Origin of the sequence: Anaerovorax sp. IOR16 (assembly GCF_017168145.1) — a bacterium.
Classification (GTDB): Bacteria; Bacillota; Clostridia; order Peptostreptococcales; family Anaerovoracaceae; genus IOR16.
In genome coordinates, this window is sequence record NZ_JADQTL010000009.1 from 403701 (window position 1) to 461371 (window position 57671).

The following is a 57671-nucleotide window of genomic DNA, read 5'->3' on the forward strand; positions in this document are numbered from 1 at the left end:
TTAGTCATAAAACAGAAGCTTCACATATATGGGGGGTTGAAGTTCAAGAAGATTCTTATCAGCGTGCTTTAAGAAATGTTGCATTAAATCAATTGTCAGATCGATTGCATATGTTACACAGTGATGTCTTAAATGTAAATAAGCATCTTGAAAAAGGGAGCTTTGATGTAGTAGTGTCTAATCCTCCTTATATGGGGAAAGTCGATGGTTTAAAGAATGTAGAAGAGGATAAGAAAATCGCACGTCATGAAACTTCTGCTGGATTAGAGGATTTTATTGCAGCTGCTGCATATCTTTTAAAAGAATTGGGCGATTTTTATTTGGTTCATCGTCCAAGCCGTTTAGTAGACATCTGTTATTTGGGAAGAAAGCACAGATTGGAACCAAAACATATTCGTTTTGTTAGCCCTAATTACAAAAAAAAACCAAATATTTTACTGACTCATTTTGTTAAATACGGAAAACCGGAATTGAAATTTGAAGATCTTTTGTATGTTTATGAAGAGAATGGCACTTATACAAAAGAAATTTTAAAAATTTATGAGCGAATTAAATAAATAAAAAAAAACTCGTCAAGAACGAGTTTTTTTATTACTTTATAGAGATTTTAATTCTTTTATGCAATTTGAACATACATTTTTATCATGTACTCTTTGTACTTCTTTTGCATTTCCACAAAAGACGCAAGCTGGTTCATATTTTTTTAACAAGATATAATCACCATCTACATAAATCTCAATTGGGTCTTTGATTTCAATATTTAAAGTTCTTCTTAATTCTATAGGGAGTACGATACGTCCCAACTCGTCAACTTTACGAACAATGCCTGTTGCTTTCATAATAATTCCCCCTTACTAGATTTTATTCCAAAAAGATATACCTAATATTAACATTTTGGAAAATAATAGTCAACCTGTTATTTCTTTTGCTTTATTAACAGGTTTTTCAATGCCGCTAAAGCATTTGTAAGATTAGTAACAGCCGAAACTGTACTTTGATTGTTTTTTAATATATCAGAAATTAGAGATACGGAGGTACTAACATCGGTTACTATTTTTTTTGCTTCCTCTGCGCCTTCCGCAGCAACACCCGAAGCGACCTCTACATCTTGAAGAATTTTTGCCAAAGATTTGGCTGAGGGAATTAAGTTTTTTACGAATAAAATGCAGTAAAATAATAAAAGGATAATTCCGAGTCCAATTAATATCATGCCTGCATCGCCAAGAGTAATTGTTGTGTTCATTTTTTTGCTCCATTTCTCTTTCAAAAATTTAATCAAGTAGTATGTGCTTTATTTTATTATCGCCTAGTGTTTCAAAATTTACAACATTTTTTTTTAGTTAAGCGCATAGGATTTCTAATAGCACGCGATATCTTATAGGAAAAGAGGCAAAATAAAAATGATGAATTATATTTGGGTAGGAATGTTACTCCTTGGAATTTTATTTGCCGGTGTTACTGGAAATTTTAGCGCATTTACAGATGGATTGATGGAAAGCTGCAGCAATGCTGTACAGTTTGTGATTGGATTAGCTGGTATTATGGCTGTATGGAGCGGAATTATGAATATTGGAAAAAAAACTGGATTAATGGATTTAGTAGCAAAATTTGCACAGCCGTTTATTCGTTTACTTTTTCCAAAAGAGAAAAATCATGAAACAATCGCTGCAATATTAATGAGTTTCTCAGCAAATCTATTCGGAGCAGGGAATAGCGCAACGGTTTTTTCATTACAGGCAATGACTTTACTAGATAAAGAAAATAAAAATAAAGAGCGCGCAAGCAATGCTATGTGTATGTTTGTTGCAGTTAATATGAATATGGTGCAATTAATCCCTATTACCGTTTTAAAGATACGAAAAGATACAGGTTCGGTTTTCTCAGAAAGCATTATAATACCGGGCATTTTAGTGGGTTTTGCAACGATGATATTATCCATTCTTCTTTGTAAGTACTATGAAAGGAAGGATATAGAATGAGTTCCATATTAAATGCTTTATCAGTATTTTTCATTCCTGCGATGCTTACTTTTATTATTGGATATGGAATCATAAAAAGAGCACCGATTTATGATTATTTTATTGAAGGTGCAAAGGAGGGATTACAATCTGCAGTTGAAATTCTTCCATTTATTATAGCTATTTTTGTAGGAATTGAATCATTGGTTTCTTCCGGAGCTATGGACTTTTTAGAAAATGCTGTAAAGCCAATTTTTGCAAAAATAGGAATGCCAGAAGGATTAATATCATTAATATTGCTTCGTCCAGTATCCGGAAGCGGAGCTTTGGTTAATTTGCAGCATATATTGGAAACAGAAGGAGCTGATACTCTTACAGGAAGAGCTGCATCAGTAATGATGGGGAGCTGTGAAACCATATTTTATGTATTGGCTTTGTATTTTGGAGTTACTAGAGTAAAACAAGTCCGGCATGCATTGCCTGTAGGAATTATCACTTATATATTTGGAGTTTTTTTATCTGTTTGGATTTGTTCGTATATTTGATTCAAAAAATGTTTAAAATATTATTAAAGAAAAGAGGTCATCGAAATATGTTTTTTGTCCCTCTTTAGCATAAATTATGGCCTCTTTCTTTTTATTATTTAAAGAAGTAATTTGACTGGATTTTTCTGGCATAAGTTTGAAGCCGGATTTTTTATTTTCTTAAAGAATTCTACTAAAATTTTTGACAAGCCATTTAAAAATGGGTATAATAATCAAAGATATAAGGAAATTATGATGAAAATCTTTAGGAATATATTTTAAATTGGAATAAAGTTGTTTAAATATTTTGGAGGAAATCAGTGGCAAAGTTTTTAGTTGATAAATCAGGCCCCCTTTTTGGAGAAGTAGAAATCAGTGGATCAAAAAATGCTGTTTTACCGATTATGGCAGCATCTATTTTAACAGAAGATAAATGTGAAATTACCGATGTACCAGCTTTGAGAGATGTTGATGTTATGTGCAAGCTATTGCAAAGTGTCGGAGCAAAGGTGACCGAAGACTATTCGGAAAATAGTATTTTTATTGAAACAGAAAAAATTATTGCAGAAGAAGCCCCATACGAACTGGTTAAGAGGATGAGAGCCTCAATCTTGGTTATGGGGCCGCTTCTTGCTAGAACGGGAAAAGCAAGGATATCCCTTCCCGGTGGTTGTGCCATTGGTGCAAGACCAATCGAATTGCATTTAAAGGGTTTTCGTATTTTAGGTGCAAAGATTGTAGAAGGGCATGGTTATGTTGAAGCAACTGTGGACAAGCTTATGGGAGGAAAGATATATTTAGACTTTCCGAGTGTAGGAGCAACAGAAAACATCATGATGGCAGCGACACTGGCAGAAGGTGTTACCATTATTGAGAATGCAGCAGAAGAACCGGAAATTGTTGATTTAGCAAATTTTTTAAATAAAATGGGTGCAAAAATAAAAGGAGCTGGAACAGATACTATAAAAATAGAAGGTGTACAAGATTTGCATGGAACAAAACATGCAGTGATTCCTGATCGAATTGAGACAGGAACTTTTATGGTTGCAGCAGCTATGACACGAGGAAATATATTAATTAAGAACGTAGTACCGGATCATGTTAAGCCAGTCATTGCAAAGCTTGTTGAATGTGGTGTTGAAATCGAGGATGGAGATGATGGCATGCGTGTACGTGGAGATTTACGCCCACTGATTGCTACCGATATTAAGACAATGCCTTATCCGGGATTCCCTACTGATATGCAATCATTGTTCATGTCTTTTCTCACTACAGTTGAAGGAACAAGTGTTGTAATTGAAACAGTATTTGAAAACCGTTATATGCATGTAGGTGAGCTTAATCGTATGGGTGCAAACATTAAAGTGGAAGGAAAAAGTGCACTGATACAAGGGAAAAGAGAATTACAAGGTGCTCAAGTTATTTCTACGGATTTACGTGCAGGTGCGGCTTTAGTTCTTGCAGGATTAATGGCAGAAGGTACAACGGAAGTTTCAGAAATTTATCATATTGAAAGAGGGTATTCTTTCTTTATGGAAAAACTGCGAGGACTTGGAGCAAAGATTACAAGAATTGAAGATTAAAGTATTTTTTGGTTTATTCATGCATAGGTTTAGTAAGAAGGTTTGCTATAAACGATTTACTAAGCCGGAGGTGCGTGATGAGAATTGGAAAAATACAACTGATAAAAATATCCACCATAGTATCTTTTATGGTGGTTTTTTGTTTGCTTTTATTGCCTTCTTTTTTAATTGCAATCTATCCTAAGGAAGATGGAAGCGAAGTTCCGAAAAAAATAAAATACGATCGAACAATTATGGTTTTTCGAACAGAAAGTGGACAAACGGAAAGAGTCCCATTGGAAGAATATGTAGCCGGAGTAGTAGCCGGAGAAATGCCATCCAGCTTTGAAAGGGAAGCTTTAAAAGCACAAGCTGTTGCGGCAAGAACGTATGCAATCTCAAAGATTCAACGAAGTGGAGATAGTGGATTTCCAAAGGAGCACCCAATGGCGGCACTTTGCGATTCCACGCATTGTCAAGTCTATCGTACTCCAAAAGAACTTCTGCAATTAAAATCAGAAGAATGGATGGAAACTGGTTGGCCTAAAATTCAAGAGGCAGTAGAGGAAACAAGAGGAGAATTAATGTATTATCAAGGAAGTTTAGTAGAGCAGCCTTTGTTTCATTCGTCCAGTGGTGGAAAAACAGAAAATTCTGAGGATGTATTTGTTGCAGCAGTTCCTTATTTGCGAAGTGTTGATAGTCCTTATGAGCAAGAAGCTACTCATCAAAATGAAAAAATTACTTTATCAATAAGCGATTTTCAAAAAAAGCTAAAGAATGCTTATCCTAAATATAATTTTGGTACAATAAATGAAAATTCCATTAAGATTGTAAATCGAAGTGAAGGAGGAAGAGTCGAAAAAATTCAAGTTGGGAATGTAGTTTTAGAAGGAAGGAATATACGGGATGTCTGTAATTTATATTCAGCGAACTTTAACATAAAGCTGAATAATAATGCAATCGAATTTACAACATTGGGGTATGGACATGGTGTCGGCATGAGCCAATGGGGGGCGAATGGTATGGCGCAAAATGGATCCGATTATAAAGAAATTTTAAAGCACTATTATAGCGGTATTGAAATTTATTAAACAAAAATTGATCTTTAATTATAAGATTTAAATTTTTAATTCCCATTCTGATAATCTTTTTTTAAGACAAATTCTGCTACCTTATAAATATCACCAGCCCCCATTGTAAGAACTAAGTCATTTTCTTCAGCGTTATTAATTACAAAATTTGCAATTTCATCAAAGTCCGAAATATAATAGATTTCTTTGTTTGGATAAACTCTCTTAATTTCAGCGACCAATTCTTTTGAACTGATTTTATAAATATTTTTTTCTCGTGCTGCATAAATTTCAGCCATAACTACCTTATCTGCATCACTAAAAGCTTCTGCAAATTCTTCAAATAAGGCAAGGGTTCTCGTATAGGTATGCGGTTGGAAAAGACACCAGAGGTGATTATGAGGAATGTTTTGTGCTGCTTTTAACGTAGCTTTAATTTCAGTAGGATGATGTGCATAGTCATCTACGATTCGAATATTATTTTTCGTAATGCCGATGACATCAAAGCGCCGTTGTGTGCCGGTATAACTATTCAGCGTGGTAATAATATCATCAATCGAAACATCGAGACTATGGCAGCAAGCTGCTGCCGCTAAACTGTTTGCAATATTATGTTCACCTGGAACAGAAAGCTGTAAAGAGCCAAGATACGTATTTTTGTGATAAAGATCATAGGATGGCATCCCTAAAGAATTAAATTTTATGTTTTCAGCATAATAATCACATTTGTCATTAAAACCAAACGTTATTACATTGCAAGTCAAATCATCCAAGATGGATTTAACAAATGGATTGGCGTCATATGCGATAACTAACCCATTTTTAGGAACTAATTTAGAAAAACGATGAAATGAGTTTACAATGTGATCAATGTCTTTGAAATAATCGAGATGATCCGAATCAATGTTTAGAATAATTTCAATTTTTGGATACAAGCTTAAGAAGCTATCCATATATTCGCAAGCTTCTGTAACAAAGTAATCACTTTTTCCAACTTTAACATTGCCATTAAATTCTGATAAATTGCCACCTACTAAAATTGTAGGATCTTTTTTTGAATGTTCTAAAATTAGAGAAATCATGGAAGTTGTTGTCGTTTTGCCGTGTGTTCCGGAAATGGCAATACTGGTTTCATAGTCGTTCATAAGAGCTCCTAAAGCCTCAGCTCTTGATGCTGTGACAATATTTTTTTCCATTGCCGCTTTTAGTTCCGGATTGTCTTGTGAAACTGCTGCTGAATAGATGACCAGGTCGACATGTTCAATGTTAGAGGCTTCATGCTGATAATAAATGGTAGCCCCTAAAGTTTTCAGCTTCTGCGTTAAATCACTTTCTTTCATATCTGATCCGGAGACCTTATAGCCCCGAGCCAAAAAAATTTCTGCGATTGCAGAAAGTCCGATTCCACCGATTCCTATGCAGTGTACGTGTTTAAATTGAGATAGGTTGAGCATATTCTCCTCCATATAAATAAATCCTTTCGGTTATTCATTCTATTCTTTTTTTATAAAATGGTTTCTACTTATTATACCATAAACTGTATAAAAGATGCTGTTAATTTGACAAGAGAACAAAAAACAAATAGAATCAAACTACTAGATGCAATAGATACTATTTTTAAATAATAAATAGAAAAAAGATGACGGAGGATGCTAGTATGAAGCGGACAGAACGTGTGGGTGCAATGGTACAAATTTTATGTCAAAATCCAAATAAGAATTTTTCTTTAAATTACTTTTGTGATTTGTTCCAGGCAGCAAAGTCCAGCATTAGTGAAGATGTAGGTGCGGCGAAAAAAGCAGTAGAATACACGGGACTAGGTCGAATTGAGACAACAGCCGGTTCCAAAGGCGGCATAAAATACGTACCATGGATTTCAGCCGAAGCAACCGAAGCTCTTTTAAAAGAATTGAAGGAAAAGCTTTCGGACAAGAGTCGTATTTTGGGTGGCGGTTTTCTATATACATCCGATATCATGTTTGATGCAGATTTAGTCCGTCGTGTCGGAGAGGTTTTCGCAAAAAAATTTGTATCCTCAGAAGCGGATTATGTAGTAACCATTGAGACAAAGGGAATCCCAGTTGCTTTAATGACAGCCCATATGTTAAATTTACCTATGGTTGTAATTCGAAGAGAAAGTAAAATCTCAGAGGGTTCAACGGTAAGTATCAATTATTTTTCCGGTTCTACAGAACGGATACAAAAAATGTCGCTTGCAAAACGCGCAGTAAAACCAGGGACAAAAGCGATTATTATTGATGATTTCATGCGGGCCGGAGGTAGTGTAAAGGGAATCAGTGATATGCTAAGAGAATTTGAAGTTGAAATTGCAGGGGTTGGTGTAGTGATTGCCTCTATGGAACCGGACAAGAAAAAAATTCAGAATTACTTTACTTTACTTCATTTGGGTAAAGTGGATGAAGATTCCGGAGAAATTGCAATTATGGGAAATGAGGAAATCTTGACGTAATTTGGAAAATTGTGAGAAAAAAGGTTGTGATAAAAGACCGCTTACTGTATAATACATTTATCAACCCATACAAAATAATAGGGGTATGGGTACAGAATTGATCCGGGAGAAAGGGTGGTGTGTCAGTATGGAAATAACTGATGTGAGGATTCGAAAGGTCAATGATGAGGGCAAAATGAAAGCGGTCGTTTCCGTCACGTTTGATGAAGAATTTGTAGTACATGACATCAAAATTATTGACGGACAAAACGGATTGTTTGTTGCCATGCCAAGCAGGAAAATGGGTGAGGGCGATTTTCGAGATATCGCGCATCCATTGATGTCGGAAACAAGAAACAAAATCAAAAATGCAATCTTCGAAGAATACAATCGTATTATAGGAGAAAAAGCAAACGATTTTTTTGATGACCGGCAGCCAGAGGTAATGCAATCCTAAGAATATCGGGGATAAGGCATAAAAAAGCAGCGAATTATTGTATACGCTGTTTTTTTATGTAAATTTTTGGCCTGAAATTGGAATAGAGGGTGATTTTTTACACTTTATACCTTGACATTTTGTTGATATACTTATAATGTAATATAGGACAAGGAGCGTTTAAATATGAGTGACAAGACCAAAGAAATAACTGAAATTTTAAAAGAGCAAGAAGAAAAGCAAAAAATGCGTTTAGAAATCATAATAGAACACCTAAAAAAGGGTGTTGTTTTTATGGACTGGAAAAATGCTTACATTGAAAAATCAGTAACCATTGAAGAAGGAACTGTGATTTGGCCTGGAGTTGTTTTGATTGGAAATACTTCGATCGGTAAAAATTGTATTATTGGACACAATACTAGGGTTGAAAACAGTATTATTGGAAACAATGTCGAAATTCAAAATTCAGTTATTTTGGAAAGTCAAGTGGGTGACCACACGAAGGTAGGTCCGTTTGCTTATTTAAGGCCGAATAGCCGAATTGGGGAACATGCTAAGGTAGGTGATTTTGTAGAAGTAAAAAATTCTACGTTGGGAAATCATTCAAAAGCGTCTCATTTAACGTACATTGGGGATTCTGATGTTGGAGATCATGTAAATTTAGGATGTGGCGTTGTCTTTGTAAATTATGATGGGAAAAATAAGCATCGTTCGGTGGTAAAGGACGGTGCATTTGTTGGTTGTAATACCAATTTAGTATCACCGGTGATGGTTGGAGAAGGTGCTTACATTGCTGCCGGAACTACGGTAACGACGGACATCCCGGATGAAGCTCTTGCGGTAGGAAGAGCCAAGCAAAAGAATATAGAAGGTTGGGTAAAGAAACGGGGATTATTAAAAAAATAAAAAAATGTGATGATGGTCGAAGGAAATGGAGGACAATAATGAAGAACGGCGTGTTCACAGATTACAAAATTTTTACAGGGAATTCAAACCCTGAATTGGCAGAAGAAATTGCGAAAATCATGGGAAAGCCTTTAGGAAAGGCAACCGTTACCAAGTTTAGTGATGGAGAAATTTCTGTCAACTTATGGGAAACTGTTCGTGGAATTGATACTTACATCGTACAACCTACATGTGATCCTGTAAACGATAGTTTGATGGAACTGCTGATCATGATTGATGCAATGAAGCGTGCATCTGCAGGTAGAATCAATGCGGTAATTCCGTATTATGGGTATGCTAGACAAGATAGAAAAGCAAAGGCTAGAGATCCAATCACTGCAAAATTGGTTGCAGATCTTTTGAGTAGTGCAGGTGCGGATCGCGTTGTAACGATGGATTTACATGCAGCTCAGATTCAAGGTTATTTTAATATCCCAGTGGATCACTTACTTGGTATGCCTATTTTAGTAAAATATTTTATGGAAAAGAATTTGGACAACCTTGTTGTGGTTTCTCCAGATCATGGCAGTGTATCACGTGCAAGAAATATGGCGCAGCCACTGGATGCACCAATTGCTATTGTCGATAAAAGAAGACCAAAAGCAAATGTAAGTGAAGTAATGAATATTATTGGAGACATTCAGGATAAAAATGTTCTGATTGTAGATGATATGATTGATACAGCTGGAACTCTTACAAATGCAGCGAATGCATTAAAAGATTTAGGAGCAAAAGAGGTATATGCTTGTGCAACTCATGCCGTTCTTTCCGGTCCAGCAATTGAACGAATTGAAAGCTCTGTAATTAAGGAATGTGTATTGTTAAATACCGTTCAGATTCCGCAAGAAAAGAGAAGCCCTAAGATTAAGGTGTTATCTGTTGCTCCTCTTTTTGCAGAGGCAATGATTCGTATCTTTACAAACGATTCCATCAGTAAATTATTTGACTAAAGCGGTCGACTGAGCTTCTCGTCCGCTTCAGCGCCAATTAGAAATGGTGTTTGCAGGAGGAGATTTTATGTATATTATTGTAGGTCTGGGTAACCCAGGAAAACAGTATGAAAATACAAGACATAATATTGGCTTTATAACGATCGAACAGCTTGCAGAAAAACATGGAATTAGCGTAACAAAAATCAAACATAAAGCTTTGGTCGGAGAAGGAAGAATCTCCGACCAAAAAGTTTTATTGGTAAAACCGCAAACCTTTATGAATCTTAGCGGAAATTCCGTTCGAGAGATTTTAGAATACTATAAAGAGGACGTTGCAAATTTAGTCGTTATTTATGATGATATCGACATTCCTGCAGGGGCTGTTCGAATAAGGAAAAAAGGCAGTGCAGGGACACACAATGGAATGCGTTCCATTCTATATGATATCAAATCCGATCAATTTCCAAGAATCCGAATTGGCATTGGAGGAGAGCGAAAAATGCCTCTTGATCACTATGTTCTTGGAGGGTTTACAAAGGAAGAAAAACCATTGATGGAAGAAGCGGTAATGACTGCTGTGCAAGCTGTAGAATGTATGGTGCAAAAGGGCATAGAAAAAGCCATGAATGAGTATAATGTAAAACCGCGAAAAGAAGGGGATCAGTAGCAATATGAATGATCAAGTTCTGAATGAAAAATTTAGGGGTTTACGTACCTTAACCAGAAATGCGAAAGGTATGTTTCATTTTTCAGGTGTAGCGGAAAGCAGAGTTGCGCCGATTATCGGTGTAGTAACAAAGGAAAGAAAGGGACAAAGTCTAATCGTAACCTCTTCGTATGTGAAGGCAAAACGATTGGCGGAGGACCTGTCTTTTTTTGTTTCGAAAAAAATATATGTAATCCCGGAAGAAGAGCAAAGTTTTCTTAGGTACGATGCAAAAAGCCATCAGTATTTAGAACAAAGATTACGCGCTATTACAGCACTGTTAAAAGGAGAAAACTGCATCATCATTACGCCGGTATCCGGAGCGTTGAAACCAATGGCGCCACGTGATATATTTTCCGCATATGCAATTAAGATTGAAGTCGGAGCGGAAGCGGATATTGAGGAACTAAAAAAGAATTTAACCTACATGGGTTATGAGCGTGCTTCCTTTGTAGAAGCTAAAGGTCAGTATGGGATTCGAGGGGGAATCTTAGATGTTTTTCCTCTCGATTGTGAGTATCCATGTCGTGTCGAATTTTTTGATACAGAAATTGATTCCATCCGTAGTTTTGATCCGCTGACGCAAAGATCTCTGGATACACTAAAGCATATTTCCATTTATCCGGCAGAACATATGGTGGATATTGGCGGAGATGCCTTGTTTGAATTGGGTGCAAAAAAAATAGCCAAGGCGTATGAACGTCAGGTCAAAAAATTACCGGAGGATAAAAGGCAGCGCCTCTTAGCTAGGAAAAATCAAATTTTAGAGTGTGTTCAAACCAGAACAAATAAGCAACTGCTTGAGGCTTACATCCCTTATTTTTATGAAAAGCTAGAGTATATTTGGGATTATATGCAGCCTAAAAGCACTCTGATTGTAGATGATCCGGATCGCATATTAGAAACGTTTGAATTTAGAGAGCGTGAAGCAAAAGAAGATTTTAAAGTACTTTTGGAACGTGGTGAAGCGGTCCCTGAGGACAGTAACATTATTGGTGGAAAAAATTTACTCTTCTCTCTTTATAAAAACGAGACGGTATTTCTTTTTACACCGTTTCAAAAACAGATAAAGGGAATCGACCGATTGGATGGGAGCTTTCAAATTACTTCCAAGCAGCCTCCAGTTTTTAACGGGCGTATGGATTTTTTGGAGACAGAACTCCTACGTTATGTGAAGCTTGGCTATCGAGTCATCCTTTCTTGTTCAACGGAAGAAAGAAATATAAATATGAGAGATTTTCTTTCTCGTTGTGGACTTGAAGAAAAAGTGCAGATTGTTTCAGGACAGCTTGCTTCCGGGATGGAATATCCAGAGGAACGTCTGGTTATTATTTCCGATAGTGATATTTTTGTTCACACCAAGCAAAAACGTGCAAAGAAAGAAAATAAAAATGCAAAGCCAATAAAAGTCTTTACCGATATTCGTAAAGGTGATTTTGTCGTACATGAAAATCATGGTATTGGTAAGTTTTTAGGAGTAGAACAACTAGAGATTCAAGGAAGTAAAAAGGATTACCTAAAAGTTAAATATGCCGGTGAAGATATGCTGTATGTTCCAGTTGAACAAATGGATATCATTCAAAAGTATGTGGGAAGTGATGGTGCAACTCCTAGGATTAATAAGCTTTCCAGTGGAGAATGGAAAAAAACAAAAGCAAGAGCAAAAGCGGCAATCGCAGATATGGCAAAAGAGCTTTTGGAACTATCCGCAGCACGTCAGATGGAAAAGGGTTATGCATTTTCATCAGATTCACCTTGGCAGAAAGAATTTGAAGATGCATTTCCATATGAAGAAACACCGGATCAGTTACGATGCATTAAAGAAATAAAAAAGGATATGGAAAAAGAAGTTCCTATGGACCGTTTACTTTGCGGTGACGTTGGTTATGGGAAAACGGAGGTTGCTGCACGTGCAATCTTTAAATGTGTTGCGGATGGCAAACAGGCAGCAATATTAGTTCCTACAACCATTTTAGCAAACCAGCATTATTATACCTTTAAAAATCGTTTCGGTAATTTTCCATTTCATATTGATATGCTTTGCCGTTTTCGAAATGAAAGACAACAGGATGCCATTGTCGATCAAATTCGAAATGGAACAATGGATATTGTAGTGGGAACACATCGCATGCTTTCCAAGGATGTGAAATTTAAAAATTTAGGATTGTTAGTCATTGATGAGGAACAACGTTTCGGTGTTCAACACAAAGAAGCGTTAAAGTTATTAAGAAATAGTGTAGATGTTTTGACGTTATCTGCTACCCCAATTCCACGTACTCTTCATATGTCTTTAGTAGGAATAAAGGAAATGAGTTTAATTGAAGAACCGCCGGAAGAGCGATATCCGGTACAAACTTATGTAATGGAGCAAGAAGATGATGTGATACGTGAAGCCATCCAAAAAGAATTGGATCGCGGTGGGCAGGTATATGTGGTATACAATCGTGTACGAGGTATTCATCGAATTGCAGAGTTAATTCAAAATCTTGTTGCTGATGCGAATGTTGCAATTGGTCATGGGCAAATGGGAGAAAAGACGCTTGAAGATGTTATGATTGATTTTATCAATGGTAAGTATAATGTTTTAGTAGCAACAACCATTATTGAATCCGGTATTGACATTCCGAATGTTAATACGATCCTAATTATTGATGCTGACCATTTTGGTTTGTCACAACTATATCAGCTTCGTGGCAGAGTTGGGCGTTCGAATCGAATGGCATATGCCTATTTACTGTATCAAAAAGATAAAGTTTTAACGGAAATTGCAGAAAAAAGACTTCGTTCTATTAAGGAATTTACAGAATTCGGCTCTGGTTTTCGTATTGCAATGCGTGATTTGGAAATACGCGGTGCGGGGAATCTTCTTGGTATGGAACAGAGTGGTCATATGATGCAGATTGGGTATGAATTGTATTGCAAATTGGTGGAAGATGCCATTCGAGAGCTTGGCGGTGATGTAAGCCAGCCGGAAGAAATCGAAACATCCATTGAATTAGAAGTTCCTGCATTTATTCCGGATTCGTATATCAGTGATGAACTATTAAAATTGCAAATGTATAAAAAAATAGCATTCTTAAGAGATGGAGAAGAAAAACTTGAGGTTGTTGATGAACTTCTAGATCGATTCGGAGATATTCCAATGGAAACAAGTAATCTGATTGACATTGCACTCATTAAAGCGTATGCGAGTCGGCTAGGTATTAGCCGTATACATCAGGAACAGAAAAAGCTGGTATTTGATTTCGAAATAAAAAATAGTCTGACTGCGGATAAAATGGCACGTTTAGTGGAAGCTTACGGTATGAACTTATTAATTTACGGAGGAGTAAAGCCTTCCATAAAATATAATTTAGCAGGCAAGGATAAATTAAATGAAACGTTGAGCTTCCTAAAGAAACTGCTGGGATAAGTATTAAAAAAATGTTATACTATCCCTATGGCATAAGAAAATTAAAATACAAATATGAGGAGATTAAATATGAAATCAAAAAGATGGATGATGATTTTATTGACCTTAATAATGGTGATCAGCTTTACTGCTTGTGGAAGCAAAGCTGATACAACACCTGTTGCGAATGTTGGAGATACGACCATAACAAGAGATCAATTAAGTCAATATATTTCATGGAATGCCTATGCTGCTGGTTATGATTTAAGTCAAATTACCGAGGATAGTCAGAAAGATTATCTAGCATCTTTGATGCTGGAACAGATGGTTGCAGATGAATTAATCAAACAATATTCTGAAAAGAATAAACTGGATGTATTTACAGATACGTATGATGAGGATTTAAAAAACTTTTTGAAATCAGCAAAAGAAAATGCAGATTCCGTTCTTAAATCAGAAGGAATTACAGAAGATACTTTGGTAGCTTTCTATAATTCTCAATATTATGCAAAAGCGGTTTATGATGATTTAAAAGGAAGCATTGAAGATTTAGAAGGACAGGCTAAGGCGTACTATACTGCGAATTCAGCGCTCTTTACTTTAAATGATTTGTATTTGACAGCAAGTCATATTCTGGTGGATACAGAGAAAGAAGCAAAGGAAATTAAAGCAGAGCTTGATAATGGTGCTGATTTTGCAGAACTTGCGAAGGAGAAATCAAAAGATCCTGGAAGTAAGGACAAAGGCGGTGAATTAGGTACCTTCAAAGATGGAGATATGATTCCTGAATTTTGGGAAGGTGCCAAGGAACTTAAGGTTGGTGAAATCAGTGAACCAGTAAAAAGCAGCTTTGGTTATCACATTATTAAACTGACAGATCGAAAAGAGCCTGGATTATCCAGTTTTGAAGAAGTAAAAACGCAAGCAGAGGATTATGTAATTAATCAAAAATATCAGGAAAAGGTTGCTGAATTAAAGAAGGAAATCAAAGTAGAATATTTAGATAAAAAAGAAATAAAACCGGATGAAAGCAATACGGATAATGATACCGAAGAATAATAATTAGGATACAATAAAAGGGAAAGATACTTTCACACGTTAATTTATGAAAGTATTTCTTGAAAAAGAAAAACGGACTCCATATAATAAATAAGGAGCCGTTTTTTTGTGCATAAATATAATGATGAAAATCGGCAAGAAGGAGGAAACATGCAAAATAATTTATTTCAGCTAAGAAAAGTAATCATGGTTATTCTAGGAAATGCAGTTTATGCTTTTGGAGTTGCTGGATTTGTAGTACCAAATGGTTTAATTACAGGAGGCAGTACGGGTCTTGCTTTATTTTTTCATTATCAGTTTAATATTTCAATCGGCCTGTTTGTAGGTATATTTAATATTATCATGTTTGTACTGGGAGCTTGGATTTTAGGAAGAGCCTTTGCATTAACCACGCTTGTCAGTACCTTTTGTTATCCAATTATTTTATCTCTGTTTCAACAGCTTCCTTTTTCAAAAGGATTAACGAACAATCCGATTTTAGCGATTATTTATGCAGGTGGATTAATTGGGTTAGGAATCGGAATTGTACTACGAGAAGGTTCATCTACAGGAGGCATGGATATTCCACCATTGTTGCTTAATAAAAAATTTGGTCTCTCCATATCGGGGATGCTTTATTTATTTGACAGCGGCATTCTACTGCTTCAAATGTTTATTTCAACTAGTGAGCAGGTTCTGTATGGTATTTTAGTTGTTTTAATCTATACCATGGTATTGGACAAGGTGCTTATGGCCGGCAAGATGCAAACGCAGGTTAAAATTGTAAGCGATAAATATGAACAGATCAACGAAATGATTTTAAAAACAATGGATCGTGGTTCCACTTTGATTAAAGCGCAGACCGGATGCTTACGTAAAGATCAGTTTATGGTTTTAACTGTAATATCCAATCGTGAATTACCTAAATTAAATACATTAATAAAGGAGATTGATTCAAATGCATTTATGATGATTGATCAAATCAATGAAGTTCGAGGAAGAGGGTTTACGATAGAGAAACATCATAAAAAAGAAGAATTGTTGAGATAGAATCAAAGAAAAATGAGGAATCCATGAATCGTAGACTAATTCAAACACGAATTGATTGCCCTATTTTGTCAGATGTGTTGTGCTATAATAAATAAGGGAGGACAAAGTTAAGATGAATCAACAATTTGCAGAAAAAATTTCAAAATTGCGAAAAAATAAAGGAATGACACAACAAGAACTGGCAGAAAAATTAGGCGTTACAAATAAGGCTGTATCAAGGTGGGAAACCGGAGAAGGGTATCCGGAAGTCACCTTGCTTGCACCTTTGGCGGATTCCCTTGGTGTAACAGTAGATTATTTGTTTAAGACGGAAAGCCCAAAGTGTATGAATTCAGATGGGGAGAGTCAATTTAATGAAGATAGCGTATTAAAGAACAAAAGTGCATCAAATCATTGGAAAGAAAAACTAGTTTGGGCAGATTTTCTTTCTTATGCACTGCCTCTTTTTTCTCTTTTGTTATTTGTACTTCTTTTATGTATTCCTGGCTTAGGGAGAGGCCTTTCCTTTCTTCTGTTTTTACTTTTTTGGGGATTGAGTCTTTATTTCAGAAAGAATTTTTACTGGAGATTAAAGGAAGAAAATAAAGATGGAACAAAAACTTCCGCTTGGTGCAAATGGTACAAAGTAGTCTGTGCAGTATCTTTTTTTCCGATTCATGCTGTAGTAAACAGCTGGTTTGTTGCATGGATTATACAACATGTAGGAATGGATTTCTTTAATCCTTTTGGTGATAATAACGATGAGAGCTTGACAAGGGTTCGGTTTTATTTAACTATTACTGTAATAGGAGTCTCATTGTTTTTAACAGTAATCACTTACATTGTCGGTATTTGGTTTGTTACCGGAAATGAAAGGGATGTAAACCAACCGATTCGTACTTTGTTATGGTTGTATTACCCTTTAAATGAGTTAAAGAATACACAGCGGTTGAGCCTGTTCCTATTCAATAGCACTTCTGTGTTGTTATTTCTTTTGTTTTTTTATTTCACTTTAGATTTAAATCGGATGGAATTTATAAAGAACAATGCAATCATATTGAGTAATCAAATATGGTTTTTCTTTGCAATATTAATTATATACTGTATCTACGCAGCTGCTTCTATCTGTTTTATGGGTGTTTTGAATCGTAACATTCCTAGGACATATATTATTCGTAATAATGTAATTCTTTTATTATTGTCACTTGGTTTTTATTTTAGTGGGAAAAGTGTTTTTGTTGTAACCAGCACAGGAAGGGTTGTAGATCCGAATGCAGTTATAAATTGGGATGTAGTTTCTCCGACAATCCAGTTAGATGAAAAGATTTTTGCCATTTTCATTTTAACTGTTTTTTTTGTGTATATATTCTTTAATCGACAAGCAAGAAAATCATTATAAAACAATCCTAAAATAAAAATTTTGGTATATTTTTTCTTTGAAAGCAAACAATAGAAACAAGCTAAATAGCAAGAAAAAATATACTGTTAATGAAAGGATTGTTTATATGAAAGCAACAGGAATAGTGAGAAGAATTGACGACCTGGGACGTGTTGTAATCCCAAAGGAAATAAGAAGAACTATGCGAATTCGAGAGGGCGATCCACTGGAAATATATACAGACCGTGAAGGCGAAGTTATTTTAAAGAAGTATTCGCCGATCGGTGAGCTAAATGAATTTGCAGGAGATTACGCAGAAGCTGCAAGTAAATTGCTTGGTTGTACATTTATTGTTACAGATACGGATCAAATCATTGCTGTGGCAGGGGCATCAAAGAAGGAATTGTTGGAAAAACGAATTGCTAAAAAGGTAGAAACGGTTATTCATGAAAAGACAAGCCGTATCTTTGATCAGGAAGAAAAATTAGAGAATGTTACTCTAGAGACCTCAGAAGGAAGCGATTATCAAGCGCATATGATTGTGCCGATTATATCGCAAGGCGACGCAATCGGATCTGTCATTCTTATGAAAAAGGATGGAACAATACAAGATGCTGAGAAAAAAGCGGCAGAAATTGGTGCACATTTTTTAGCTCGGCAAATGGAAAATTAACTGAAAAAGGATTAAGTACGTCGGCAGTTTCTCTTGCCGACGTATTTTCTTATCAGTACTTTTTTGTATGAAAGGAAAAGAAATATATGGTATAATAAATCGATTAAAATAGAAAGTGAGGAACACTCATGCTTTTTAAGAATATTACAGTATTAGATGAAGCATTGCAGCCGAAGGTTCATTGCTATGTAGGTATAAAAAACGATTGCATTGATTATATTGGTAATGAGATGCCAAAGGAACAATATGGAGAAGTATTTGAGGGTGAGGGAAAATTATTAATGAGTGGTTTTGTAAACTCACATGCTCACACTCCAATGATGCTGCTTCGAGGTTATGGTGAAAATCTACCACTGCAAAGTTGGCTCAATGACCGGATTTTTCCGTTTGAAGGTAAAATCAAGAAGAGAGACGCATATTACTCCACTTTGCTTGGAATTGCAGAATCATTGCGCTATGGGATTACTTCAACTACTGATATGTATTTTTTTGGAGAATCCATTGCAAATGCTGTTTTAGAAAGCGGAGTTAAAAACAATTTAGGAGTACCGCTTATATGCTTTTCGGATCAGGATTTGTTTGATTTGGATTGCTATCAGGAAGCGAAATCTTTATTTTCAGAGTATCACAATGCTGGAAACGGCCGGCTCAAAATTGACATGAGCATTCATGGAGAATATACAAGTACTCCAAAAACAGTAATGCAAATGGCAGACTATTGTAAAGAACTAAATACAAATCTTCATGTTCATGTTTCCGAAACCAAAATAGAAGTAGAAGAATGTAAAAAACGACATCAAGGACTTACTCCGGTACAGTATTTAAATAATCTTGGTGTTTTTGAAAATCCAACAACTGCCGCTCATTGTGTATGGCTGGAAGAGGATGATTACCAAATTTTAAAAGATAAACAAGTAACCGTTGCTAGTTGTCCTATCAGTAATTTGAAATTGGCAAGCGGTGTTTGCAATGTGCCTCGATTATTTGAAAATGGTATTGCAATTACAATCGGAACGGATGGAGTTGCAAGTAATAATAATTTGAATTTTTTAGAGGATATGAAGTTTTTTGCGTTGGTACATAAAGGTTGGTTTTCTGATGCAACATTAACCAATGTTCATCAAGTATTAACGGCTGCAACGAAAGCCGGAGCCGCAGGACAGAAACGTTTTGATACAGGAAGTTTATCGGTAGGGAAAAAAGCAGATTTAATTGTTTTGGACTTAGATGTTATTTCTATGAAGCCGATGCATGATTTAACAAATAATTTGGTTTACTCTACATCCGGCAGTGATGTTATTCTGACTATGGTAGACGGAAAAGTACTTTACCATCGGGGAGAATTCAAGACTATCGATATAGAACGAGTTGTATATGAGGTAGAAAAGTCAAAGGAACGAATTTTAGGAGAATTATAAACTATGGCAAATAAAAAATCTTTTTTGCAAGGCGCGTTGATTTTAGGAGTGGCAGGGCTTATTATCAAAGTTTTAGGTGCGGTTTTTCGCATCCCATTAGCAAATATTATTGGAGATGACGGAATGGGATATTATCAGACCGCATATCCTATTTACGTGTTGTTTTTAACCTTGTCTACGGCTGGAATTCCTACCGCTATTTCAAAAATGGTTGCGGAGCGTAATGCAATCGATAATCCGAAAGAAGCACATCGAATTTTTCGTGTTTCGTTCCTGCTTTTGTTTGGAATTGGTATTGTATCTTCTGCAATTTTATTTTTCGGTGCAGATCTTATCGTAGAGCACTTAAAAAATCCAGGCGCAAAACATGCAATGATGGCGATTGCACCGGCACTTTTGTTTGTTCCATTAATGGCAGCCTATCGAGGCTATTTTCAAGGAATGCAGAAAATGGAGCCGACGGCGGCTTCTCAGGTGGTCGAACAATTATTTCGCGTGGTTGCCGGTTTATCTCTAGCATTGGCAATGGTTCCGAAAGGATTAGAACATGCAGCTGCTGGAGCATCCTTTGGTGCAACGGCCGGAGCCATCGGCGGATTACTTGCTGTTGTTGCTATTTATTACGGAAACCGCAAGAAAATCCATAGGGATATGAGGCGTGACACACATAAAGGCGGTGAAGCGGCAAGTAAGATATTAATGAATATTTTTATAATTGCAGTTCCCATTACAATCGGAGCCGCAATTATGCCTATTATGAATACCATTGATGTTGGTATCGTAATGCGGCGTTTACAGGAAGCAAATTTTACGGAAAAGGCAGCAAACAGCTTGTATGGACAGCTGACAGGCATGGCGGGACCATTGATTAATTTTCCTCAAGTATTGACCCAAGCGATTGCGATGAGCTTAGTGCCTGCAGTGGCAGCCGCGCATCGTAAAAACGATACACCATTTTTACATTATAATATTGCTATGGGATTGAGAACAGCTATGATTATCGGTTTACCATGTGCATTTGGCCTTATGATATTATCAGAACCAATTATGTTGTTGCTGTATCCGGCTCAAAAAGCAAGTGCGGTAAGTGCAGCTCCTTGTTTGTTTGTTTTAGCGATTGGTGTTGTATTTCTATCTTCAGTACAGACGACAACTGGAATTTTGCAAGGAATCGGGAAACAGATGGTTCCGGTTATGAATCTTTTCGTTGGTGCTATTGTTAAAGTAATTCTAACCTATACCTTGACTGGGATTGAAAGCATCAATGTAAAAGGTGCTGCCATTGGTACCGTTGCAGCATATATTGTTGCGTCCGGTCTGAATGTTTTAGCAGTAAAAAAATACACCGGTGTTCGATTTAATGTGATGATGACATGGATTAAACCCCTTATTTCTGCTTTGGTGATGGCTGAATTAGTATGGCTTACACATTTAGCTTCGGCAGATTTTATGGGAAATGCATTGTCCACTCTATTGTCGGTAATGGTTGGGGCTTGTGTATACACAGCGATGCTGTTCCTTACAAAATCAATTACGAAGGAAGAGCTTTCCATGATTCACGGTGGATCAAAATTGTCTCGGATTACTGGTAAATTTAATAAAAAATAAGAAGTAAATAAAAAAATGTATAGAATCTTTAAGAATTTACATGATAAAAGAGAGGATATGACAATGTATGAAGAACTTTATGAGACTGGAAAAACAGCAGAAGAAGCTGTTGGGAGATTAAAAAAAATTATACATGTGCTTCGAGGTGAAAATGGTTGTCCTTGGGATCGTGTTCAGACTCATAGCACATTGCGTCGTTGTATGATTGAAGAAGCATACGAAGTTATTGAGGCAATTGATAATCAGGATTTTAATAATTTGGAAGAAGAGTTAGGCGATGTACTTCTTCAGGTTGTAATGCATAGTGAAATTGGAGAAGAAGAAGGGAACTTGCATTTAACGGCAATCGCAAACCGAGAATGTGAGAAAATGCTACGTCGGCACCCCCACGTTTTTGGTAAAAAAAACGCTGTTTTTTCCAACAATCATGCAGAAAGTATTGACAATGTACTTGAAAAATGGGAAAATGTGAAAAGAAAAGAGCATGGCGTTGTTTCTCGCACTGAATCTATGAGAAACATACCAAAGGCCTTACCTGCTTTATTGCGAAGTGAAAAGATTCAAAAAAAAGCAGCAGAGGTTGGGTTTGATTGGGATCAGGTAGAGGATGCTTTTGCTAAGGTTAAAGAAGAAACCTTGGAGCTTTTGGAAATATACGAAGGAATTGACAAGAATCGCATAAAGGAAGAGGTTGGTGATTTACTTTTTGCGGTTGTCAATGTAGCTCGATTCTTAGGTATAGATCCAGAGGATGCATTAAATGGTACTTCACAGAAGTTTATTGAACGTTTTGAGTTCATTGAATCAACAGCAGAAGCACAGGGACGAAAGCTGGACGAAATGAGCTTGCAGGAGATGGACAAGCTGTGGGACGAAGCAAAGCTAAAGAAGAAATGATGTTCTTTTATTAAAATTAGTGGATTTTTAAGGAGGTTGTGTTCGTGAATAAAGCTGAATTAATTGCTAGCGTAGCAGAGAAAACGGGTTTTACCAAAAAAGATGCTGAGGTTGCTGTAAATGCATTCGTAGCAAGTATTGAAGATGCTCTTGTAAAGGGTGATAAGGTGCAGCTCATTGGCTTTGGAACTTTTGAAACTAGACAGAGAAAAGCTAGACAGGGAAGAAACCCAAGAAAGCCTGGCGAAGTAATAAAAATTGCTGCTGCTAAGGCTCCTGTATTTAAAGCTGGCAAAGCGTTAAAGGATGCAGTAAATAGACCATAAATGAAAGAGCAGGGTTTCTGCTCTTTTTTATATAATAGAAAACATTGTTTCCTATGTATATAAAATCGGGATGTGCAGAGGGGTGTTCCCTTCGTAAGAACCCATATATCATAAAAGGGATAAAGGTAAAATTATGCGAATCGACAAATATTTAAAAAATTCACGTTTGATAAAACGAAGAACAGTAGCAAAGGAAGCTTGTGAACAGGAACGAATTTTAATCAATGATAAGGTGGCAAAACCGGGGAGTGAAGTAAATGTTGGTGATGTCATTTGGATTCGATTTGGTAATTCAGAACTAAAAGTAAAAGTCAAGGCAGTATTAGAGCATGTGACAAAGGAAACAGCTGCTGAAATGTATGAAATTATTTAGAATAGAATAAAAAAGGCTGCGATTGTATGAGATACAAAAACGCAGCTTTTTTAATGTCTGAAATACCTTCTCAATGATAGAAAGATAATTATGTTATTTACGATCCGCTAATGGGATATAAGGAATTATTTGTTTTACGCACTGATATGCAGGTCGCATAATACGCCCACCGGCAACCAGCTCCTCTATACGGTGCGCACACCATCCAGAGATACGAGAAGCCGCAAAGATTGGAGTAGCGATCTCTACGGGGATATTTAAGGCATCATAAACGAAACCAGAGTAAAGGTCTACGTTTGCAGGCATTGGTTTATCTACGCCCTTTACTTCACAAAAAAGTTGAGGAGCTCTTTTTTCAATAAAATCAAATAGCATAAAATCATCTATAAGATTTTTATCTTCGGCAAGTTTTTTCGCCATACTTTTTAATAAGGTGGCTCTAGGGTCCGAAATTGTATAAACAGCATGCCCCAAACCGTAGATTAATCCGGTATGGTCGTTTGCTTCACCTTTTAATATTTTAATAAGATATTCTTCCACTTCTTTGTAATTAGTAATGTCCTTTACGTTTGACCGAATGTTTTGCATCATTCGAATGACTTCTACATTGGCACCCCCGTGCTTTGGTCCCTTTAGAGAACCAACAGCAGCAGCAATTGCTGCATAGGTATCGGTTCCGGTAGAAGTAACAAGATGTGTTGTAAAGGATGAGTTGTTGCCTCCGCCGTGCTCAGCGTGTAAAATCATACATAGATCCAATAATTTTGCTTCAAGATCGGTGTATTCTTTGCTTGGACGAATCATTCGCAGAATATTTTCTGCAGTGCTTTTTGAAGGATCCGGATAGTGAATATGAAGGCTTTCATTGTCAAAATAATTTTTCTTTGCCTGGTATCCATAAGCAACCAGTGACGGAAAATAACCGATTAGATTAATGGATTGTCGAAGAACATTTGCCACAGAAACATCATCTGGATTTGGATCGTACGAGTAAAGGGTCAGAATGCTACGTCCCAGCTTGTTCATAATACTATGGCTGGGTGACATTAAAATGGTATCTCTGGTAAAACCGGAGGGCAGATCACGTTTTGAGCCTAATACCTCTTTATATTCTTCTAATGCTTTTGTAGTTGGTAATTCACCAAATAGTAAAAGATAACTCGTTTCTTCATAGCCAAAACGGTTCTCTTTCAGACAATTGTGTACAATGTCTTCTACGTCAATTCCACGATAAAAGAGCTTGCCATGAATCGGTACTTTAACTCCTTGATCATTGACTTCGTAGCCTTGTACATCACCAACATTGGTAAGACCGACAACAACACCGGCACCGTTTGCATTACGAAGACCACGTTTGACATAATCATATTTACCATATAGAGAATTGTCTATCTCATTATTTTGTTGCAATCGCTGCGCCATACTTTTTACAAATACTTCTTCCAAATAACTTGGTTTGGAATGAACGCTATGTATATAATGCCTCAAAAGAGAAACCTCCTTTAAAATTAATATTTAAATTTAATTATAATACAAAAAAATACAATGGACAATACAATTTACATGTCATTAAAAAAAAAGACGAAAAATATATGGCTGCAAGCAAAATTTGAAATCGGATAAAATATGTTTAAAAAGTGTTTATTTAAAATATTAATATTTTTTAAATAATTTTATATTAAAACTTTAAAGCACACAAAAAACAACAGTCTTCGTATATATTTAAGGCAAATAAAAAAAGGAGGAATATTTTTTATGAAAAATAGTACAAAAAAGCCATCGTTTGGTGTCGCACTATTAATTGTAACGTTCTTATTTGTGATCATTATTGCTCAAGTATTAGTAGCCGGAAGTCCGGATATTCATTTGACTCTGGTATTTTCGATTACATTTGCAGTATTACTTTTGATGATGACAGGAACAAAATGGTCAGTCGTTGAAGAAGGAATTATGCATGGATGTAAGATTGCAACGGTACCGATGCTTATTTTAATGTTCATTGGTATGCTTATTCCTGCACTGATTGCATCCGGTACCATTCCTGCACTAATCTATTATGGGTTAAAAATGATTAATCCATCTGTCTTTCTTTTAACAACCGCATTAATTTGTGCAGTTTCGTCAGTCTGTACAGGTAGCAGTTATACAACAGGGGGAACTTTTGGAGTTGCATTCATGGGAATCAGCGTAGGTCTTGGAATTCCGCCTGCATTGACTGCAGGTGCAGTTATTTCTGGTGCGGTAATTGGAGATAAGCTTTCTCCGCTTTCAGACTCCACGAATTTAGCCGCAGGTGTCTGTGAAACAAATTTATTTGCACACATTAAAAGCATGCTTTATACAACCATTCCTGCATTTATTATTTCCCTGATTATTTATACGGTATTGGGCATGAGATACAGCGCAGACTCAATTGACACAACGGCAGTGGATGCTATTTTAAAAGGTATCGTAGATAATTTTAATGTTTCACCGCTTTATACGCTAATCAGCTTAATTCCTTTGGCTGCTGTTGTATTTATGGCAGTGAAAAAAGTCAGCGCGCTTGCAGCGATGATTATAGCAGCAATTATTGCAATGGTTATCGCTATGATTATGCAAGGATACAGTATCTTAGAAATGATGTCCTTTATGAACTATGGATTTACGATTGATACCGGAGTAGCTGATGTTGATAAGCTTTTGAATCGAGGCGGTATTCAGGCTATGATGTGGACCGTATCTTTAGGTTATTTAGGGCTTTCTTACGGTGGTATTCTTGAAATTACCGGTACATTGGAATCATTAATTAATAAGATGGAAAGCTTGACAAAAAATGCAAGAAATCTTATTATCACACATATTTTCTCTTCCATTCTTGTTAATATTATTTCAGCAAGTCAATACGTTGCAATCATCATTCCGGGGAGAATGTACTTACCTGCTTATAAGAAAATCGGTATTCGAACTGACGTTGCTTCCAGAACTTGTGAGGATTCCGGTACAGTAACTTCTCCTTTGGTTCCTTGGGGACTTTGCGGTGTATTCTTTACAGGGACACTTGGAGTAAATACGATGGAATATCTTCCTTTCGCGTTCCTATGTTACCTGACACCAGTCGTTGCTGTTATTTATGCACTTACAGGTAAATTTATATGGAAAGAAAGTGTTACAGAATTGAAAGAAAAGGCAGCGGTATAACAAAGATGTATAAAATAAACAAAGAAGAAACAACAAAATTATTATTGGATTTGGTGTCCATAGAAAGTCCATATTTTGAAGAAGATACTGTAATGGAATATGTATGCAATTGGTTTCACAAACACAACATAAATGCTTTTCTTCATGAATATCATGAAGAAAAGGTAACCGGATTTAAAGGGAAAAATATACTGATTCAACTAGATGGTCAAAAACCGGGTCCTACCATTTGTTTGAACGGACATTTGGATACCGTTAAATTATGTAATGGATGGACTGCGAACCCTAAGGGTGAAATTCGTGGAGATCGTCTTTATGGAGTTGGAGTCTTAGATATGAAATCCGGATGTGCAGCAACCATGATGGCACTAAAGGCTTTTTCTGAAAATCATAAGGAGTTTAATGGTAAAATTATATCTACCTATGTTTCAGTTGAAGAAGGACCTTATGGAATGGGAACCAATGCCCTAATCGAAGATGGATATTTAGATCATGTTGATTTCTCGATTATTACGGAACCAAGCGCTGGTTTCACAGGAAAACCGTTTCCTGATGTCTGCCTTGGTGCAAGAGGAGGATATGGCTTAGAAATTGAGTTCTTTGGTGTATCGGCACATGCTGCAATTCCAGAACTCGGTGTCAATGCAGCAGAGGCAGCCTCAAAAGTCATTTGTGAATTTCAAAATGTAGATTACGTTAATGATACATATCTAGGAAAAGGTTCTTTGTGCGTGGTAGCAGTGGAATCTGACGGTGGTGCATGCAGCGTTCCTGATTATGCGAAGGTGAAACTCTTTTGGCATATAGTTGTTGGTGAAAGTGAGAAAACTATTACAGAAGAAATTGAAAAAGCCATCAAAAGAGCAGGTGTTACATGTGACTATACCATTCGTTTTCGTGAAGCACCTTCTGAAGGATCTAAGGGATTTATGCCATATACCATTACTGGGGAGGAGCCTATGGCGAAGGAGTTCATAGAAACAATTGAAGAAGTATGTGAAAAAACTCCTAGTAAATCTTATTTTCAAAGCATTGGGGACTTTAACTATTTGGGTTCCAGATTAGGCGCTCCGGCAGTGATTTTTGGCGCTGAAGGTAAAAACTTTCATGGAAGTGATGAGTACGTAGAATTGGATTCTGTCGTAAAAACAGCTCAAGTTGTTTATGCATTTCTTGAAAAGATGCTTTGTGTTTAATTCTATTTAAAGTAAAAGGGAAGACAGATAAGTCTTCCCTTTTCATAGTGAAATAGGTAATAATGTATAATATGGAGGAATGGCTTATGAACTTAGATACTCTATTAACGAATGGGAAAATATATACAATGGAAGCAGAAGGAAAAATAATAGAGTCGATTGGTATAAAAGATGGAATTATTCAATTTGCTGGAACAAACGAACAAGCAAAACAGTACCAAAGTGATAAAATCATTGACTTAAATGGACGAACTGTAATCCCCGGAATGGCAGATTCTCATATGCATATGTACGCTTACTGTCAGAATCAAGCTCTGGTTGATTTGCAAGAAGCACGTAGTATGAGCGATATGATAGATAAAATGAAAGAAAAAGCCAAACGTACGCCGACTGGAAATTGGATTAAAGGGGTTAATTTTGATCAGAGTAAATTCAAGGAGAATCGTTTTCCTACAAGAAAGGATCTTGATGAAATCAGTACGGAGCATCCAATTGTAATCAGAAGATGCTGTCTTCATGCCATCGTTGCAAATTCTATGGCACTTCAAATTGCAGGAATTGAAAAGGGATTTGACGGTGGTCGCGGTGGTATTGTTGAATTTGACGAAGAGGGAGAACCAAACGGAATTCTAAGAGAGCAGTCTACGAGAATATTTGATGAAATTATTCCGGATCCGTTATCGGACGATAAGGAGAAACGCAGGATTATGCGGGATGTTTTTTCTGATATGTCATCGAAAGGCGTAACAACCATTCATACCTATGCTGCTAAAATATGGAGGTATGAGGAAGACGTTGCTTTGTATCGAAGTTTTGAACAAGAGGGAACTCTTCCGGTTCGAGTTACGGTATGCTTGGATGAAATTTTTGAAAAAGAAGTGCTGACTCAAGAGGAGAAAAATAATCCATATCGAATGGTACAATATGGTGCCTATAAATTATTTACAGATGGTTCCTTAGGTTCCAGATCTGCAGCATTAAAAGAACCGTATTCGGATGATAAAAACAATTGTGGATTTGTCGTATGTACACAGGAAGAGTTAAACAAAAAAGTATTAGAGGGATATGAAAAAGGATTGCAGCTAGCCATTCATGCCATTGGAGATGCTGCTTTGGATATGACTGCTACTTCCATTGAAAATTGCTTAAAGGTTACACGGGAGAGGGGAATGAGTCAGGAAGAACAGGAAAAACGTCTTCCGTTCCGAATCATACATGTACAGATGATAAACAAAGAGCTGCTTGAGCGGATGAAAAAGCTGCCGCTTGTTTTAGATATACAGCCAATCTTTTTATGTACGGATTTGCATTGGATTGAAGATAGACTTGGGCCGGAACGTATAAAAGGTGCGTATTGTTGGAAAACCTTAAAGGATCAAGGATTTATACAAACCGGAGGATCGGATTGTCCGGTAGAATCTTTTGATCCGATGAAAGGCATTTATGCAGCCGTATCCAGAATGGATATGGATGGAATACCGAAAGGTGGTTTTCAGCCGGAAGAAAAGTTATCTGTTTATGAAGCAGTTTCTATTTTTACAAAGAATGTTCATGTGGCAACCGGTCAGCAAGATAAGCTAGGTACTCTGGAAGTAGGAAAATTCGCAGACTTAGTTGTCCTTGATCGAGATCCTTTTGAATCGGATATAGAAGACCTTTTAAAGGTTAAAGTGTTAAAAACATTTGTAGCTGGAAGACTGAAATTCATGATATAATTTATGATTAAAGATACATACATCGCAAAATATAGTGCAGTATTTTTTAACACGTATAGTTACAGGAGGAAGAAATTATGCACGCGGATATTCTAATCAAAAATGGAAATTGCGTAACAATGGAAGACAAAAAAACAAAAGATTGGATAGCCATTGAAAAAAGTAGAATTGTTGCAATGGGAAATGGTGCAGAGTATGAACCTTTTATTGGAAACCATACAATTGTATTTGATGCAAAAGGAAAAACCGTATTGCCAGGGTTTATTGACAGTCATTTTCATGTGGTTCAGACTGCACTTAATTCCGTCAGTCTTGATTTAAGTGAAGCAAGAACACATCAAGAATTGGGAGAACGAATCCGTGAGGCTTATAAGAACTTAAATGGCAATTATATACGTGGAATACGTATTGTAGCAGAACAGTTTCGGGAGAAAAAATTTCCTGAACGAACCCTTTTGGATAAGTATTGCAACGATGTGCCTGTTTGGTTGAATTCTTTGGAATATCAGGTCAGTATGCTAAATACGTATGCGATGTTATATTTTAAAATTCCATTTACTGCAGAAGGTGTGGAAATGGATGAAAAGCAGATGCCAACTGGAATATTTTCGAAAAAAGCCAATGCGATATTGCGTTCAAATATATTAAAAAATATTTCTGACAACGATCGAAGGGAAGCAATATCGGGAATTATGGCCAACCTTTTAAACCATGGAATTACAACTGTCAATGCCATGGAGGGCGGGACCATGTACAGCGATAAGGATGCGAACTTTATTTTTGAACATGGGAAAGATTTTCCGATTGATATGGAGTTGTTTTATCAAACAATGGACATTGAAAAAATAAAAGCGATGGGACTGAAGCGTGTCGGCGGGTGTCTATATATTGATGGAACTATGGGGGCTAGAACGGCTGCACTATCCTTTGAGTATGCAGATTGTCCGGGTACGATGGGAAGCCTTTGTCTGACACAGCAGGAAATCAATGATTTTGTATTAAAATGCTATGAAAATAATTTACAGCTGGCATTATACACCATTGGAGATCGTGCTATACAAGTCGCTTTAAATGCACATGAAAATGCCTTGTATCAGACCGGCATTACCGGACTTCGACATCGGCTGGAACATGTGGAATTGGCAACCGAAGCTCAGATTGAAAAGGCAAATGAATTAGGAATTCTTTTTTCTATGCAACCTACCTATGAGCTTTATTGGGGTGGACCGGGAAAAATGTACGAACAAAGATTAGGGGAAAACTATATTCGAACAAATCCATTTGATAAAATCATTCAAAACGGCGTTGTGATTTGCGGTGGTTCAGACAGTGACATAACGGAGCCGCGGCCTCTATTAGGGATTCATGCGGCGGTCAATCATCCGGTTGAATCGCATAGAGTAAGCATTTATGAAGCGCTTAAGATGTTTACTTGCAATGGTGCCTATGGCATTTTTCAGGAAAACGATAGAGGAACCTTGGGAGTTGGAAAGCTTGCAGATATCGTAATTTTAGATGATGACATTTTCTCGGTGCCTACCGATCAAATTGATAAAATTAAGGTATGTGTAACGATAAAATCAGGTGAGATTCTTTTTAATAACCTAGGATAGAAATAAGGATAGTAAAATGTTAAATATTTGTTTTTTAGGAAAATCAAGATTTGAATGGGATGGCAAGGCGATTGAAGAACAATTGGGTGCAAAGGCCTTCGCTTTAATTTGTTTGCTTGTCTTGAATAAAAATAGATATTTGAGTCGAGATAAAATCATTGGTTATCTTTGGCCTGACAGTAATGAAGAAGCGGCCCGTTATAATTTGAGGTATAATTTATGGCTGATCAAAAAACACATTGGAACCGATCAACAAGGAAATGCGTTTCTTCATATTGATAAAGAATGCTGTGGGATTAATCGGGAATTTGATTTTACGTGTGATATTTTAGATATTATGAAATTTAAACCAAGTGAAGAGGATTCCATTGATAGCATATTAAAGCTTAAGCAGTTATTCAGAGGTGATTTTTTAGAAGGATGTTACTTTAATAAATGCGATGAGTTTAATGAACTGATTATTTTCGAACGTATAAATTTTGAGCAACGTAAAGTAAAAATATTAAAACGTTTGGTTGAATTATATGAAAAAGAAAATAACTTTGAGATATGTCTCGAAACAATCAATGAAATTTTAGAAATTGAGCCATATGATGAAGAAATGGTTTTAAAAGTTTTAAATATCTATTTAAGATGTGGAAAACGGGTCGCTGCAATTACTTATTATAATCAGTTCAGCAACCAGTTGGCTGGGAACCTTGGGATTGCTCCTTCCGATGAATTAAGAAACAAATACAATGAAATTCGTTTGAATTTATCGGACTCCAAAGTAGACACCGAGGATGAATGTACAAAAAGGCATCCGCAGCAAGGTCATTCTTTAAACACATTAGGTTCCAATAATTTGGATTCTAAAAAAAATGGTATCAGTATAAAAATTGTTTCAGATTGTATTAAAAATATAACGTTTTTCTGGATGTCAGATGTTATAGACAAAATGATGAAGATTATAGATTTGGATTACATTCAACAATTAAGTGAACAAGAAATATTAAGCTTAGGATGCATACAAGCGAATCTATTAAGTATTTGCGGAGATATATCGGAATCTTATTCCTGTAATGCAAGTATAAGGGATGTATCCATTGTTAATGCATTTATAAAACTATTGACAATTGTATGCAGGAATCATAAGTTGACAATCCTTATATTAAATAGTCAGGATTTGGATGCAATTTCAGTAAATGTAGTGCAATATCTGAAAAGAATTCAAATAGAGGGACTGGAATTGATTGAAGATTAGAAAAACCTTCCTTGACAGATGAAAAGTAAAAATCTGTTAAGGAAGGTTTTTTGCTTGGATTTTGCAATCTCTATAAGGAAATGGTATGATTATCTTTTGAAAGAAATACGCAATAATAGATTAGGAGAAATATTAATGAAAGATAGATTGCAGCAAACAAACAGCGCAATAAGCACAAAGCTTATCGGGTTGGATTTTTATAAAGCCATAGGGGCTATTTTGGTGATTTTTATCCATGTGACGGCTACGCCTGTAGTAAGTCTTGCACCCGGATTATCATTGAACGTATTGATTTTTATTAATCGCTTTGCAAAGCCAGCAGTACCTATGTTTATTTTTGCCAGTGGTATGGCTTTATTTTATTCTTATCGGAATAAAGAATTTCAATATAGTACATTTTTAACACGGCGTTTTACCAAAATATTTATACCGTATGTTGTTTGGTGTGCTGTTTATTATGGGTATTATATTTATGAGGGAATTTATCCGGTATCATTGATCTTTTTTATCCAGCAAGTATTGAATGGCAGAATGTTGTATCATCTGTATTTTGTGGTAACAATTTTACAGTTTTATTTCTTGTTTGGATTGATTCGTTCGATTGTCATGAAGTACAGCGGAAAGATTGTTTTGCCTTTGGGAATTCTGATAAATCTTTTGGCGTACCAATGGGTACCCGCAGATTGGATTCATCGCTGTTTTTTAACTTATTTAGTATATTTTTTACCGGGATGTTATTTTGCAAAAAACTTCGAACAGAGTATCGGTTATTTAAAAAAATATTTATCGCTAATTGCAATCATTTTCTTTTTGAGTGGTGCCTATTATAGCTATCTGTTTTATTGCAGTATGTGGAAGCCGGAAGCTTATTTAGGCAGCCTTGAAATCTATGTATATTGCTTATTCTGTACAATGGGCATATTGTTATATTTTATAGCAGCCTACTATTTAGAACAAATGAGCGGACCTGTATTAAAAAATATCTTTGGAAGTGTGAATATAGGTTCTTATTACATCTATTTATCTCATCCTTTTGCAATTATATTTGCAGATGCATTGGCGAGACGAATTGGTTTGACCGGTGTTATTGATGGAATGCTGCTGCAATTGGCGTTGATTGGGACGACTGCAGTGCCGATTTCCATTCTATATGCAAAGACTAAGAATCATATAAAAGGAATTGAGAGAAGAAAACAAAACAAGAAAGACCTCAGAAAGTCTGCTTGAGAAAAAGTGAACATATGTTCTTGAAAGAAGATGCAAGGAATGATATACTGGTAAAAAAGGGACTCTTTTGAACGATTATGTAAGAATAGAGGGAGAATATGAGTGAATTTAAGATTGTATCTCCGTTTCAAATGATGGGTGACCAACCGGAAGCGGTGGCACAGCTTGTTAAGGGGATACAAGATGGAAAGAAACACCAGACTTTATTAGGTGTAACCGGATCGGGGAAGACATTTACCATTGCCAATGTCATTGAGAAGATTCAAAAACCGACGCTGGTTATTTCGCATAATAAGACGCTTGCAGCGCAGCTTTGCGGTGAATTTAAAGAATTCTTTCCCGATAATGCAGTGGAATACTTTGTTAGCTACTATGATTATTATCAGCCGGAGGCTTACGTACCATCTACTGATACGTACATTGAAAAGGATTCTGAAATTAACGATGAGATTGAAAAATTACGCCACTCGGCTACAGCAGCATTGTCGGAGCGAAAGGATGTAATTATAGTCGCAAGTGTTTCATGCATTTATGGATTGGGAAGTCCGGTAGACTATGAAAATCAAGTTTTATCTTTGAGACCCGGTATGGAGAAAAACCGAGATGATATGCTACGCAAGCTGATAGACATTCAATACACTCGAAACGATTTGGGTTTTGAACGAGGTTGCTTTCGTGTACGTGGCGATGTTGTAGATATTTATCCGGCCGGTGCAGAGCATGCGGTGCGGGTAGAGCTTTTCGGAGACGAAATAGAAGTTATAAAAGAAATTAATCCGGTTACGGGAGAAATCATGGGTATTCGAAACCATGTTTCTATTTTTCCGGCATCCCATTATGTTACATCAAAAGAGAATATGGAACGAGCGATTGTATCGATTGAAGAAGAGCTTGAAGAACGGCTTGTTTGGCTTCGAGATCGCGGTAAGCTTTTAGAAGCACAGAGATTGGAACAGCGTACGCGATATGATTTGGAAATGCTGAGAGAAGTAGGTATGTGCAAAGGAATAGAAAACTATTCACGCCATATTAACGGACTTCCCGCAGGTATGCGTCCTTATACGCTGATTGATTATTTTCCAAAGGATTTTCTTCTGGTTATTGATGAATCTCATGTTATGGTACCTCAGCTTAGAGGGATGTATGCAGGGGACCGCTCGCGAAAAACGTCTTTGGTGGAATACGGTTTTCGCTTGCCGTCGGCACTGGATAACCGCCCTTTGCAGTTTGAAGAGTTTGAAAGCTTGGTCGATCAGGCGGTATATATCAGTGCGACGCCCGCTCTCTATGAAAGAGAGCAGAGCGGTCATGTGATGGCGCAACAGGTCATTCGCCCTACGGGTCTTTTGGACCCTAAAATTGATGTTCGGAAAACAGAAGGACAAATTGATGATTTGATTGGAGAAATCAATCAAGTTTCTGAAGAAGGCGGACGTGTTTTGGTAACGACGCTGACAAAGAAAATGTCGGAAAGCTTAACAGATTATTTGAAAAATGCTGGAATTAAGGTACGTTATCTTCATTCAGAAATCAACACATTAGAGCGTATGGAAATCATCCGTGATTTACGTTTGGGTGTTTTTGATGTTTTAGTAGGAATCAACCTCTTGAGAGAGGGTTTGGATATTCCGGAGGTATGCCTCGTAGCAATTTTAGATGCGGACAAGCAAGGCTTTCTTCGAACCGAAACTTCATTGATTCAAACCATCGGACGTGCGGCTCGAAATGCAAAGGGCAGAGTAATTTTGTATGCAGATGGCATGAGTGAAGCTATGGAAAAAGCGATTTCGGAAACGGATCGTAGAAGAAGTATACAGCAGGCTTATAATGAGGAACATGGAATTACACCGAAGACCATTGAAAAATCAGTTCGTGCAGTGATCGAAGCAACTCGAGTTGCAGAAGAATCAGACGAATATTATAAAGGAAAAAGTCCGCTTGAATTGACGAACAAAGAGCTTAAAGATTATATAAAGCGTATGGAGACTGAAATGCGAGAGGCTGCAAAAGATTTACAATTCGAACGTGCAGCACAGCTTCGTGATCGAATTTTGGAATATAAAGCAAGGCTATAACCAGAAAGGAACAGTATGTCAAAGGACATTATTATAAAAGGTGCGAAAGAGCATAATTTAAAAGATATTGATGTTGTAATACCGAGAGATAAAATGGTCGTATTGACAGGTTTATCAGGTTCGGGTAAGTCTTCACTGGCATTTGATACGATTTATGCAGAGGGACAGAGACGTTATGTAGAAAGTCTTTCTTCCTATGCACGTCAGTTTTTAGGACAGATGGATAAACCGGATGTAGAATACATTGAGGGGCTTTCCCCTGCTATTTCCATTGATCAAAAAACGACCAGCAAGAATCCCCGTTCTACTGTTGGAACCGTTACTGAAATCCATGATTATCTCCGTTTGATGTATGCACGCATAGGTATACCGCATTGTCCGGTATGTGGAAGAGAAATCAGCAGCCAGTCGGTTGATCAAATTGTACAGCAGTTATTGGAGCTTGGAGAAGGTACCCGATTAACAATTTTAGCTCCCGTTGTACGCCAGAGAAAAGGAGAACACGAAAAAATTCTTCAAAGGATAAAAAAAGAAGGATTTACAAGAGTACGTATTGACGGAGAAATTCGTGAGCTTGAGGTTGATGAAATTAAGCTCGAAAAAACCTTTAAGCATACGATTGAAATTGTTGTGGATCGTATCATTGTAAAACAGGGTGTGGAGAGTCGGCTTTCAGAGTCCATTGAGCTTGCGCTGCATCACGGAGAGGGGCTGGTGGAAGCACTCGTACAGAAAAAAGAAAGTGACTCTTATGAATTGCTGTTCAGCACGAAATTTGCCTGTCCGGATCATGGTGTCAGCATAGAGGAATTGGAACCAAGGATGTTTTCTTTTAATAGTCCTTTTGGTGCTTGCTCTCATTGTAATGGATTGGGATTCATTCAAAAAATAGATCCCGATCGTGTTGTAAGAGATCAAACACTGAGTATTGCAAATGGAGCTTTGGGGGCAATCTTTTCTTCATTGGAGTACGGTGGATTTTATCGTCAGATGATAGAAGCGTTGGCAAAAGATCATGATACTGATTTGGATACTCCTTATCATAGTCTTCCGAAGAAGTTTAAGGAAGAACTGCTTTATGGAACAAAGGGCAGAAAACTGGAGTATTATTATGAAAGCCGGAATGGTTCCCAATCTTATCGCAATCATCCATTTGAAGGTGTCATTCCAAATTTGGAGAGACGATATCAGGAGACTAATTCAGATTATATAAAAGAAAAGATGAGAGAATATATGAGTCTCATCCATTGCAATGATTGCGAAGGAAAACGTTTAAAGCCAGAAGTTCTAGCAGTAACGGTAGGCGGAAAAAACATCGCAGAGCTTTCCGATTTATCCATTCGTGAGGCACTGCAATTTGTGAATCAACTAGAATTATCACCGAAAGAAGCAGCGATTGCAAAGCAAATTCTAAAAGAAATCCGTGAAAGACTTACCTTCCTTGTTGATGTTGGACTTGATTATTTAACATTATCAAGAGCGGCAGGGACGTTATCCGGAGGCGAATCACAACGCATTCGTCTTGCCACACAAATTGGTTCCAGTTTGGTCGGAGTCTTATATATCTTAGATGAACCAAGCATCGGTTTGCATCAAAAAGACAATGAAAAACTTTTAAAAACGTTACGCAATCTTACAGATATAGGAAATACCTTAATTGTAGTAGAACATGATGAAGATACAATGCATGCGGCAGATCATATCATAGACATTGGGCCGGGCGCTGGTATTGAAGGCGGTGAGCTGGTAGCGGAAGGGACAGTAAAAGACATTATTGCTTGTGAAAGGTCCGTAACCGGTCAGTATTTAAGCGGTAAAAAAATGATTCCGGTTCCAAAAGAGCGACGGGAAGGAAATGGTAATTTTATTTCCGTTGTTGGAGCAACAGAAAATAATTTACAAAATATAAATGTAGAATTTCCACTTGGAAAAATGGTTTGTATAACCGGTGTTTCCGGTTCCGGAAAAAGTACGTTAATCAATCAGATTCTATATAAAAGCTTAGCAGAGCAAATTAATGGATCAAAGGAGAAACCGGGTAAACATAAAAGCATAAAAGGGATTGAAAATATTGATAAAATTATTAACATCGATCAGTCACCGATTGGCCGCACACCTAGGTCTAATCCTGCAACCTATACGGGAGTTTTTACTCACATTCGTGACTTGTTTGCCCAGCTTCCGGAAGCAAAGCTTCGTGGTTATGAAAAAGGAAGATTCAGCTTTAATGTGAAAGGCGGGCGGTGTGAAGCGTGCAGCGGAGATGGCATCATAAAGATAGAGATGCATTTTTTACCTGACGTTTATGTTCCTTGCGAGGTCTGCAAAGGAAAGAGATACAGCCGAGAAACGCTTGAAGTAAAGTATAAGGGGAAAAGTATATTTGATGTTTTGGATATGAATGTCTCGGAGGCGCTGGAATTCTTCAAAAATATTCCATCCATTACAAGACAACTTTCTACCTTAGAAGAAGTGGGATTGGGTTATATAAAGCTGGGACAACCTTCTACACAGCTTTCAGGAGGAGAAGCACAGCGAATTAAGCTGGCATCAGAGCTTTCAAAACGAAGTACTGGAAGAACACTGTATATTTTAGACGAACCGACGACGGGATTGCATTTTGCAGATGTCGATAAACTCATTCAAGTATTGGATAAACTTGTAGAAGCAGGGAATACTGTGGTAGTGATTGAGCATAATTTAGAGGTGATTAAAACCGCGGATCATATTATTGACTTGGGACCGGATGGAGGTGACCGTGGAGGAAGCATCGTCGTTACCGGTACGCCGGAGCAAGTTGTGGAATGCAAAGAATCCTATACGGGGAAATTTTTAAAAGCAGTTTTGGAAACATATCACCAAAAGACCGTTATGTCTTCTAAGGTATAAAATGCTTGTAAACAGCACAAAATGACATATACATGATTGACTTTAAGTTGATAAAAAAAGAGCTTTAAGGGAGACCGCTTAAAGTTCTTTTTTGTCGATATTTTTTCCTATTTTGGATATAATAAGGAAAAAAGGTTGGTGTTATGGAAAAAATCTGATAAAATAGATACAAATGCTCGGTGGCACCAGATGGGATGTCACCGTTATTACTGCCGGAGATTTTCCGGCCACTTTGAAAGGAAAAAAATAAAAAGATGGAACGAACAAACATGACCATGCTAACCGACTTTTATGAGTTGACTATGGCGAATGGGTATTTCGAGCACGGTATGGGAGATCAGATTGCTTATTTTGATATGTTTTTCAGAAAAATTCCTGATGGCGGTGGCTTTGCCATTGTGGCTGGTTTGGAACAGGTGATTACCTATCTAAAAGGCCTTTCTTTTAGTGAAGATGATCTGGATTATTTAAGAAGCAAAGGGATTTTTAGTGAAGAATTCTTAGATTATTTAAGAAACTTTAAGTTTACTTGTGACGTATGGGCAATTCCGGAAGGAACTCCGGTTTTTCCGGGTGAACCATTGATTACGGTTCGAGGGCCTGTGATTCAAGCTCAGTTTGTAGAAACCATGATTTTATTAATTATGAATCACCAAAGCTTAATTGCGACGAAAGCAAATCGTATTGTTCGTTCTGCACAAGGCAGAGGGGTTATGGAATTTGGTTCAAGACGTGCGCATGGTGCTACTGCTGCCATCATTGGAGCAAGAGCTGCGTATATAGGCGGTTGCGTTGGAACTGCATGCACTGTTACGGATCAGGAATACGGCATTCCAGCATTGGGAACAATGGCACATAGCTGGGTTCAGATGTTTGATTCCGAATTGGAAGCATTTGAAAAATATGCGGATCTTTATCCTACGAACTGTGTACTGCTAGTGGACACTTATAATGTGTTAAAAAGTGGTGTTCCAAATGCAATTAAGGTTTTTAAAGAAAAGAAACCCCAAAATATAGGGATTCGTATTGATAGCGGTGATATTACTTATCTCACCAAGCGAGCAAGAGCGATGCTGGATGAAGCAGGATTACAAGATTGCAAAATTGTTGTTTCCAATTCCTTTGATGAATATTTGATTCGGGATGTGATCAGTCAGGGCGCACGTATTGATTCTTTTGGAGTAGGCGAACGGTTAATCACATCCAAAACAGAACCTGTTTTTGGTGGAGTATATAAATTATCTGCTTTAGAAGTGGAAGGAACGATTGTACCTAAGATTAAAATCAGTGAAAACATTGAAAAGATTACAAATCCAGGGTTTAAAAAAGTATATCGTTTATACGATAAGACTACAAACCAAGCTTTTGCCGATGTTATTACATTGAATCATGAAGAAATTCCAAGCGGAAGTGATTATGAAATCTTTAATCCGGAGGCGACTTGGAAGCGAAAGAAAATATGTAATTTTTACGCAAAGAATTTACGTGTACAGGTCTTTAAAGAAGGAGAAGTGGTTTATAAATCTCCGACGGTGCATGAAATTCGAGAGTATTGTTTGGGTCAGATTGATACATTATGGGATGAAATTAAGCGGTTTGAGAATCCACATATTTATTATGTAGATCTTTCTAAAGAATTGTGGGAATTAAAAACGAAACTAATTGAAGAATTTCAAGGTTAAAATATAATAATAAATTTAAAAAGCAGAGAGTTAGAATAGTATCTAACTCTCTTTTTTATTTAACCAAAGAATCAAACTGCGCTTTGCTGCTGTCCCAATGAACATCACGTATAAATCTTTCCAGTTCCGTAGCATTCTTTTCTTGAAAAAGTCGAAGTATTTCATAATGCTGTTCGTTGGTTTCTCTTAATATATCAAATTCTTTGTCTGGGTTTTCAAACACATAATACTTGCGAATAAAATTATTTTTTAGTCGATTCAGCAAATCCGTAATTTCTTTATTTGGACATAAATCCAGATAGACGTTATGAAATTCCATTTGAAGTTCGTAATACTTATTACTCAAGCCGCTTTCAATTGCGGCATCCATTGATTTAATTAAGAATTCCATTTTTGTAAGATCGGAATCTTCTAGAAGATGAATGCACTTAACAGCAGCTCGACCATCTAAGGTACCAATAACCTCATAAAGATCTTTCGCTTTTTTTACATTTAAATATTTTACTCGGAAACCCTTTCTTGGGAGATTATCCAAGTAGCCGTCGGAAGCGAGCTGAATCAGAGCTTCGCGAACCGGTGTACGGCTTATATGAAGCTCTTCACTAACTTGTGATTCATTGATTTTATCATCCGGCTTTAATGTACCGGTGTTAATTCGTTCTGAAATATAATTGTAGACATGATCTTTTAAGGACAAATAGCGGTCCATAAGTAACCTCCATACTATCTTTTTTTGAATTGTATCATATTTTTTTGACAGAAAATACTTTTTTTTATATTTTTTTGTCACAATTAAAATTTATATACTTAATTAAAATACATTTCATTTTATCTAAAAACAGACCATAAAAAAAACTTTCTGAAAAATAAAAATATTCCTTGCTTTCTGATAATAAATGTGGCAAAATATTTTCATAAAGTACACTGTATACAAAATACAAAAAGCAATGAGTAGAAAAGGCACAGGAGGTATAAAAAATGAAGTATGGTTGCCAATCTATGGTCGGTAAAATTGAATCTATTTTATTAAAACATCCGAAACAGGCGTTTATTAGCCAGGAAAATTTGGATAAAACGTGGGAGGAATTTAAATATTTTGGATGTCCGGATTATCAGAAGGTTTTGGAGGAATACGAAGTATTTGAAAAGATTGTAAAAGAAAATGTAGAAAATGTTTATTATCTTCCGCAGGATGATCGTACAGGTTTGGATTCTATTTACACACACGATCCATTAAAGGTTACGAAAAAGGGTGCAATTTATTTTCCTATGGGGAAGGTACTGCGAAGTAAAGAATACATGGCAACAAGAGAGTATTTAGAAAGCATAGGGATTCCAACTCTTGGCGTAATTGAAGCACCGGGAAAGATGGAGGGAGGTGACGTCCTTTGGATTGATGAAAAGACCGTAGCAATCGGAAGAGGATATCGTACGAATGATGAAGGAATTCGTCAATTTAAAGAACTTACAAAAGATATTATCGATGAATATATTATTGTTCCAATGCCGCATGGAGACGGAGAGGATTGCTGTTTGCATCTTATGAGCATTATTAGTTTTGTGGATACAGATAAAGCAGTTGTCTACTCCAAATATATGCCGGTATTTTTCAGAGAATGGCTTCTGGCAAGAGGAATTCAACTGATTGAGTGTAACGATAAGGAATACGATTATTTGGGATCCAATTTACTTGCGCTGGAACCGGGAAAATGTATCTTAATTAAAGGATGCCCTGAAATACAAAAGAAGCTAGAGGATGCAGGTGTAGTCATTGCAACTTATGAAGGAAAGGAAATGTCGTATCGAGGAACCGGAGGTCCAACTTGTTTGACTTGTCCACTCACTCGACTGTAAAGGAAGCGATTTTCTATGAATAAAAACAAAAAAATTGTATTTGATCACATAGGCGAAGAGATTAAAGATATTGTTTACAATTACATAAAAGCAAAGAGCTTTACTTACTCAAAAGGAGAAAAGGAAGCTGAGAATTACTTTTTAAACTATTTTGCAAGGATACCTTATTTTCAAAGAAACAAAGAATTTTATGGAGCTTATCCTATTTTAGGAGATACGTTTCATCGATCAGTATGTTGGGCAATGCGCAAAGGGACTTTGGACGATACTATTGTTATGATTCATCATTATGATGTTGTAACAATTGAAGATTTCAAGTTATTGAAACCCCTGGCTTTTTCTCCGGATGAGTTGGAAAAGGAACTTTTCAAGATAAAGGATACGCTTCAGCCTGAGGTACAAGAGGATTTAGAAAGCAAGGGATACTTATTTGGCAGAGGCGTATGTGATATGAAGGGCGGTGGTGCAATACAAATGGCATTGCTCTCTTATTACACACAAGTTGAAAATTTCAAAGGAAACATCATTGTGCTGGGCGTACCGGATGAAGAAAATTTATCGGCTGGAATGCGATCGGCGGTGATATTGCTTTCTGAGCTTCAGGACAAATACGGATTACAATATAAACTAATGATTAATTCCGAGCCCCATCAGAGGAAGGATTTAAAAAAAGGTGTCTTTTCGTTAGGATCCGTAGGGAAATTAATGCCGTTCATTTATGTACGTGGATCATTGGCACATGCAGGAAAAGTTTTTGAAGGTTTCAATCCTTTGAATTTAATGAGCAGCATTGTTCGGAAAACAGAACTGAATATGGAGCTGAGTGATACAGTAGGGCAGGAAGCCTCTCCTCCACCAACATGGCTGTATTTAAGGGATGACAAGGTAAACTATGATGTATCCATGCCGTTATCCGTTTCCGGTTGCTTTAGCATTCTTACTTTAAACCAGACACCATCGGCAATTTTAGAAAAGGTAAAACATATTTGTGAGGAAGCCTTTGAAGAGATATTAAAGGAAATGAATGACAGCTATGAGGCATTTCTAAATGCAACGAAGCAACCGCTTCACAAGCTTCCTTGGGAGAGTAAGGTAGTCGATTTTTCAAACCTTTATAAAGAAGCCTATGAGACACATGGAGAATTATTTGAACAGGAATATAAAAAAGAGATAAAGATACTCTATGAAAAAAGAAAAAATAACGAAATGAGTCTCATTGCTTGCAACTTTGCTTTAGTCGATTTTGTTTACAATTTCATTGATGACTTATCGCCAAAAGTCGTATACGGACTGATTCCACCTTATTATCCAAATGTTTCTAATTTATTTTTTGATCAATTAGATGATAGTATCAAAATGATAGCAGAAAACTTAAATGATTTTACGTGGAAAGAGTTTAATCAGGAGTATACAAAAGAGTATTTCTATACGGGCATATCTGACTTGAGTTATACCAGCATATCCAATGCAAAACAGGTAACAAAGGCGTTGGAAGATTCCATGCCCTTCTTTGGCAGTTTGTATGATATTCCGGTGACAAGCATTGAAAAAATAGCAATGCCTGTCATCAATATCGGTCCTTGGGGAAAGGATTTTCATAAATTGACCGAGCGTGTGTTAAAAGAGGATTTGTATATGAGGACTCCAAGGATAATAAAATATGCCATCGATACGATCTTAAAAGAAAAATACGATAATTCTTAGCTGTAAAGGAGGGAAATTATGAGCTTTGAAAATTTTATGATGACTTTAATTTGGGACTATATGTGGGGAATGCCAATGATTATCTTAATATTGGCAACTGGTTTTTATGTTACAATTCGCACTCGTTTTTTCCAATTTACTAATTTTAAAACAGCTATGAAGCATGCACTTGGCAGTATCTTTGGAAAAGGAGAAAAAGATAAAAACGAAACTGGTGTACTTTCTCCTATGGAAGCGATGAGTACGGCGCTTGGAACGACCATTGGAGTTGGAAACATCGGTGGTGTTGCAACTGCGATTGCAGTCGGAGGCCCTGGTGCCGTCTTTTGGATGTGGATAGCGGGTATGTTTGGTATGATTATCAAAATGTCCGAAATTACGTTAGCAGTGCATTACCGTTCCAAAGATGCAAACAATGAGGCTTATGGCGGTCCAAACTACTATATGAAAAAGGGGATCGGAATTGAAAAAAACTGGAAACCTGTTTTTAAAATTCTAAGTTGTTTATTTGCTTTTGGATTTCTAACTGGATATGTGATTAACATTCAAACCTATACGGTTTCTGAGGCAGTTGCTAATACCTTTAATCTTGGTATGATTGGTGTCGGTATTGTATATACCATTGCACTTTATGTTATGATCAGCGGTGGGTTAAAATCTGTCGGTAAGTTTGCAATTAAAATGGTACCATTTATGTGTGCATTTTATCTTTTAGGCGGGCTATTCATTATTTTGAAAAACATAGCAGATGTTCCAGGTGTGATTGGGCTTATTTTCCATAGTGCGTTCTCTGGAACGGCAGCCTTCGGCGGATTTATGGGAGCCAGTGTCACTTTAGCAATCAAAACAGGAATGGCACGTTCTGTATTCAGTAATGAAGCCGGCTGGGGTTCCGCACCGATGATTCATGCTTCTGCGAAGGTAGATCATCCGATTAAGCAAGGTCTCATGGGAATTTTTGAAGTATTTGTAGATACCTTTATTATTTGCACTATTACCTGCCTTGTTATTTTGGTTACCGGTCAATGGAATAGTGGGCTGGATGGAGCAACACTGACATTAGCAGCATTTGAAACAGGAATTGGTTCCCTTGGTCGTATTATTTTAGCATTTGGGGTTTTCCTTTTCGGGTTAACAACATCCAGCGGTGTTTACGCACAGATTGAAGTAGTCGTACGATATTTAATTGGTGAATCGAAAAAGAAGGATCTTATTTTAAAAATTTACAAATGGACGTATCCGATTCCAAGTTTAGCATTGGTATTCATTGCAGTTTATATGGAATATCCAGGTACTACCGTATGGCTCTTCTCTGATGCATCAACGGCATTGCCGATTTTCTCAAATATTATTGCACTTTTGATCTTGGCTCCGAAATTTACAGACTTAATTAAGGATTACCAAGCAAGATATATGGGAATCGGAGAAATTGATCCGAATTTTAAAATTTTCTATGAAAAAGAAGAAAATAATGCAGCAACAAAAAGAATTGGCTAAAAAAAGAATATTATTTAGGCAGACAGTGTAAAAACTGTCTGTCTGCTTTTTTTAAAAGAAAAGGCAGGAAAAATTTCTGACAAAACAAAATAATTAAACCAAATTCTAAAAATCACCAATTTATATCTTTTGGTATATTCATTTGGTGGTTTTTTCTTTTGCAAAAATACAAATATTCATTATTCTGAATTTTTCTTCAAGATATTGTTGACATTTTTCGAGCTACTTTTTATAATTAAAATGAATTAATCATCAATAAATTGATGAAATGCAATTATAATTTTAAGGAGGTCAGGAAAATGCAAAATACGTTAATTAGTGCAGACAATACGTGGGTATTATGGGCAATTATCTCGGGCTGGGTAGCATTCAGCATTTATCTTGAGCAGAAGTATGCGTGGGCAGCCAAAATGTCCGGTGCGATTGTTGCACTCTTGGGAGCTTTGGTTTTAACAAACTTTAATATTATCCCGACAGATGCTCCTGTATACGATGTGATTTGGGGATATGTTGTTCCTATGGCCATTCCATTATTGTTGATGCAATGTAACATCAAAAAGATATGGAAAGAAAGCGGACGTATGCTGATTCTTTTCTTAATTGGCTCGTTAGGAACTACTTGTGGCGCAATTGTGGCCTATATGGCACTGCGTAACTTCATACCTGGACTTGCTGGTGTGGCCGGAATGATGACAGGTTCTTACATTGGTGGCGGTGTTAATTTTGCAGCTTTGGCAGGTGCTTTTGACATTCCGGGAGAACTGGTTTCAGCAACTACCGTAGCTGATAATCTTCTTATGACGTTATACTTCTTTGTATTAATTGCCATTCCTTCTATTGGATTTTTTAGAAAAAATTATTCACATCCATATGTAGATGAAGTAGAGAGCATGGGGAACAAAGATGGTGATGCGACGAGTGCAGCATCTTATTGGGGCAGAAAAGAAATTTCTTTAAAGGATATTGCATTTGCTTGTGCAACGAGCTTTATTATTGTTGCAATATCAACATCTGCCGCAGCATTTTTGGCTGAAATCATTCCAACGGACAGTGTTGTGTCAAATATGTTGAATGCTTTACTTGGTAACAAATATTTAATCATAACCACTTTAGCGATGTGTGTAGCTACCTTTGCACCAAATACATTTGGAGAAATTAAAGGAACGCAGGAAATCGGCACATATTTAATCTATCTATTCTTCTTTGTAATTGGTGTTCCGGCATCCATTATGATGATAATTAAGAATTCACCATTGCTTTTGGTATTCTGTACCATTATGGTTCTAATCAATATGCTGTTCGTATTTGTATTTGGAAAAATATTAAAATTTAATTTAGAAGATATCATTTTGGCTTCCAATGCAAACATCGGCGGACCAACGACTGCGGTAGCAATGGCAATCTCAAAGGGCTGGATTAAGTTAGTTGGACCGATTATGTTAGTTGGAACATTGGGTTATGTAATTGGAACCTATCTAGGAATTTTTATGGGGAATCTATTGCTGTAAACATAGCAGAAATATAGAAAGAAGGAGAAAGTATGGTTTTTGATGGGCATTCCGATATTTGGTCAGACGTTACGATTCGTTCATTAAGAGGAGAGACAGATATACTGAAAAAATATCATCTGCCAAGACTTCGAAAGGGTCAAATTGAAGGAAGTATTTTTGTAATATGGGTCGATCCTCCTTATGATAAGGAACCGTTTAAAAGAACCCTGCAGATTATAGAAGCAATTAAAAAAGAGGCTGCTGTTTGTAATGAAATTGCAATTGTAAAGAATTATACTGAGATGGAGCAAGCAAAGGCTGAAGGCAAATTTTATATTTTTATTGGTCTGGAAGGTTTAAATAGCATTGGTGAGAATTTAAGTCTGATTGATGAATATTATGAGTTTGGAGCAAGACATGCCATGCTTTCTTGGAATGAACAAAATGCATTGGCTACCGGGGTACAAGGTGACCCTAATAGAGGGCTTACAGATCTTGGAAAGCAGGCAGTAAAGAAAATCATGGATAAAAACATGATTATGGACGTTTCGCATTTAAATGAAAAATCTTTCTGGGATGTGATAAACATAGCACAATCACCAATCATTGCATCTCACTCAAATGCAAGAGTTTTAAGCAATGCAGAGCGTAATTTAACCGATGATCAGTTACTTGAAATTCGTAATTTAAATGGATTAGTGGGGATTAACTCATTCAATCGTTTCGTAAGCTTGGACATTTCTGAGCAAACAGTGGACAACCTTTTAAAACACATTGTTTATATTTGTGATAAAATTGGTGTAGAGCATGTGGGATTTGGTTTTGACTTCTTTGAATTTATGTCCGTTGATTCCATGCGCTCCTACAGCAATCAAAACACATCGTTTACTGTAGGATTAGAAGATTGTTCAAAGGTACCAAGCCTTTTGGAAAAAATGAAAAAAGTAGGATTCCATAAGGATGAAATAGAAGCAATCAGCTATAAGAACTATCATCGTTTAATCAAAAATATAATTGGGTAAAGAATAAGAAATAGACCATTTTATATGTTAAAATGGTCTATTTTTGTATTTAAAAGAATAGTGGGGTCATAGCCCATATTGATATGCAGTCTTCTTCTTCAAAATTAACGTATTTATGGGGCAAATTACTGTCAAAGTAAATGCTGTCTCCTTCATGAAGAACATAATCTTCACCGTTCAGCTGTACCGTAAGTGTGCCAGCTAGAACAAAACCGCATTCCTCTCCTTCATGGGTTAAGTATTCTTTTTCATAGATTTGGCCGCCTTTTAAAGTAATCTTTACAAAATCAATTAGGTGATTGCTGTTATCCGGAGAAAGGAGTTGGTAAATCGCATTTCCTTTATTCATAATGATTTTTTTATGATCGTCTTTTCTAATAATAACACGGTCATTTTTTTTCTCGTCATCAAAAAAGTAACTGATGTTCGTATCCAACGCTTGTGCAATACGCCAAATGCTAACAACTGAGGGAACCACAAGTTCTCGTTCTATTTGGCTAATGAGTCCTGTGCTTACGTTAGATTTTTCGGAAAGCTGTAAAATACTCATCTTTTTTTGTTTTCTCAGACTTTTTACTTTATTACCGATATTAAACTGCATCGTACCACTCCTTTGGAAATTTTTTTCTTTATTCTATCATGTTTCAAGTCAGTGGACAACCAAAAGGAGAGAGTCATAGCTATAAAGCACCTTGACGGTGATGCATTCGCAGCCAGAATTTGCGTAATAAGTCCACAGGGATGACGAAAGATGACAAACCTATGGTTAACAGTAATTCTGTAGCGGTTAATGGGCATGTACGGAACCATTCTCCGCCAAAGAAAATAAAGAAAATCTGTAAGCAGGATATTAATGCCATAATGCCGATAAAACCTGGATTGTGTCCCAAATGTGCCGTTAAATTCAAACGGTGTGTCCGAGCATTGAAGCTATTAAAGATGCCGCAGAAAATAAACAAACAGAAAAAGGCAGTTAAAAAACGCAGTGGTGCGGTTTCATAATGAAAAAAGGTAGAAAACCAATTACATTTTAAAAAGAAAATACATAAAGCAATAGTGCACAGACCCATATAAAGAATTTGCCCAACCATATCTCGATTTAACACAGCCTCATCTCTCTTTTTTGGTGGTTCTTCCATGTATTCCTTAAGAGGCGGTTCTCCGGAGAACGCTAATCCTGCTAAGGTATCCATGATGATGTTAACCCAAAGCATTTGCGTAATGGTAATTGGTGTTTCAAACCCTAAAAATGGGCATAGAAGGGAGACCCCTACAGCACAAAGATTCATTGTAAGCTGAAAAACAATAAATTTTCGGATGCTTTTAAAGATTGTTCTGCCGTATAAGATGGCTTTGGCAATGGAGGTAAAGTTATTGTCCAAAATAACGATATCGCTCGCTTCTTTCGCGACTTCAGTACCGTCGCCCATTGCAAAACCAACATCCGCTTTTTTAAGAGCAGGTGCATCGTTGATTCCGTCACCTGTCATCCCAACGACCAGATTCATTTCATGAGCAACTCTTACCAAACGACTTTTATCGGTTGGCAATGCGCGTGCAATGACAGCCGTAGATGGCAATGCTTTTTTGAGCTGATCATCACTCATCTGCAATAAATCGGCACTGGTGAAGATTTGTTTATCGGATCCATTTAGTAATCCCACTTTACGAGCAATGGCGGATGCAGTCTCACGGTTATCGCCCGTCATCATGATTACTTGTATGCCAGCCGCTTGTACTTCTTTTACTGCACTAGGGACCTCAGGACGAATCGCGTCTGTAATGCTGACCAATGCAATCAATCTCAAACCAGAAACATGTTTCACGTTATTTAAATCTTCAAAATGAGTGATAAAATCAGAAAGAGGTGTTGTTGTTGCGGTAATTGCAAGAACACGATTTGCCTTTGAGGTCATAGATTCCCACGCTTTTTCTAAAACTTTACGATTGGTAAAATCAAGTAATCTACCTTCTGCGCTGTAATATTGGCTGCAAAGAGGCAGCAATCGTTCCGGTGCACCTTTCAGCAAAGTAATGCTTTCTTTTCCATGCAGCTGTACTGCAGAGAATTTTTGCGTACTGTTAAAAGGAAGAAAATCTACTTTTTTATATAAGGATAGAAAGCCGTCCATGTCATCTTCCAGAAATGGGTTTATGTATTCCAACAATGCACGGTCCGTTGCATTTCCTCCTATAGCTTTACCATCGGTTAATGCACTGCTGGTATTATAGAAACCAGAGAGGCAAAGAAACTGTCGGAAGTGTTGGGAACGATTTAATTTTTTGGAAAGAATCGTCCCGTCTCCTAAAATTAATTTGTTTACACTGAGCTTTCCTTCCGTCAGGGTACCTGTCTTATCCGTAAATAAAAGGTTTAAGCTTCCGGATGTTTCAATACCTACCAGCTTTCTTACCATTACTTGATCAGATAACATTCGTAACATATTGGAGGATAGGACAACGGTAATCATCATTGGCAGTCCTTCCGGAACAGCTACGACAACAACAGTAATAGCTAATGTTAATGCATGAAGGAGATATTCCGTAAATTCGTAAAGGGTTGGCAAGGAAATATCAAGAAGGGAAGTGAAGGGCTGCTGAGAAAGAACGATTTCACAGAACAAGTCGGAAACTGCAATTAATCCTGCTGCACAGTAACCTAATTTACTAATGCTTTTTGCCAGACCACCAAGCTTTACTTTTAAAGGACTGTCTCGTGTTTCATCTTGTACTTCCTGTGCCATATTCCCGTAAAAGGTCATATCACCTACGCGCAATGTTTGCATGACAGCTTCTCCGTCGCTGACAATGCTGCCACGGAATAGCTGATAGGGAGATAATAGATCCCAATTTTGAGGAGGAATAAAGGAAACTGAATTTGGACTGCTTGTTTTTGAAGCTTCTGATGTCTCACCATTTAATGCGGATTGGTCTATCTTTAATTGACCGGAAACGATAATGCCATCTGCCGGAATTTTTTCGCCTGCTTGCAATAAGATGTAGTCACCGACTACGACTTCATTGATGCTTATGGATTCTACGCTCCCTTCACGCATGACTCGGCATTGAATGCAATCTGCTTCCTGCATAAGCTTTAAAAAAGCAGCTTCACTTCCATATTCTGAAATAGTGGATACAAGAGTGGATAAAAACACGGCAATGGCAATCCCGCCTGCTTCCATCCAATTAGCATCACGAAAAAGAAAGACAACGTCAAGGGCCAAAGCAACCAATAGTATTTGTATAAGAGGATCACCAAAGCTGCTTAAATATTGCTTAAAAAAGCTATGACGTTTTTTAGGGGTAATTTCATTCGAGCCATGGTTTGCTCTGGAGAAAGCGACTTGCTTTCGATCAAGACCTGAAAAGGTTTTAAATTTTTTTGCGCTCATCGTATTTAACATGGTTTTTCTCCTTATTTGTTTCTCAATATCACTTTATGTACGAGCTCATTGGGTTATGCTGGTTTGTCCTAAAATAACGTTGTTTTTTCGATAGGAACCGTGCATAATAAAAGAAAGAATATAGATAGTCAGAGGGGTGGCGGCATGCAGAAAAAGCGGATACAAGAAATTTATAAGACAATAACAGAACGTCTGACTCGACGTGATTTTTTAAGAAAAACAAGGCTTACAAAAAAAGCAATGCAAAGTTTCTTGAAAGAAGAACATTGGAAACAGGCAATTAAAAATGTGATAGAAACACAAAGCCTTTCTTGCCGTAATATATTAGAAAATTTTAAACCCATCCTGCAACAACTATGTGATACAGAGCCAAGAATCGGGTGGTTTTCTTATATTTATCTATATCTAAGAAAGAATCTATTTCCGGAAAGTGTATCATTGGAAGAGAATAACAACTATGATATTTTAGTCTTTATTTATCTAGAAATACTTCGGATTTTTATTGAGTATGACCGTCAAGTTCGTGAATTTGATCCTCAAAAGGATTTTATTTTTTTAACCGAAGAAGAATTGTTAAGCAGCCATAATTCTGATGAATATCAACGTTTTAAAGATTGTTATGAAAAACAGTTTATCTATGAGATGATGTGTATCGGAAGAGAGGAAACAGATTTTGATTCCTTAGGGCATATTGCCGGGGTACATGCAATTGCCATGCATGTTGCAAGACAGATGGCAGAAGCGGGGATACCCATTGATTTGGCATTGGTTTCAGGGTCATCTGCCGGCCATGATATTGGAAAGTATGGCTGTAGAAGTGCAGAGATAAAAAGAATGCCTTATCTGCATTACTATTATACTGACCAATGGTTTAAAAATCATGATATGCCTGCCATTGGACATATTGCTACAAACCATTCCACTTGGGATTTAGAACTTGAGAATCTACCGGTCGAGTCCCTTGTATTAATTTATGCCGATTTCCGAGTAAAGAGCAATGGCAAGCGCAATGGCAGAGAGCATATTGAATTTTATTCATTGCGAGATTCTTTTCATATTATATTGAATAAGCTGGATAATGTAGATAATACCAAAAGAGATCGTTATCGCCACGTATATGCGAAGTTGGTTGATTTTCAAAGCTATATGCAAAACCTTGGAGTAAATACGGATCTCACAACTAGCGTTTTAGAACCTAGAATAAAAAAAGATGCAGTATTGATGGATTTGGAAGAAACGATTCAAAACTTAAAATACTTGGCTATAGACCATAATATTCAACTTATGAATAAATTAAGCAGCGAAGCATCTTTTGCAAGTATCGTCGAGTCTGCAAGGAGTGAAAAAAATTGGAAAAACAGCCGTGCTTATTTAAATATTTTTGAAGAATATTTCACTTATATGACTCAAAAACAAAAAATGATTACGTTGAATTTTCTTTATGAGCTGTTGATGCACCGTGAAGGTGACATCCGAAGACAAGCTGCCGATTTGATGGGGAATATCATTGTTCATTATGATGAAGAATATCGTAAAGAATTACCGGAGAACGTGACACGTGATGTAAACGAATTCACAGCATTTCAGCTTTGGGAGTATTATTTGGAGAAAATTATACTGCCAGATCATAAGGTGACGGAACAGCATAAGCGTTGGATTGGGTATGCATTAAAATTGGTTGTGGGTTCCGTACTTATGCGTTGCCAAAAGGGAGAAGAGACAGAGTATTTGGCAAGATTTTTAAAGTATTATGAAGATTGGAACCGAGAAGATTCCACAGCTTTCGTTTTAGTGGACTGTATGCTGCTGCTGCCTGTTTTTTTACTTTCTGAAAATCAAAGAGATTGTTTATTAAAATTTGTTCAGGAATTAGCTAAAAGAGATTCCGTTGAGCTTCATGTAGGTGTTTTACGTTTTTTAAACTATGTTACGGAGACGGTACAAAAAACACCGAAGGATGCAGACCGTATGATTTCCATTTTAAGAGTACTTCCCAAAGAACAATCGGTGAGCTTACAATTTCTGGCTGAGAGAATTATAAAAAACTGGGATTTGGATGAATCACTTTGGCCTTACAATAAAACTTTAATTTATGAAGATGCCGAGGTGGTTTCCGATATTTTTTTAGAGAATTTAAAAGCGGCAACCCCTTGGATTATAAAATCGGTTAATTTAGAATTGCTTTTAGACCGTGTTTTAGTGGATCATGAGACTTCTGTTTTGCATGTCGCGACACATCTTTCAAACTTAATAAAAGTAAGTGAGCGTGTTACGGTACGTCACAGTGCTGGAGAAGCACTTCTTAAAATTGCTCCGCTTTTAACCAGAGATCAAAGGAATGAAGTTGCAATAGAATTGACGAAAGGACTTGAAATCGGAGAATATCAATTTTCCAAATACATCCCACAATATTTGGGAGAATTTGTATTGTATTTGCATCCAAAGGAATTGGATGAATTTGTAAGAGACTTAAGACCATTGTTGATCAGTACTAATGAGAGAGTCGTTTGCGTAGCTCTAGATACCGTAGGGATTGTATTACAGAAATACAATAGCTATCGTACACGGTTTGTTGAGGAAAAGGGTGTCTTTGAAGAACGTAAAAAACAATTTTTAGGAATGCTGTTAAGCGGACTTTCTAATTATAGAAATTCTGTAAGTCAGGAGGCCTTTTTAGTCATTGGCCAATATTTGTTTGGAAAAGAATTATTATCACTGAAAGAAAAGAAAGAAATCTTTCAAGTGTTGTATAAAAAGCTGATAACATTAATTGAAGGAAGAGAGACAACGGAATTGGCATTTTTTAATAATGCGGCTTCCTTAAATCATATTTATCGTTTTATCAATGATTACTTGTTTTATTATACAAGATTTGATATTAGAGAACCCTATAAGGTGGCATTTTTTCCAGGAACATTCGATCCATTTTCTTTGGGGCATAAGGGTATTGCAAGAGAGATTCGTGATATGGGTTTTGTTGTCTATCTTGCTTTGGACGAATTTTCATGGTCAAAAAAGACACAGCCTCGAATGATACGACGTCAGATTATGAGTATGTCCATAGCCAATGAAGAAAATATTTATCTGTTCCCAGATGACATTCCGGTAAACATTGCTAATCCGGAGGATTTGCGCCGCTTAAAGGACTTATTTTTTGCTAAAGAAATTTATATGGTGGCGGGAAGCGATGTAGTAGAAAATGCTTCTTCTTATAAACTCAAACCGGTTGAGGATTCCATACAAACCTTTCACCATATTTTGTTTTTGAGAAGCAGCCAAGTAGAAGAGGAAGAGACTCTGGGAATGGATTCTCCAGAGCAGAAAATATTAGGTAATTTAATTCAGTTAAAATTACCGATGCACTTAGAAGATATTAGTTCAACTCGCATTCGAGAAAACATTGATTTGAATCGAGATATATCTAATTTAATTGATCCTGTGGCTCAGAATTATATTTATGAAAATAGTTTGTATTTAAGAGAATCACAATATAAGGAAGTCATACAGATTAAAAATATGAGAGCTGTTGTTAAAGAACGAATTGACTCGGAATTACTTTCAGAATTACAAAAATGTATGATAGATGAAAGCAGAAAGTATGAATTTTTCAATACTCTAAAACAGAAGAAATCAAAATTATTGATTCTTAGAGATGAAATTTCTAATAATAAGATTGTTGGTGCAGTTGCATTTCGTCAGGTTGGAACCAGTGAGTTATACGGAGAATTTAAAAGTACAAAAGTGGCCAATTATATTCGCGAAAATACATCTGGAAAAATTATTCTAATTACTGCTGTTTATGAAAATCCAAACTGCTTGGAAAAGGAGCTGGCTCAAATCTTATTGACTGAAACACTTGCTTATGCATTGAAAAGAGATTTTACTTATGCAGTGTTTAGTCCAAGTCAATGTTTTTCAATCATAAAATACAGCAACGTTTTAGAACGGCAAGGTTTTTATTCTTTAAAAGAAAATGACACCGATCGTATGATTTATGTTGTTGACATGAAAATGCCGCTGACACTATTTAAGAATGTTGAAACCGTGATAAAAGAGCCGTTTCGTCACAATCAACGAGTTTTGGATGCCATTAATCGCTCCCATGAACGATTACAGAGAGTTCTTACAACGCTTTATCCGGGTAGTTTAGTGCTCTCATTTAATGCTGAATTTATGCATAATAAAATTGTTGACTTAATTACAGCAGCAAATGGTGTTCCAAGTGAACCATTGGCGGTAAGAAAATTAGGTAAAAATATGTGTGTTCCCTTTGGTAAGATATTAAAAGGAATGATTGTACCAAATACCGTTTCGAAGTCTTTGCATACAGAAAAGACATTTGATTCACAGATAAAAAAATTTAATATTACGGAGTATCCAAATTATTCTCCTTTGGTAAATCAGATTCGTACAATAAAATCGTTTAATCGTCCAGTGATTCTAGTTGATGATATATTGCATAAGGGATATCGAATTCGAAAATTAGATCCTATTTTTAAGCAGGAAAATGTGGAGATTGATCGTATTATTGTAGGGATATTATCAGGGCGTGGCAAGGATTTGATGGCAATTCAAAACCGGAAGGTTGAAAGTGCTTACTTTCTGCCATCTATGCATTCATGGTTTGTCGAATCCAGCATCTATCCGTTTTTAGGAGGCGACACCGTTGAACGAGAAGAAAAAATGCAAGCCAATCTTTTGAATTCTGTGAATTTAATTTTACCGTACGTTGCACCGAGTTTTTTGATGGATGCATCAAAAGCAACTATTTATGATTTTTCAATGACTTGTCTTGAAAATGCAAGAGAAATCATGCAGGTTTTAGAAGAAGAATATCAAATGGAATTTGAACGTAAATTAACACTGAATCGGTTGAGTGAAGTCATTGTTTCCCCTTGCTGTCCAGATAAGGGAGGATGCCTAAGCTATGATTATCATTTACGGCCGTCTGTTTATATTTCAAATGATATTGAAAAATTAATTCGATTGAGGAATTTTATTGAATAGAGAAGAGGGAACTATGGAATATTTTGAAATCGGTAAATATGGATTTTTTGCAGAAAAGAGAGATTTAAAAAAATCAAAAGCTCGCTTTGCTGTAACACATGAAGCAATGTTATTTAACCAAGAAGGTTTATTTTGGCTCAATCAAGATATGCTCGATGTTGCTTATAAGAAGTATGAAATTCAAGAACTAGAATCATTGAGAAAAGGGGAAACTGAAAAGGATTGGATAAAAGAAAAAATACAGAATGGATTGTTGGGTTTTGTCAATTTATCCCGTCAAAGCAAAGAAAGATGGATGGAAGAAATTGAGAAAGAAATAGAAGATGCTGTAGAAAAACCATTGAAAAAACTGAAAGTTAGCGTATTGGCATTAGGCGATGTGGGTGGCACTCTATTAACAGCACTAAAACTTTTAGGTGGCGATGTTATTGACCAAATAGGAATTTGGGATATCAATCCATCGGTATGTAAAAGATGGGAATATGAGATGAATCAAACTGCTTATCCTTGGCAATATGATATCCTTCCTTCCGTAAATATCCTTGAAGAGAAAGAACTTTTTGACTGTGATATATTTATTTTTTGTGCATCTAAGGGAATACCGCCGGTAGGATCAAAGGAGACCGATGTACGTATGGCACAGTTTCATGCCAATCGCGAAATTATAAGAAAATATGCAAAAATGGCTAGAATAAAGTCATTTCGCGGTCGTTTTGCAGTGGTGTCAGATCCTGTCGATCCACTTTGCAGAGAAGCATTTTTCGCTTCCAATGAGGCAGAGGATGGTAACTTTGATGGAAAAGGATTAAGACCTGAACAGATACAAGGCTATGGACTTGGCGTTATGAACAGCCGTGCTGCATATTATGCAAAAAAAGATGATCAATATGCTTCCTTTCTAACAGAGGGAAGGGCCTTCGGACCGCATGGGAATGATTTGGTAATTGCAAACAGCATTAAAAATTATGACGATCTTCTTTCAAAAAATCTGACTAAGCTAGCGGTAGAGGCTAATTTAAAAACAAGGGAGGAAGGCTTTAAGCCATACATTGCACCTGCATTATCTTCTGCAGCCATTTCAATTTTATTGACTTTACGCGGAGAATGGCATTATAGTTCTAATTTTTTAGGTGGAATTTTTATGGGATGTAAAAATAAATTGAGCAGAATTGGACTTGAAATGGAAGCGTTGTCTTTACCGGAAGCCTTATATGGACGCTTGGAAAAAGCGTATCGTGGACTGGAGGAGATACAATGACGGAGATAAGAAAAGACGAAAGAAAAAATCAGGAAAATAAAATGTTATATGTTATTCAGCCAATCTGTCCGGAGCCGACTAAAACAAAGCGCTTAGATGAGGTTTTAGAATTTGCTTTGGAAGGGATTCCCTATAAAAAAATCACTTCTATAGAAGACTTTAAAAATTTACAAGGGAAACGATTGCTGTTTGCGGTAACCTTAGGGGAGTCCGGTATTAATTTAGAATACTATCATTATCTGAAAGAAATGCGGCTTCATGCAGATTTGCTAACAAATTGCGTAGGCGGTTTAATTTTGGATGGAAACAGCGAGTTATATACAAAGTCCGTCGCCAGAGAACTTGTTTTTGCAGCAAATCAAGCAGGCTGTACGTTTCCGGGGAGACCCTTGGTAGAGGGAACTAGGGTTTTATATAATTTTAAAGTGCAAGCAAAAAATTTAAATACAGATTGTTTTTCTGCTTATTTAGAAGCAAGTCGGATTTTAGTGCATGAAATTATAGATTATAGAAAAAATTCTGTAAAAAAACCGAATTTGCTGGTTCTTCATGCAAGCAATTTTAAAACGTCAAATACTATGACGTTATGGAACATGGTAAATGAAAAATTAAAGGATTGTTCCATACATGAGATATCTTTACGAAATGGAACCATTCAGGATTGTGCAGGATGTCCGTATACTATGTGTATGCATTATAGTGAAGACAGCAATTGCTATTATGGGGGAGTGATTGTGGAGCAAGTATATCCGGCAATATTGGATTGCGATGGTCTGATTATGCTCTGCCCAAATTACAACGACGCGGTTAGTGCAAATCTTTCGGCTAGTATAAATCGTTTAACGGCACTCTTTCGCAAGCAACGATTTTATGATAAGAGCCTGTTTGCAGTAATTGTT

Annotated in this window: 44 protein-coding genes (2 of these 44 cut by a window edge); 37 read left to right on the forward strand and 7 right to left on the reverse strand. The window is 36.7% G+C overall.

Features of this window, described 5'->3' with window-relative positions:
• A protein-coding gene (locus tag I2490_RS05520; protein ID WP_245157093.1) for a tRNA1(Val) (adenine(37)-N6)-methyltransferase crosses the window boundary here: on the forward strand, positions 1 to 557 show its 3' portion. The gene continues 193 nt to the left of window position 1, outside the view; 557 of the gene's 750 nt are visible here — the last part of the coding sequence; its start codon lies off the left edge, out of view; the stop codon is at positions 555 to 557.
• Between the two features lie 39 nt (positions 558 to 596).
• On the opposite strand, the gene I2490_RS05525 is transcribed toward I2490_RS05520, so the two are convergent.
• Together I2490_RS05525 and I2490_RS05530 are read right to left on the reverse strand one after the other, a co-directional pair.
• Positions 597 to 839: an AbrB/MazE/SpoVT family DNA-binding domain-containing protein gene (locus I2490_RS05525; RefSeq protein ID WP_206458774.1), complete on the reverse strand. Its 243-nt coding sequence runs from the start codon at positions 837 to 839 to the stop codon at positions 597 to 599.
• A gap of 77 nt (positions 840 to 916) precedes the next feature.
• Positions 917 to 1243, reverse strand: a complete 327-nt coding sequence (locus I2490_RS05530; RefSeq protein ID WP_206458775.1) for a hypothetical protein — start codon at positions 1241 to 1243, stop codon at positions 917 to 919.
• Positions 1244 to 1400: 157 nt separating this feature from the next.
• On the opposite strand from I2490_RS05530, the gene I2490_RS05535 reads away from it, so the two are divergent.
• The 4 genes from I2490_RS05535 to spoIID all read left to right on the forward strand — a co-directional run bounded on the left by I2490_RS05535 (position 1401) and on the right by spoIID (position 5138).
• Entirely contained in the window at positions 1401 to 1979 is a 579-nt protein-coding gene (locus I2490_RS05535) for a nucleoside recognition domain-containing protein (protein ID WP_206458776.1), read from the forward strand.
• Positions 1976 to 2503, forward strand: coding sequence for a spore maturation protein (locus tag I2490_RS05540; protein WP_206458777.1), 528 nt, complete (start codon positions 1976 to 1978; stop codon positions 2501 to 2503). The genes I2490_RS05535 and I2490_RS05540 overlap by 4 nt, the downstream gene beginning before the upstream one ends.
• A gap of 299 nt (positions 2504 to 2802) precedes the next feature.
• Entirely contained in the window at positions 2803 to 4065 is a 1263-nt protein-coding gene (murA, locus tag I2490_RS05545) for a UDP-N-acetylglucosamine 1-carboxyvinyltransferase (protein WP_206458778.1), read from the forward strand.
• A 77-nt stretch (positions 4066 to 4142) separates the two neighbouring features.
• A complete protein-coding gene (gene spoIID / locus I2490_RS05550) occupies positions 4143 to 5138 on the forward strand; it encodes a stage II sporulation protein D (RefSeq protein WP_206458779.1) in 996 nt (331 codons plus the stop codon).
• Between the two features lie 35 nt (positions 5139 to 5173).
• Here spoIID and murC read toward each other — a convergent pair whose 3' ends face one another.
• On the reverse strand, positions 5174 to 6571 hold the full coding sequence (gene murC / locus I2490_RS05555) for a UDP-N-acetylmuramate--L-alanine ligase (protein WP_330634579.1): 1398 nt from the start codon (positions 6569 to 6571) through the stop codon (positions 5174 to 5176).
• 203 nt (positions 6572 to 6774) lie between these two features.
• On the opposite strand from murC, the gene purR reads away from it, so the two are divergent.
• From purR to I2490_RS05630, 15 genes are all read left to right on the forward strand, one after another.
• Entirely contained in the window at positions 6775 to 7587 is an 813-nt protein-coding gene (purR, locus tag I2490_RS05560) for a pur operon repressor (RefSeq protein ID WP_206458781.1), read from the forward strand.
• A 127-nt stretch (positions 7588 to 7714) separates the two neighbouring features.
• Complete coding sequence (spoVG, locus tag I2490_RS05565; protein ID WP_206458782.1) at positions 7715 to 8023, forward strand: septation regulator SpoVG; 309 nt, start codon at positions 7715 to 7717, stop codon at positions 8021 to 8023.
• 165 nt (positions 8024 to 8188) lie between these two features.
• Positions 8189 to 8908, forward strand: coding sequence for a UDP-N-acetylglucosamine diphosphorylase (locus I2490_RS05570; RefSeq protein WP_206458783.1), 720 nt, complete (start codon positions 8189 to 8191; stop codon positions 8906 to 8908).
• 38 nt (positions 8909 to 8946) lie between these two features.
• Positions 8947 to 9897, forward strand: coding sequence for a ribose-phosphate diphosphokinase (locus I2490_RS05575; protein ID WP_206458784.1), 951 nt, complete (start codon positions 8947 to 8949; stop codon positions 9895 to 9897).
• Positions 9898 to 9964: 67 nt separating this feature from the next.
• Complete coding sequence (gene pth, locus I2490_RS05580) at positions 9965 to 10546, forward strand: aminoacyl-tRNA hydrolase (protein ID WP_206458785.1); 582 nt, start codon at positions 9965 to 9967, stop codon at positions 10544 to 10546.
• A gap of 4 nt (positions 10547 to 10550) precedes the next feature.
• Positions 10551 to 13997, forward strand: coding sequence for a transcription-repair coupling factor (gene mfd, locus I2490_RS05585; protein WP_206458786.1), 3447 nt, complete (start codon positions 10551 to 10553; stop codon positions 13995 to 13997).
• A gap of 69 nt (positions 13998 to 14066) precedes the next feature.
• Positions 14067 to 15035 (forward strand): peptidylprolyl isomerase, encoded by a 969-nt coding sequence (locus I2490_RS05590; protein WP_206458787.1) that lies wholly within the window; start codon positions 14067 to 14069, stop codon positions 15033 to 15035.
• Between the two features lie 150 nt (positions 15036 to 15185).
• Complete coding sequence (locus I2490_RS05595; RefSeq protein WP_206458788.1) at positions 15186 to 16064, forward strand: YitT family protein; 879 nt, start codon at positions 15186 to 15188, stop codon at positions 16062 to 16064.
• A 112-nt stretch (positions 16065 to 16176) separates the two neighbouring features.
• Complete coding sequence (locus tag I2490_RS05600) at positions 16177 to 17442, forward strand: helix-turn-helix transcriptional regulator (RefSeq protein ID WP_206458789.1); 1266 nt, start codon at positions 16177 to 16179, stop codon at positions 17440 to 17442.
• Positions 17443 to 17548: 106 nt separating this feature from the next.
• Positions 17549 to 18094 (forward strand): stage V sporulation protein T, encoded by a 546-nt coding sequence (spoVT, locus tag I2490_RS05605; RefSeq protein WP_206458790.1) that lies wholly within the window; start codon positions 17549 to 17551, stop codon positions 18092 to 18094.
• A gap of 128 nt (positions 18095 to 18222) precedes the next feature.
• Positions 18223 to 19512, forward strand: coding sequence for an amidohydrolase (locus tag I2490_RS05610; protein ID WP_206458791.1), 1290 nt, complete (start codon positions 18223 to 18225; stop codon positions 19510 to 19512).
• 3 nt (positions 19513 to 19515) lie between these two features.
• A complete protein-coding gene (locus I2490_RS05615) occupies positions 19516 to 21120 on the forward strand; it encodes a putative polysaccharide biosynthesis protein (RefSeq protein ID WP_206458792.1) in 1605 nt (534 codons plus the stop codon).
• A 15-nt stretch (positions 21121 to 21135) separates the two neighbouring features.
• Positions 21136 to 22017, forward strand: a complete 882-nt coding sequence (mazG, locus tag I2490_RS05620; protein ID WP_206458793.1) for a nucleoside triphosphate pyrophosphohydrolase — start codon at positions 21136 to 21138, stop codon at positions 22015 to 22017.
• A gap of 44 nt (positions 22018 to 22061) precedes the next feature.
• Positions 22062 to 22343, forward strand: a complete 282-nt coding sequence (locus I2490_RS05625) for an HU family DNA-binding protein (RefSeq protein WP_206458794.1) — start codon at positions 22062 to 22064, stop codon at positions 22341 to 22343.
• A gap of 133 nt (positions 22344 to 22476) precedes the next feature.
• On the forward strand, positions 22477 to 22716 hold the full coding sequence (locus tag I2490_RS05630) for an RNA-binding S4 domain-containing protein (protein WP_206458795.1): 240 nt from the start codon (positions 22477 to 22479) through the stop codon (positions 22714 to 22716).
• Positions 22717 to 22809: 93 nt separating this feature from the next.
• Here I2490_RS05630 and I2490_RS05635 read toward each other — a convergent pair whose 3' ends face one another.
• On the reverse strand, positions 22810 to 24204 hold the full coding sequence (locus I2490_RS05635) for a citrate/2-methylcitrate synthase (RefSeq protein WP_280634192.1): 1395 nt from the start codon (positions 24202 to 24204) through the stop codon (positions 22810 to 22812).
• 267 nt (positions 24205 to 24471) lie between these two features.
• On the opposite strand from I2490_RS05635, the gene nhaC reads away from it, so the two are divergent.
• The 9 genes from nhaC (at position 24472) to I2490_RS05680 (ending at position 39536) form a co-directional block, all read left to right on the forward strand.
• Positions 24472 to 25896, forward strand: a complete 1425-nt coding sequence (gene nhaC, locus I2490_RS05640; protein ID WP_206458796.1) for a Na+/H+ antiporter NhaC — start codon at positions 24472 to 24474, stop codon at positions 25894 to 25896.
• A complete protein-coding gene (locus tag I2490_RS05645; RefSeq protein ID WP_206458797.1) occupies positions 25851 to 27092 on the forward strand; it encodes a M20 family metallopeptidase in 1242 nt (413 codons plus the stop codon). Before nhaC ends, I2490_RS05645 begins: the two co-directional genes overlap by 46 nt.
• An 86-nt stretch (positions 27093 to 27178) precedes the next feature.
• On the forward strand, positions 27179 to 28807 hold the full coding sequence (locus I2490_RS05650; protein WP_206458798.1) for an amidohydrolase: 1629 nt from the start codon (positions 27179 to 27181) through the stop codon (positions 28805 to 28807).
• A 77-nt stretch (positions 28808 to 28884) separates the two neighbouring features.
• Positions 28885 to 30420 carry an amidohydrolase gene (locus I2490_RS05655; RefSeq protein WP_206458799.1) on the forward strand — a complete coding sequence of 512 codons (1536 nt, stop codon included), beginning with the start codon at positions 28885 to 28887 and terminating at the stop codon, positions 30418 to 30420.
• Positions 30421 to 30436: 16 nt separating this feature from the next.
• Entirely contained in the window at positions 30437 to 31663 is a 1227-nt protein-coding gene (locus I2490_RS05660) for an AfsR/SARP family transcriptional regulator (protein ID WP_206458800.1), read from the forward strand.
• Between the two features lie 135 nt (positions 31664 to 31798).
• Positions 31799 to 32890, forward strand: coding sequence for an acyltransferase (locus I2490_RS05665; protein ID WP_206458801.1), 1092 nt, complete (start codon positions 31799 to 31801; stop codon positions 32888 to 32890).
• Positions 32891 to 32988: 98 nt separating this feature from the next.
• Entirely contained in the window at positions 32989 to 34965 is a 1977-nt protein-coding gene (gene uvrB, locus I2490_RS05670) for an excinuclease ABC subunit UvrB (protein ID WP_206458802.1), read from the forward strand.
• A gap of 15 nt (positions 34966 to 34980) precedes the next feature.
• The gene (gene uvrA / locus I2490_RS05675; protein WP_206458803.1) at positions 34981 to 37854 is read left to right on the forward strand and encodes an excinuclease ABC subunit UvrA; all 2874 of its coding nucleotides are present in this window, start codon (positions 34981 to 34983) and stop codon (positions 37852 to 37854) included.
• Positions 37855 to 38108: 254 nt separating this feature from the next.
• Positions 38109 to 39536, forward strand: a complete 1428-nt coding sequence (locus I2490_RS05680; protein WP_206458804.1) for a nicotinate phosphoribosyltransferase — start codon at positions 38109 to 38111, stop codon at positions 39534 to 39536.
• Between the two features lie 55 nt (positions 39537 to 39591).
• On the opposite strand, the gene I2490_RS05685 is transcribed toward I2490_RS05680, so the two are convergent.
• Entirely contained in the window at positions 39592 to 40245 is a 654-nt protein-coding gene (locus I2490_RS05685; RefSeq protein WP_206458805.1) for a GntR family transcriptional regulator, read from the reverse strand.
• Positions 40246 to 40514: 269 nt separating this feature from the next.
• On the opposite strand from I2490_RS05685, the gene I2490_RS05690 reads away from it, so the two are divergent.
• From I2490_RS05690 to I2490_RS05710, 5 genes are all read left to right on the forward strand, one after another.
• Positions 40515 to 41390 carry a dimethylarginine dimethylaminohydrolase family protein gene (locus I2490_RS05690; RefSeq protein ID WP_206458806.1) on the forward strand — a complete coding sequence of 292 codons (876 nt, stop codon included), beginning with the start codon at positions 40515 to 40517 and terminating at the stop codon, positions 41388 to 41390.
• Between the two features lie 15 nt (positions 41391 to 41405).
• Complete coding sequence (locus I2490_RS05695; protein ID WP_206458807.1) at positions 41406 to 43094, forward strand: M20/M25/M40 family metallo-hydrolase; 1689 nt, start codon at positions 41406 to 41408, stop codon at positions 43092 to 43094.
• Positions 43095 to 43112: 18 nt separating this feature from the next.
• A complete protein-coding gene (locus I2490_RS05700; RefSeq protein WP_206458808.1) occupies positions 43113 to 44591 on the forward strand; it encodes an alanine/glycine:cation symporter family protein in 1479 nt (492 codons plus the stop codon).
• 299 nt (positions 44592 to 44890) lie between these two features.
• Complete coding sequence (locus I2490_RS05705) at positions 44891 to 46099, forward strand: DUF819 family protein (RefSeq protein WP_206458809.1); 1209 nt, start codon at positions 44891 to 44893, stop codon at positions 46097 to 46099.
• A 32-nt stretch (positions 46100 to 46131) separates the two neighbouring features.
• Complete coding sequence (locus tag I2490_RS05710; protein ID WP_206458810.1) at positions 46132 to 47103, forward strand: dipeptidase; 972 nt, start codon at positions 46132 to 46134, stop codon at positions 47101 to 47103.
• 49 nt (positions 47104 to 47152) lie between these two features.
• On the opposite strand, the gene I2490_RS05715 is transcribed toward I2490_RS05710, so the two are convergent.
• Together I2490_RS05715 and I2490_RS05720 are read right to left on the reverse strand one after the other, a co-directional pair.
• Positions 47153 to 47704 (reverse strand): helix-turn-helix domain-containing protein, encoded by a 552-nt coding sequence (locus tag I2490_RS05715; protein ID WP_206458811.1) that lies wholly within the window; start codon positions 47702 to 47704, stop codon positions 47153 to 47155.
• A 79-nt stretch (positions 47705 to 47783) separates the two neighbouring features.
• Complete coding sequence (locus I2490_RS05720; protein WP_206458812.1) at positions 47784 to 50507, reverse strand: calcium-translocating P-type ATPase, PMCA-type; 2724 nt, start codon at positions 50505 to 50507, stop codon at positions 47784 to 47786.
• A gap of 144 nt (positions 50508 to 50651) precedes the next feature.
• Here I2490_RS05720 and I2490_RS05725 point away from each other — a divergent pair, with 144 nt between their 5' ends.
• The 3 genes in view from I2490_RS05725 to I2490_RS05735 are tightly spaced (at most 13 nt apart) and all read left to right on the forward strand, a layout consistent with a single transcriptional unit that may run on beyond the window.
• Positions 50652 to 55514, forward strand: a complete 4863-nt coding sequence (locus I2490_RS05725; protein ID WP_206458813.1) for a nicotinate-nicotinamide nucleotide adenylyltransferase — start codon at positions 50652 to 50654, stop codon at positions 55512 to 55514.
• A gap of 13 nt (positions 55515 to 55527) precedes the next feature.
• A complete protein-coding gene (locus I2490_RS05730; protein WP_245157094.1) occupies positions 55528 to 56772 on the forward strand; it encodes a lactate dehydrogenase in 1245 nt (414 codons plus the stop codon).
• A protein-coding gene (locus I2490_RS05735) for a flavodoxin family protein (RefSeq protein ID WP_245157095.1) crosses the window boundary here: on the forward strand, positions 56769 to 57671 show its 5' portion. It continues 198 nt past the right edge of the window; the window shows 903 of its 1101 coding nt (coding positions 1–903); the start codon lies at positions 56769 to 56771; its stop codon lies beyond the right edge, outside the window. The genes I2490_RS05730 and I2490_RS05735 overlap by 4 nt, the downstream gene beginning before the upstream one ends.

Coding starts and splice junctions, on each gene's coding strand:
- I2490_RS05525 (WP_206458774.1), bottom strand. CDS start 839: ATGAAAGCAACAGGCATTGTTCGTAAAGTTGACGAGTTGGGACGTATC.
- I2490_RS05530 (WP_206458775.1), bottom strand. CDS start 1,243: ATGAACACAACAATTACTCTTGGCGATGCAGGCATGATATTAATTGGA.
- I2490_RS05535 (WP_206458776.1), top strand. CDS start 1,401: ATGATGAATTATATTTGGGTAGGAATGTTACTCCTTGGAATTTTATTT.
- I2490_RS05540 (WP_206458777.1), top strand. CDS start 1,976: ATGAGTTCCATATTAAATGCTTTATCAGTATTTTTCATTCCTGCGATG.
- spoIID (WP_206458779.1), top strand. CDS start 4,143: ATGAGAATTGGAAAAATACAACTGATAAAAATATCCACCATAGTATCT.
- murC (WP_330634579.1), bottom strand. CDS start 6,571: ATGCTCAACCTATCTCAATTTAAACACGTACACTGCATAGGAATCGGT.
- purR (WP_206458781.1), top strand. CDS start 6,775: ATGAAGCGGACAGAACGTGTGGGTGCAATGGTACAAATTTTATGTCAA.
- spoVG (WP_206458782.1), top strand. CDS start 7,715: ATGGAAATAACTGATGTGAGGATTCGAAAGGTCAATGATGAGGGCAAA.
- I2490_RS05570 (WP_206458783.1), top strand. CDS start 8,189: ATGAGTGACAAGACCAAAGAAATAACTGAAATTTTAAAAGAGCAAGAA.
- I2490_RS05575 (WP_206458784.1), top strand. CDS start 8,947: ATGAAGAACGGCGTGTTCACAGATTACAAAATTTTTACAGGGAATTCA.
- pth (WP_206458785.1), top strand. CDS start 9,965: ATGTATATTATTGTAGGTCTGGGTAACCCAGGAAAACAGTATGAAAAT.
- mfd (WP_206458786.1), top strand. CDS start 10,551: ATGAATGATCAAGTTCTGAATGAAAAATTTAGGGGTTTACGTACCTTA.
- I2490_RS05590 (WP_206458787.1), top strand. CDS start 14,067: ATGAAATCAAAAAGATGGATGATGATTTTATTGACCTTAATAATGGTG.
- I2490_RS05595 (WP_206458788.1), top strand. CDS start 15,186: ATGCAAAATAATTTATTTCAGCTAAGAAAAGTAATCATGGTTATTCTA.
- I2490_RS05600 (WP_206458789.1), top strand. CDS start 16,177: ATGAATCAACAATTTGCAGAAAAAATTTCAAAATTGCGAAAAAATAAA.
- spoVT (WP_206458790.1), top strand. CDS start 17,549: ATGAAAGCAACAGGAATAGTGAGAAGAATTGACGACCTGGGACGTGTT.
- I2490_RS05610 (WP_206458791.1), top strand. CDS start 18,223: ATGCTTTTTAAGAATATTACAGTATTAGATGAAGCATTGCAGCCGAAG.
- I2490_RS05615 (WP_206458792.1), top strand. CDS start 19,516: ATGGCAAATAAAAAATCTTTTTTGCAAGGCGCGTTGATTTTAGGAGTG.
- mazG (WP_206458793.1), top strand. CDS start 21,136: ATGTATAGAATCTTTAAGAATTTACATGATAAAAGAGAGGATATGACA.
- I2490_RS05630 (WP_206458795.1), top strand. CDS start 22,477: ATGCGAATCGACAAATATTTAAAAAATTCACGTTTGATAAAACGAAGA.
- nhaC (WP_206458796.1), top strand. CDS start 24,472: ATGAAAAATAGTACAAAAAAGCCATCGTTTGGTGTCGCACTATTAATT.
- I2490_RS05645 (WP_206458797.1), top strand. CDS start 25,851: ATGGAAAGAAAGTGTTACAGAATTGAAAGAAAAGGCAGCGGTATAACA.
- I2490_RS05650 (WP_206458798.1), top strand. CDS start 27,179: ATGAACTTAGATACTCTATTAACGAATGGGAAAATATATACAATGGAA.
- I2490_RS05655 (WP_206458799.1), top strand. CDS start 28,885: ATGCACGCGGATATTCTAATCAAAAATGGAAATTGCGTAACAATGGAA.
- I2490_RS05660 (WP_206458800.1), top strand. CDS start 30,437: ATGTTAAATATTTGTTTTTTAGGAAAATCAAGATTTGAATGGGATGGC.
- I2490_RS05665 (WP_206458801.1), top strand. CDS start 31,799: ATGAAAGATAGATTGCAGCAAACAAACAGCGCAATAAGCACAAAGCTT.
- uvrB (WP_206458802.1), top strand. CDS start 32,989: ATGAGTGAATTTAAGATTGTATCTCCGTTTCAAATGATGGGTGACCAA.
- uvrA (WP_206458803.1), top strand. CDS start 34,981: ATGTCAAAGGACATTATTATAAAAGGTGCGAAAGAGCATAATTTAAAA.
- I2490_RS05680 (WP_206458804.1), top strand. CDS start 38,109: ATGGAACGAACAAACATGACCATGCTAACCGACTTTTATGAGTTGACT.
- I2490_RS05685 (WP_206458805.1), bottom strand. CDS start 40,245: ATGGACCGCTATTTGTCCTTAAAAGATCATGTCTACAATTATATTTCA.
- I2490_RS05690 (WP_206458806.1), top strand. CDS start 40,515: ATGAAGTATGGTTGCCAATCTATGGTCGGTAAAATTGAATCTATTTTA.
- I2490_RS05695 (WP_206458807.1), top strand. CDS start 41,406: ATGAATAAAAACAAAAAAATTGTATTTGATCACATAGGCGAAGAGATT.
- I2490_RS05700 (WP_206458808.1), top strand. CDS start 43,113: ATGAGCTTTGAAAATTTTATGATGACTTTAATTTGGGACTATATGTGG.
- I2490_RS05705 (WP_206458809.1), top strand. CDS start 44,891: ATGCAAAATACGTTAATTAGTGCAGACAATACGTGGGTATTATGGGCA.
- I2490_RS05710 (WP_206458810.1), top strand. CDS start 46,132: ATGGTTTTTGATGGGCATTCCGATATTTGGTCAGACGTTACGATTCGT.
- I2490_RS05715 (WP_206458811.1), bottom strand. CDS start 47,704: ATGCAGTTTAATATCGGTAATAAAGTAAAAAGTCTGAGAAAACAAAAA.
- I2490_RS05720 (WP_206458812.1), bottom strand. CDS start 50,507: ATGTTAAATACGATGAGCGCAAAAAAATTTAAAACCTTTTCAGGTCTT.
- I2490_RS05725 (WP_206458813.1), top strand. CDS start 50,652: ATGCAGAAAAAGCGGATACAAGAAATTTATAAGACAATAACAGAACGT.
- I2490_RS05730 (WP_245157094.1), top strand. CDS start 55,528: ATGGAATATTTTGAAATCGGTAAATATGGATTTTTTGCAGAAAAGAGA.